At 39.1% G+C, this 57,671-nt stretch carries 47 protein-coding genes (1 of these 47 only partly in view); 31 read left to right on the top strand and 16 right to left on the bottom strand.

Going from position 1 to position 57,671, the window contains the following annotated elements; translation table 11 throughout:
* A protein-coding gene (locus BUF13_RS16710; protein ID WP_073572965.1) for an RNA polymerase sigma factor crosses the window boundary here: on the bottom strand, nucleotides 1–89 show its 5' end (the start). 400 nt of this gene lie to the left of the window's left edge; 89 of the gene's 489 nt are visible here — the first part of the coding sequence; its start codon is at nucleotides 87–89; the stop codon falls past the left edge of the window.
* 121 nt (nucleotides 90–210) lie between these two features.
* Between BUF13_RS16710 and BUF13_RS16705 the strand changes: the two genes are divergently transcribed.
* From BUF13_RS16705 to BUF13_RS16675, 7 genes are all read left to right on the top strand, one after another.
* Nucleotides 211–1,173: a GSCFA domain-containing protein gene (locus tag BUF13_RS16705; RefSeq protein WP_073572964.1), complete on the top strand. Its 963-nt coding sequence runs from the start codon at nucleotides 211–213 to the stop codon at nucleotides 1,171–1,173.
* Between the two features lie 78 nt (nucleotides 1,174–1,251).
* Nucleotides 1,252–3,276 carry a thioredoxin domain-containing protein gene (locus BUF13_RS16700; protein WP_073572963.1) on the top strand — a complete coding sequence of 675 codons (2,025 nt, stop codon included), beginning with the start codon at nucleotides 1,252–1,254 and terminating at the stop codon, nucleotides 3,274–3,276.
* 4 nt (nucleotides 3,277–3,280) lie between these two features.
* Nucleotides 3,281–5,800 carry a replication restart helicase PriA gene (gene priA / locus BUF13_RS16695; RefSeq protein ID WP_073572962.1) on the top strand — a complete coding sequence of 840 codons (2,520 nt, stop codon included), beginning with the start codon at nucleotides 3,281–3,283 and terminating at the stop codon, nucleotides 5,798–5,800.
* Between the two features lie 111 nt (nucleotides 5,801–5,911).
* Entirely contained in the window at nucleotides 5,912–7,003 is a 1,092-nt protein-coding gene (locus BUF13_RS16690; RefSeq protein WP_073572961.1) for an efflux RND transporter periplasmic adaptor subunit, read from the top strand.
* Nucleotides 7,000–8,256 carry an ABC transporter permease gene (locus tag BUF13_RS16685; protein ID WP_073572960.1) on the top strand — a complete coding sequence of 419 codons (1,257 nt, stop codon included), beginning with the start codon at nucleotides 7,000–7,002 and terminating at the stop codon, nucleotides 8,254–8,256. Before BUF13_RS16690 ends, BUF13_RS16685 begins: the two co-directional genes overlap by 4 nt.
* A complete protein-coding gene (locus BUF13_RS16680; protein WP_073572959.1) occupies nucleotides 8,253–8,942 on the top strand; it encodes an ABC transporter ATP-binding protein in 690 nt (229 codons plus the stop codon). The genes BUF13_RS16685 and BUF13_RS16680 overlap by 4 nt, the downstream gene beginning before the upstream one ends.
* Before the next feature lie 175 nt (nucleotides 8,943–9,117).
* A complete protein-coding gene (locus tag BUF13_RS16675; RefSeq protein WP_073573158.1) occupies nucleotides 9,118–10,323 on the top strand; it encodes a serine hydrolase domain-containing protein in 1,206 nt (401 codons plus the stop codon).
* 46 nt (nucleotides 10,324–10,369) lie between these two features.
* Here BUF13_RS16675 and BUF13_RS16670 read toward each other — a convergent pair whose 3' ends face one another.
* The 3 genes from BUF13_RS16670 to BUF13_RS16660 form a co-directional block, all read right to left on the bottom strand.
* Nucleotides 10,370–11,002 carry a hypothetical protein gene (locus BUF13_RS16670; RefSeq protein WP_073572958.1) on the bottom strand — a complete coding sequence of 211 codons (633 nt, stop codon included), beginning with the start codon at nucleotides 11,000–11,002 and terminating at the stop codon, nucleotides 10,370–10,372.
* A 134-nt stretch (nucleotides 11,003–11,136) separates the two neighbouring features.
* The gene (locus BUF13_RS16665) at nucleotides 11,137–12,210 is read right to left on the bottom strand and encodes an agmatine deiminase family protein (RefSeq protein ID WP_073572957.1); all 1,074 of its coding nucleotides are present in this window, start codon (nucleotides 12,208–12,210) and stop codon (nucleotides 11,137–11,139) included.
* A 3-nt stretch (nucleotides 12,211–12,213) separates the two neighbouring features.
* Nucleotides 12,214–13,089, bottom strand: coding sequence for a carbon-nitrogen hydrolase (locus BUF13_RS16660; protein WP_073572956.1), 876 nt, complete (start codon nucleotides 13,087–13,089; stop codon nucleotides 12,214–12,216).
* A 300-nt stretch (nucleotides 13,090–13,389) separates the two neighbouring features.
* On the opposite strand from BUF13_RS16660, the gene BUF13_RS16655 reads away from it, so the two are divergent.
* Both BUF13_RS16655 and BUF13_RS20895 read left to right on the top strand, forming a co-directional pair.
* Nucleotides 13,390–13,614 carry a hypothetical protein gene (locus BUF13_RS16655; RefSeq protein ID WP_073572955.1) on the top strand — a complete coding sequence of 75 codons (225 nt, stop codon included), beginning with the start codon at nucleotides 13,390–13,392 and terminating at the stop codon, nucleotides 13,612–13,614.
* On the top strand, nucleotides 13,611–13,901 hold the full coding sequence (locus BUF13_RS20895; RefSeq protein WP_073572954.1) for a type II toxin-antitoxin system RelE/ParE family toxin: 291 nt from the start codon (nucleotides 13,611–13,613) through the stop codon (nucleotides 13,899–13,901). Before BUF13_RS16655 ends, BUF13_RS20895 begins: the two co-directional genes overlap by 4 nt.
* 1 nt (nucleotide 13,902) lies before the next feature.
* Here BUF13_RS20895 and BUF13_RS16645 read toward each other — a convergent pair whose 3' ends face one another.
* Both BUF13_RS16645 and BUF13_RS16640 read right to left on the bottom strand, forming a co-directional pair.
* Nucleotides 13,903–14,244: a type II toxin-antitoxin system PemK/MazF family toxin gene (locus BUF13_RS16645; protein ID WP_073572953.1), complete on the bottom strand. Its 342-nt coding sequence runs from the start codon at nucleotides 14,242–14,244 to the stop codon at nucleotides 13,903–13,905.
* On the bottom strand, nucleotides 14,228–14,464 hold the full coding sequence (locus tag BUF13_RS16640) for a hypothetical protein (protein ID WP_073572952.1): 237 nt from the start codon (nucleotides 14,462–14,464) through the stop codon (nucleotides 14,228–14,230). Before BUF13_RS16640 ends, BUF13_RS16645 begins: the two co-directional genes overlap by 17 nt.
* Before the next feature lie 231 nt (nucleotides 14,465–14,695).
* Here BUF13_RS16640 and BUF13_RS16635 point away from each other — a divergent pair, with 231 nt between their 5' ends.
* The 6 genes from BUF13_RS16635 to BUF13_RS16610 all read left to right on the top strand — a co-directional run bounded on the left by BUF13_RS16635 (nucleotide 14,696) and on the right by BUF13_RS16610 (nucleotide 21,227).
* Nucleotides 14,696–16,609: a hypothetical protein gene (locus BUF13_RS16635; protein WP_134204521.1), complete on the top strand. Its 1,914-nt coding sequence runs from the start codon at nucleotides 14,696–14,698 to the stop codon at nucleotides 16,607–16,609.
* 11 nt (nucleotides 16,610–16,620) lie between these two features.
* Nucleotides 16,621–17,493: a hypothetical protein gene (locus BUF13_RS16630; RefSeq protein ID WP_073572950.1), complete on the top strand. Its 873-nt coding sequence runs from the start codon at nucleotides 16,621–16,623 to the stop codon at nucleotides 17,491–17,493.
* A gap of 177 nt (nucleotides 17,494–17,670) precedes the next feature.
* Nucleotides 17,671–18,237: a hypothetical protein gene (locus tag BUF13_RS16625; RefSeq protein ID WP_243839758.1), complete on the top strand. Its 567-nt coding sequence runs from the start codon at nucleotides 17,671–17,673 to the stop codon at nucleotides 18,235–18,237.
* Between the two features lie 112 nt (nucleotides 18,238–18,349).
* Nucleotides 18,350–18,979, top strand: coding sequence for an ABC transporter ATP-binding protein (locus BUF13_RS16620; RefSeq protein ID WP_073572948.1), 630 nt, complete (start codon nucleotides 18,350–18,352; stop codon nucleotides 18,977–18,979).
* Nucleotides 18,972–20,033: a hypothetical protein gene (locus BUF13_RS16615; protein WP_073572947.1), complete on the top strand. Its 1,062-nt coding sequence runs from the start codon at nucleotides 18,972–18,974 to the stop codon at nucleotides 20,031–20,033. Before BUF13_RS16620 ends, BUF13_RS16615 begins: the two co-directional genes overlap by 8 nt.
* Nucleotides 20,034–20,126: 93 nt before the next feature.
* A complete protein-coding gene (locus tag BUF13_RS16610; protein WP_073572946.1) occupies nucleotides 20,127–21,227 on the top strand; it encodes a PepSY-associated TM helix domain-containing protein in 1,101 nt (366 codons plus the stop codon).
* 63 nt (nucleotides 21,228–21,290) lie between these two features.
* Here the strand turns inward: BUF13_RS16610 and BUF13_RS16605 are convergent, their stop codons facing one another.
* Nucleotides 21,291–26,420 (bottom strand): adenylate/guanylate cyclase domain-containing protein, encoded by a 5,130-nt coding sequence (locus BUF13_RS16605; protein WP_073572945.1) that lies wholly within the window; start codon nucleotides 26,418–26,420, stop codon nucleotides 21,291–21,293.
* Between the two features lie 196 nt (nucleotides 26,421–26,616).
* Here BUF13_RS16605 and BUF13_RS16600 point away from each other — a divergent pair, with 196 nt between their 5' ends.
* A complete protein-coding gene (locus BUF13_RS16600) occupies nucleotides 26,617–28,182 on the top strand; it encodes an SRPBCC family protein (protein ID WP_073572944.1) in 1,566 nt (521 codons plus the stop codon).
* 11 nt (nucleotides 28,183–28,193) lie between these two features.
* On the opposite strand, the gene BUF13_RS16595 is transcribed toward BUF13_RS16600, so the two are convergent.
* The 3 genes from BUF13_RS16595 to BUF13_RS16585 form a co-directional block, all read right to left on the bottom strand.
* Nucleotides 28,194–29,642, bottom strand: a complete 1,449-nt coding sequence (locus BUF13_RS16595) for a Dyp-type peroxidase (RefSeq protein WP_073572943.1) — start codon at nucleotides 29,640–29,642, stop codon at nucleotides 28,194–28,196.
* Nucleotides 29,643–29,657: 15 nt separating this feature from the next.
* Nucleotides 29,658–30,920: a hypothetical protein gene (locus BUF13_RS16590; RefSeq protein ID WP_073572942.1), complete on the bottom strand. Its 1,263-nt coding sequence runs from the start codon at nucleotides 30,918–30,920 to the stop codon at nucleotides 29,658–29,660.
* A 296-nt stretch (nucleotides 30,921–31,216) separates the two neighbouring features.
* Nucleotides 31,217–32,569 (bottom strand): amidohydrolase family protein, encoded by a 1,353-nt coding sequence (locus tag BUF13_RS16585; protein ID WP_073573157.1) that lies wholly within the window; start codon nucleotides 32,567–32,569, stop codon nucleotides 31,217–31,219.
* Between the two features lie 264 nt (nucleotides 32,570–32,833).
* On the opposite strand from BUF13_RS16585, the gene BUF13_RS16580 reads away from it, so the two are divergent.
* The 4 genes from BUF13_RS16580 to BUF13_RS16565 all read left to right on the top strand — a co-directional run bounded on the left by BUF13_RS16580 (nucleotide 32,834) and on the right by BUF13_RS16565 (nucleotide 38,568).
* The gene (locus tag BUF13_RS16580) at nucleotides 32,834–34,870 is read left to right on the top strand and encodes a beta-N-acetylhexosaminidase (protein WP_073572941.1); all 2,037 of its coding nucleotides are present in this window, start codon (nucleotides 32,834–32,836) and stop codon (nucleotides 34,868–34,870) included.
* A gap of 188 nt (nucleotides 34,871–35,058) precedes the next feature.
* A complete protein-coding gene (locus BUF13_RS16575) occupies nucleotides 35,059–36,198 on the top strand; it encodes an esterase (RefSeq protein ID WP_243839757.1) in 1,140 nt (379 codons plus the stop codon).
* A gap of 90 nt (nucleotides 36,199–36,288) precedes the next feature.
* Nucleotides 36,289–37,392 carry an esterase gene (locus BUF13_RS16570; protein ID WP_073572939.1) on the top strand — a complete coding sequence of 368 codons (1,104 nt, stop codon included), beginning with the start codon at nucleotides 36,289–36,291 and terminating at the stop codon, nucleotides 37,390–37,392.
* Between the two features lie 15 nt (nucleotides 37,393–37,407).
* On the top strand, nucleotides 37,408–38,568 hold the full coding sequence (locus BUF13_RS16565; RefSeq protein ID WP_073572938.1) for an esterase: 1,161 nt from the start codon (nucleotides 37,408–37,410) through the stop codon (nucleotides 38,566–38,568).
* A gap of 62 nt (nucleotides 38,569–38,630) precedes the next feature.
* On the opposite strand, the gene BUF13_RS16560 is transcribed toward BUF13_RS16565, so the two are convergent.
* Entirely contained in the window at nucleotides 38,631–39,341 is a 711-nt protein-coding gene (locus BUF13_RS16560; protein ID WP_073572937.1) for a DUF3575 domain-containing protein, read from the bottom strand.
* A 284-nt stretch (nucleotides 39,342–39,625) separates the two neighbouring features.
* Here BUF13_RS16560 and BUF13_RS16555 point away from each other — a divergent pair, with 284 nt between their 5' ends.
* The 9 genes from BUF13_RS16555 (at nucleotide 39,626) to BUF13_RS16515 (ending at nucleotide 47,746) form a co-directional block, all read left to right on the top strand.
* On the top strand, nucleotides 39,626–40,684 hold the full coding sequence (locus BUF13_RS16555; RefSeq protein WP_073572936.1) for a BamA/TamA family outer membrane protein: 1,059 nt from the start codon (nucleotides 39,626–39,628) through the stop codon (nucleotides 40,682–40,684).
* A gap of 111 nt (nucleotides 40,685–40,795) precedes the next feature.
* Nucleotides 40,796–41,404, top strand: coding sequence for a hypothetical protein (locus tag BUF13_RS16550; protein ID WP_073572935.1), 609 nt, complete (start codon nucleotides 40,796–40,798; stop codon nucleotides 41,402–41,404).
* Between the two features lie 2 nt (nucleotides 41,405–41,406).
* Complete coding sequence (locus BUF13_RS16545; RefSeq protein WP_073572934.1) at nucleotides 41,407–41,700, top strand: winged helix-turn-helix domain-containing protein; 294 nt, start codon at nucleotides 41,407–41,409, stop codon at nucleotides 41,698–41,700.
* A 53-nt stretch (nucleotides 41,701–41,753) separates the two neighbouring features.
* Entirely contained in the window at nucleotides 41,754–42,080 is a 327-nt protein-coding gene (locus BUF13_RS16540) for a hypothetical protein (RefSeq protein WP_073572933.1), read from the top strand.
* 166 nt (nucleotides 42,081–42,246) lie between these two features.
* Nucleotides 42,247–42,852, top strand: a complete 606-nt coding sequence (locus BUF13_RS16535) for a DoxX family protein (RefSeq protein WP_317129070.1) — start codon at nucleotides 42,247–42,249, stop codon at nucleotides 42,850–42,852.
* A 39-nt stretch (nucleotides 42,853–42,891) separates the two neighbouring features.
* Nucleotides 42,892–44,139 carry a DUF4153 domain-containing protein gene (locus BUF13_RS16530; protein WP_073572931.1) on the top strand — a complete coding sequence of 416 codons (1,248 nt, stop codon included), beginning with the start codon at nucleotides 42,892–42,894 and terminating at the stop codon, nucleotides 44,137–44,139.
* A gap of 152 nt (nucleotides 44,140–44,291) precedes the next feature.
* Nucleotides 44,292–44,966 (top strand): hypothetical protein, encoded by a 675-nt coding sequence (locus BUF13_RS16525; RefSeq protein ID WP_073572930.1) that lies wholly within the window; start codon nucleotides 44,292–44,294, stop codon nucleotides 44,964–44,966.
* Between the two features lie 204 nt (nucleotides 44,967–45,170).
* A complete protein-coding gene (locus tag BUF13_RS16520) occupies nucleotides 45,171–46,079 on the top strand; it encodes a sugar phosphate isomerase/epimerase family protein (RefSeq protein ID WP_073572929.1) in 909 nt (302 codons plus the stop codon).
* Between the two features lie 251 nt (nucleotides 46,080–46,330).
* Complete coding sequence (locus BUF13_RS16515; RefSeq protein ID WP_073572928.1) at nucleotides 46,331–47,746, top strand: alanine/glycine:cation symporter family protein; 1,416 nt, start codon at nucleotides 46,331–46,333, stop codon at nucleotides 47,744–47,746.
* 26 nt (nucleotides 47,747–47,772) lie between these two features.
* On the opposite strand, the gene BUF13_RS16510 is transcribed toward BUF13_RS16515, so the two are convergent.
* The 3 genes from BUF13_RS16510 to fahA form a co-directional block, all read right to left on the bottom strand.
* Complete coding sequence (locus BUF13_RS16510; protein WP_073573156.1) at nucleotides 47,773–48,498, bottom strand: Dph6-related ATP pyrophosphatase; 726 nt, start codon at nucleotides 48,496–48,498, stop codon at nucleotides 47,773–47,775.
* A gap of 72 nt (nucleotides 48,499–48,570) precedes the next feature.
* Nucleotides 48,571–50,073 (bottom strand): hypothetical protein, encoded by a 1,503-nt coding sequence (locus BUF13_RS16505; protein ID WP_073572927.1) that lies wholly within the window; start codon nucleotides 50,071–50,073, stop codon nucleotides 48,571–48,573.
* Nucleotides 50,074–50,309: 236 nt separating this feature from the next.
* A complete protein-coding gene (fahA, locus tag BUF13_RS16500; RefSeq protein ID WP_073573155.1) occupies nucleotides 50,310–51,557 on the bottom strand; it encodes a fumarylacetoacetase in 1,248 nt (415 codons plus the stop codon).
* A 253-nt stretch (nucleotides 51,558–51,810) separates the two neighbouring features.
* On the opposite strand from fahA, the gene BUF13_RS16495 reads away from it, so the two are divergent.
* Together BUF13_RS16495 and BUF13_RS16490 are read left to right on the top strand one after the other, a co-directional pair.
* A complete protein-coding gene (locus BUF13_RS16495; protein WP_073572926.1) occupies nucleotides 51,811–53,694 on the top strand; it encodes a CocE/NonD family hydrolase in 1,884 nt (627 codons plus the stop codon).
* Between the two features lie 269 nt (nucleotides 53,695–53,963).
* The gene (locus BUF13_RS16490) at nucleotides 53,964–55,199 is read left to right on the top strand and encodes a Bcr/CflA family multidrug efflux MFS transporter (protein ID WP_083586491.1); all 1,236 of its coding nucleotides are present in this window, start codon (nucleotides 53,964–53,966) and stop codon (nucleotides 55,197–55,199) included.
* 25 nt (nucleotides 55,200–55,224) lie between these two features.
* Here BUF13_RS16490 and BUF13_RS16485 read toward each other — a convergent pair whose 3' ends face one another.
* Together BUF13_RS16485 and BUF13_RS16480 are read right to left on the bottom strand one after the other, a co-directional pair.
* Nucleotides 55,225–56,127: a PorP/SprF family type IX secretion system membrane protein gene (locus BUF13_RS16485; protein ID WP_166669846.1), complete on the bottom strand. Its 903-nt coding sequence runs from the start codon at nucleotides 56,125–56,127 to the stop codon at nucleotides 55,225–55,227.
* A 32-nt stretch (nucleotides 56,128–56,159) separates the two neighbouring features.
* Nucleotides 56,160–57,671: T9SS type B sorting domain-containing protein (locus BUF13_RS16480; protein WP_166669845.1), on the bottom strand; the 1,512-nt coding region annotated here is incomplete at its 5' end.

The following is a 57,671-nucleotide window of genomic DNA, read 5'->3' as shown; positions in this document are numbered from 1 at the left end:
TCTCGATCACGGGTATAAATAGTCGCGATTTTGTAGATCAGTCCCTGATTTTCCTGAATGAGTTGAATAAATTCGTCCTCTCGCTTCATGAATTAGCTTTTGACATATTAGTCTGAAGGAAAAGCAAAAAATCACACTAGCCTCTCACTTTTTTTCAAAAACTAAATAGAAATTTCGATTTGAGCCTCCACAATCCCTTAAATTCACATTATGCAATGGTTTCTGGATTTCCCGATTTCTCCTCTACCCAATAAGATTTCCTATCAGAGCAAAATCCTCAGCATGGGTTCTTGCTTTGCTGATGTGATCGGAGGGAAAATGCAAAACCTCAAATTTGACACTTTGGTAAATCCTTTCGGCACCATTTTCCATCCTTTGATTTTGGGAGATCTCTTGGATCATGCCATTTTCCAAGACGAATTGGATCAGGAAGGAATCCTGGAAAGAGATGGACTCTTTTTTCATTATGGAGTTCATTCTGATCTAAAAGGGAAGAGCAAAGAAGACCTTAGCCAGAAATATTCATCTCAAATTCAACAAACAAAAGAGTATTTAGAGAAAGGAAGTCATTTGATTTTGACTTTTGGAACCTCCTGGATATATGAACTTCCTGAGTACGGAAGAGTTGCCAATTGTCACAAGCAAGCTCAAAAGCTTTTCGATAAAAGGCTTGCCTCACTGCAGGAAATGCAGAACCATCTGACTCATGTATTTGGAAACATTTCCAGGGCATTCCCTCAACTTAAAATCATCTTGACAGTTAGCCCGGTGAGGCATATCAAAGATGGCATTTCCGAAAACCAACTCAGCAAGAGCCTTTTAAGAGTCCTTTGCGGGAATCTAGAAAAGCAATTCGATTTTGTAAGCTATTTTCCTGCTTATGAAATTATGATGGATGAATTACGGGATTACAGATTCTATAAATCTGACCTAATTCACCCTACTCAGGAAGCAGAAAATTACATTTGGAAAAAGTGGAAAAAGGCTATTTTCGATGCAGAAACTGAGCAAAAAGTGTCAGAAATCGCGAAAATCCAGCTTGAATTAGCGCATCGACCGCTTAATCCAGAATCGGATTCCCATCGAAAATTTCAACAAAACTTATTGGCTAAACTGGAACGATTGGATGGAGAATTTGATTTTTCAAAAGAGATTGAGTCTTTAAAAGATTAAAATCAATCCCCCCTGCCCCCTTTCCAAGGGGGATTTGATTTAGAATCAATTTTTCAATTTTCTAATTTTAAAATTTCTATGAACCGCCTAATCAATTCCCAAAGTCCTTACCTTCTACAGCATGCACATAATCCTGTAGACTGGTTTCCTTGGGGGCCCGAAGCTCTCAGAAAAGCTGAAATTGAAAACAAGCCGATTTTGGTTTCGATAGGCTACTCTGCCTGCCATTGGTGTCATGTCATGGAGAGGGAAAGCTTTGAGGATGAAATTACCGCAGACTTGATGAATGATCATTTTGTCTGCATTAAGATCGATCGGGAAGAAAGGCCCGACTTGGACAATATCTACATGGATGCGGTTCAGGCTATGGGCTTACAAGGTGGCTGGCCTTTGAATGTATTCTTGATGCCTAATCAAAAACCATTTTACGGAGGCACTTATTTCAAAAATGATCAATGGAAAGGTTTACTAGCAAACATTGCAAATGCCTTTGAAAAGCATCATGATCAATTGGCAGAGAGCGCTGAAGGTTTTGGTCACAATCTGAATCGCTCGGAAATTGAAAAATATGGAATACAGGTAGGAGAACCCGATTTTGATCCGGATGACTTGATTGAAATCAGCACCAAACTTAGCTCTCAATTTGACAAAGAATGGGGCGGAATGAATCGCATTCCCAAGTTCCCCATGCCAGCCATTTGGAATTTCGTCTTGGATTATGGCTTTACTTCAAAAAATCAGGACTTGCTTAATTCAGCCTATTTCACGTTGAAGAAAATCGGCATGGGTGGAATATACGATCAACTTAGAGGTGGGTTTGCTCGCTACTCCGTAGATGGAGAATGGTTTGCTCCTCACTTTGAAAAGATGCTCTATGACAACGGACAGTTGCTCGAGCTCTATTCCAAAGCATTTCAAAGCAGTCAGGATCCACTTTTTTTGGAAAAAATCACCGAAACCATCGGATGGCTCAAAGCAGAAATGCTATCTCCCGAAGGAGCTTTTGAGGCCGCCCAAGATGCAGATAGCGAAGGAATCGAAGGGAAATTCTATACCTGGAGATATTCTGAGCTTCAAGACATAGTCGGAGATGAAATGCCTTGGTTCAGCAAATTGTACAATCTAAAAATCCACGGCAATTGGGAAGAAGCAGTGAATATTCTTTTTCAAACCCAATCTTATGAAGAAGTCGCTTTGGAATTTAAAATGAGTGAAGCAGAGCTCCTTGAAAGACTAAATCCAATCAAAGCAAAACTTCTTAAAATCAGAAATCAGCGAATATTCCCTGGGAAAGACGATAAGATCTTAGCCGGATGGAATGGCTGGATGAGTGCTGGTTTGATTCAAGCTTTTATCTCAACTCAAGACAAATCCATCCTTCACCTGGCATTGGATAACCTTGACTTCATTCAAGAAAAAATGATCCTAAATGGAGTGCTGTTCAGATCCTATAAAAACAATCAAGCTTACACTCCCGCCTTTTTAGAAGATTATGCCGCAGTCATTAAAGCTTCTTTGATGGCATATCAGACAAGTGGTAAAGAAAACTATCTGAAATTGGCTAAGTCACTGACTGATTTTTGTCTTGATCATTTCTACGATGAGGCTGATGGATTTTTCTTTTTCAATAATCCAGACGCAGAGAAGTTGATCGCCAACAAAAAGGAGCTTTTTGACAATGTGATTCCCGCCTCCAATTCTGTGATGGCCAGAAATCTCCACCATTTGGCATTATTGACTTATGAGGAGAACTATGAGTCTATTTCGAAAAAGATGATCAGCGGAATGAAAGATTTGATCTTAAAAGATCCTGGGTTCCTAAGCAATTGGGCTACTTTACTTCTAGAAAACATTGTCCCAACTGCTGAAATAGCGATTGTTGGAAAAGGAGCAGAAGAGTTGGCTTTGGACATATTAAAAAGTCATCCTTCCAACTTGGTAGTGGCTTGGTCTGAAGAAATGACAGAAACTGCCCCACTTTTGGCTGGAAAGCATGCAGATCAAAATGGAAATGCCTTAATTTATGTTTGCTTTGATCATGCCTGTCAAAAACCTGTCGGCACGGTCAAAGAGGCCATTAGCCAATTACCCTATTTAAACTGATTCTGTGCAAAACCTTTTTGGAGACGAGGAATATGGAAAACAGGAGTCCGGAAAAAACTTTGCGGACATCATTTTGCCGGTTCCCATTCCCCGGATGTTTACCTACAAAATCCCAATTGCTCTAGCTCCCCAAATTCAAATCGGAGCCCGGGTAATTGTGCAATTTGGTAGAAAAAAGGTACTTACAGGAATCATTGGAAAGGTTCACAACAAACCTCCACAGGCTTATGATGCCAAGCCGATTTTGGAGGTTCTCGATGATCAACCGACCGTCAATCCAATTCAAATTCGATTTTGGGTTTGGATGGCCAACTACTATTGTTGCCATATCGGTGAAGTCATGCATGCGGCGATTCCATCTGGCCTTCGCCTCAGCAGTGAATCCAAAATCCAGGCAAATCCCAATTTCGATCGAGAAAACAGCAGCTATCCTATGGATGCTCGGGAAGATATGATTTTGGATGCACTGGAAAATCAATCTGAATTGAGCTACGAAGACTGCGAAAAAATCCTCGGCATCAAAACAATTCACCCCATTCTGAAAAGTCTGGTTGCCAAAGAAGCGGTCTTGATTTTTGAAAAAGTTCAGGAAAAATACAGCCCAAAAGTCGAGACCAGAATTCGGATAGTTCCTGAAATTGCAGCTGACAAAAAAGCTTTGGAGGCAGTTTTTGAAAGCCTTGCCGGAAAAACCAAACAAGAATCCATTCTTCTAAAATTTCTTCGGGATATCCCAATCTTCCAGAATTTAAAACTTAACGAAAAAGGGATTGCTAAGTCCTCATTAATGGAAGAAGGCGATTCGGAAAGCTCACTTAAAACCCTGATTAAAAATGGGGTATTTGAGTCTTTCAAGCTAGTTGTCAATCGAATTGAGGAAGCGGAACCAGAAAAAGAACCTGCGGTTCTTTCTGAGTCCCAAAACCAGGCTTTGACTGAAATCAAGCAGCATTTTAAGGAGAAACAGACTGTCCTGCTTCATGGAGTAACAGGAAGTGGAAAGACTGAGATCTATATCCAATTGATCCGAGAAACGCTGGAAAGCGGCTCTCAAGTCTTGCTTTTGCTACCAGAAATTGCTTTGACTACCCAGATTGTCAGCAGACTCCAACAGGTGTTTGGTTCCCAGATGGGTGTTTATCATTCTAAGTATTCTGACAATGAAAGAGTCGAAGTTTGGAATGGAGTTTTGAGCGGAAGATTCTCCTTTGTTGTTGGAGTGAGGTCATCAATTTTCCTTCCATTTGATAGTTTGGGATTGATTATCGTAGATGAGGAGCATGAGGCAAGTTTCAAACAATTTGATCCTGCTCCACGCTTTCAGGCCCGAGATTCAGCTATAATGCTTTCCTATTTCCATCAAGCTAAGACCATCTTGGGCTCAGCCACTCCTTCCTTTGAATCCTATTTCAATGCTACTCAGGACAAGTATGGCTATGTTCAACTGACTCACCGGTACGGAGATGCTAGTTTACCTGAGTATCATCTCGCGAATTTGAGTGCAGATCGGAAAAAGAACCTGTTAAAGCTAGATTCAACCCGGCTCATGAGGGAGAAAATCCAAGATGCTTTGGACAAAAATGAGCAGGTCCTGATCTTCCAAAACCGACGTGGCTATTCACCTTATATCCAATGCGAAGATTGTGGCTGGACAGGCCAATGCATCCAATGTGATGTGAGCTTGACTTACCATCAATTTGCGGAGGAATTGCGCTGTCATTACTGTGGCTATAAGGAAAAGGTACCCAGCTCCTGCCCTGCATGTGGCAGCACACAACTCACGACCATGGGCATGGGAACTGAGCGGATTGAAGAGTCTTTGAGCCTACTTTTCCCTGAAGCAAGATTGGGAAGAATGGACCTGGACACAACCAGAAACAAATATGGCTACCAGCGAATTCTGGATGAGTTTGGGGCAGGCCAAATCGATATTTTGGTAGGGACTCAAATGATCACCAAAGGATTGGATTTTGGAAGAGTGACAGTTGTTGGCATTTGGGACGGAGACCGAATTTTGAATTTCCCAGACTTCAGAGCTGGCGAACGGGCTTTCCAACAAATCACCCAAGTAGCAGGTAGAGCTGGAAGAAGGTCAGAAAAAGGCCAAGTAATCATCCAATCCCGAAATCCCGACAATGAGGTTTTTGAAAAAGTAATCAAGGGTGATTATTACGAATATTTCCGCCATGAAATGATGGAAAGGAAAAGCTTTTACTATCCTCCTTACGTCAAATTGGTAAAGATTACTACCCGCCATACAGACTTTAAAATCACAGAAAAGGCAGCTTTGGCACTACATCGGGAGATGGCACATATTCCAGTCAAAAAGATTGTTTTAGGGCCAGAAAAGGCTCTGATTGGAAGAATCAAAAACCAATACCAATTCGAAAGTATGATCAAATTGGATAGGTCAAGTAATACTCAGGCAGAGTTCAAAACCCAACTCAATCAGATTTTGGAAAACCTTCAAGCCACTCCTGAATTCAGATCCGTTCGTTGGATAATCGATGTAGACCCTAATTGATCTTTCTTCTCGGGAGATTCATTGCATTGGGATTTTTTTTAGTAAGTTGAGGAATATCATAGAATCTCTTCATGATGTGATTTTCTTTTGCAGTAGACAACCCAGCAATCGATGAAAAGATCAATAGGATCAATCCTAATTTTGGCGAGTGTATATTTTTTTTCCTGTTCTGGTTCTGAAGAAGAAACCATCAGCCCAGAAACAAAGGCCATCACAGAATCCGTTTATGCTTCCGGCATCGTCAAAACTATCAATCAATATGACGCTTATCCCATGGGATCCGGTCCTATTCAGGAAGTTTTTGTCCAGGAAGGGGATTTGGTCAAAGAAGGTGATCCCATTTTGGCCATCTACAGCGAACGAGAAAAATTGAGTCGAGAAAATGCTGAACTGGCAAAAACATTTGCAGATTATCAACAAAATCAATCCAAGCTTAGAGACCTACAGCTGTCTATTGATTTCGCCCGTAGCAAGATGAACAATGATTCTCTTTTGTATGCAAAGCAAAAGCACCTTTGGGATCAAAATGTAGGGACTCAAGTGGAGCTTGATCAGAAAAAACTGAACTATGAAAACTCATTGACAGCATATGAATCTGCTCAAATCCGATACGATGATTTGAAAAGAGAAATTGAATACAATTCCAAAAGTGCCTCCAATAATTTAGCGATTAGCAAAGCCTTGGAAAGTGACTATGTCCTGAAAAGCAAAATCGATGGCAAAGTCTATGCACTTCCTAAAGAAAAAGGAGAAATGGTTGGGCCACAGACTGTAGTAGCAGTTTTGGGAAGTAACGATGAGTATCTTTTGGAGCTTCAAGTGGATGAATATGATATCTCCAAAATAGAATTGGGTCAAAAGGCAGTCATCTCCATGGATAGTTATAAAGGTGAATCTTTTGAAGGAGAAATCACCAAGATTTATCCATTGATGGACAATCGATCCAAAACGTTCAAGGTTGAAGCAAAATTCACCCAAGCACCCACGACCCTTTATCCCAACTTGACTTTGGAGGCTAATATCATAACCGCCATAAAAGATCAAGCTTTGGTCATTCCCAGAAATTACCTCTTCAAAGATCAATTTGTAATCACTGAAGATGAGGATACTATTCAGGTTTCAGTGGGAATCAAAAATTATCAGTTTGCTGAAATTGAAAGCGGCATATCTGCCTCCACAATTCTCAAAAAGCCAAACCCATGAAATGGTCCCTGATCATTGAATTATCCAAAGCATTGATGTTTGCAAGACTTAAGCAGACGGGAGTTGCAGCTGTGGGTGTCATGTTTAGTATCACGATGTTTGTGGCTTTGTTGGGATTTATGAATGGGCTCAATGCCATGCTGGATGGATTGGTTTTGAACAGAACTCCTCATATCCGTTTTTACAATGAAATCAAACCCAACCCAAACCAACCGGTGGATGAAAGTCCGGACTTTTCTAATTCTTTGAATTTCATACGATCCATCAAACCCAGCACAAGCCGATTGGCAATACATAATGCTGAAAAAATCATTCAAACCCTGGAATCTGATTCAAGGGTTTTAGGAGTCAGTCCCAAGATTTCATCTCAGGTTTTTTTCAACGTAGGCACAATCGACCTAACTGGAGTTGTCAATGGGATAGATGTAGAAAAAGAAGCTCAACTTTTCGCTTTTACCGATTATGTTACTTCTGGAAATTACGAAGACCTCAACCAAACAAATACCATCCTTTTGGGCAAAGGCCTAGCTGATAGAATGTTGGCTGATATTGGAGATGTGATCCAGGTGACTACAGCTCAAGGAAATCAAGTTCAACTAAAAGTAGTGGGTTATTATCAATCAGGACTCGGAGATTTTGACAATGCCAATAGTTTTGCCTCCATCACCACCACACAAAAATTACTGGGAGAGTCGCCCTCCTACATTACAGACATCCAAGTTAAACTTTACGATTTGGATCAGGCCCCTCCTATGGCTAGGGAATTGGAGCAGATATTCGAAATCGATGCGGATGATATCCAAACTGTCAATGCTCAATTTGAAACTGGAACCAATATCCGAACGCTGATCAGTTATGCTGTTGGGATCACCCTGTTGGTAGTTTCTGGCTTTGGGATTTACAATATCCTAAACATGATGATTTATGAAAAACTGGATACCATCGCTATCCTCAAAGCCATCGGTTTCAACAGCACAGATGTCAATCGAATTTTCATTACCATCGCCTTGAGTATAGGAGTCATTGGAGGGGGAATCGGCTTGATTTTAGGGTTTTTGACCTGCTTAGGCATCGACCAAATCCCATTTGAAACAGAAGCCCTGCCGACGATCAAAACCTTCCCAATCGACTACAATCCGAAGTATTACCTGATTGGTGGATCATTCAGCTTAATCACCACCTATTTCGCAGGTTTTTTCCCTGCAAGAAAAGCCAGTGGCGTGGACCCCGTAGACATTATCAGAGGAAAATGAGCGAAAAAGAAAAGTCAGTCTTACGAGCTGAAGGAATCGACAAGTTTTTCTTCAGTCCCAATAAAAACCAAGTCCTCAAGCAGGTTTCCTTCAATATCAATCGGGGCGAGTTTGTTTCGGTGGTTGGAAAATCAGGCTGTGGTAAATCTACTTTACTCTATATCCTTTCCACAATGGATACGGATTACCAGGGAAAATTGCATTTGGATGACGAGTTGATCTCTGGAAAATCTCATGATTATTTAGCGAAAATCAGGAACCAAAAAATCGGCTTTGTCTTTCAATTTCACTATTTGCTGAATGAGTTTTCTGTCTTGGAAAACATCATGATACCCGGCTTAAAATTAGGAAAAGTCTCCAGAGATGAGTTGGAGCACCGAGCCATGGAAAAGCTCAAAATCTTTGAGATGGAGGAGCATGCACTCAAAAAAGCCAATCAGCTATCCGGAGGTCAAAAACAAAGAGTAGCCATCGCCAGAGCATTGATCAATGATCCTTTGGTAATCATGGGAGATGAACCGACAGGCAATTTGGACAAGAAGAATTCAGATATCGTTTTCAATAAATTCAAAGAGCTGGCACAAGAATTTAAACAGACCATGTTGATTGTAACCCATGATCCTGAGTTTGCCGCCGGCACCGACCGAATCATTGAAATGGAAGACGGAAGAGTTATTAGACATTAATAATTACCTTTTTATCTTTCATTAAACAACAATCAAATCCCTCTTTGATTTAGAGGTTGGATGACCGATGACTGAAGTCCGAAGTTCCCAAAATTGAACTTTATGTCATCGTTCTAGACGTCCTCAATTCAAAATGAAAAGATTACGAAATAGCAAAGATCCAAAACACATAACCATGAAAAAGAACCTTTACCTATCCCTGTTGATGATTTTGAGCTTTTCAATAAGCTCATTGGCCCAAAACAAAATTTCCGAGGACAGACTAGCCCGGTACGATGAGTTTTTGAATTCTGAAATTTCGGAAGGTAAAATCCCCGGTGCAGTTGTCTTGATTTATAAGGATGGCGAAAAGGCTTATGAGAAATCCTTTGGATCAAGTGACATCGAAACTGGAAAAGCGATGCAAAATGACCAGATATTCTTTATCCAGTCTATGACCAAACCTATTGCCACGGTCGCTTTGATGATGCTTTATGAAGAAGGAAAATTTTTCCTTTCGGATCCCGTAGAGCAATACCTTCCTGAATTTAAAAATCTAAGGGTATTGAAAAACCTAGAGGATGGAAAAGACGGAGAAACCGATCCTGCAAAAGAAAAAATAACGATAGCTCAAGTGCTGAGCCACACGGCTGGCTTTTCCCATGGATTGGGTGCAAGCAAGCAGGAAGAAGATGTAAGAAATGCGCTTTATCTGCAGCCACAAAAAAATATAGAATCCAGGGTCAAATCCTTGGCTAGCATCCCTCTTTTAGGTCAGCCGGGAGAACAATGGTACTATTCGGCTTCACCTGATATTGCCGTGCGCTTAGTTGAAGTTTTTTCAAATATGCCATATGATCAATATCTGCAGGAAAAGATTTTAGATCCACTAGGAATGAAGGACACTGGGTATAATTTAACTGAAGAGCAGGCAAGGAGACTCGTATCTCTTCATGGACACTCAGAAAGTGGCGAACTAATCAAAATGCCCAATCAACCAACGACGAGTGGAAATACAGTATTCGGAGGAACGCATGGCTTATTTTCAACCGCTCAAGACTATTCCATTTTTGCCAGAATGCTTTTGAATGGAGGTAGTTGGAATGGAAAACAATTCTTAAGCCCCAAGACGATTGATTTGATGACTCGAAATCATATTGAAGGATTGGACTATGACCCGGGATATGGATTCGGTTTGGGTTTTGGAATATTGGTTGATATTGCCGAAGCAGATATTATTGGTTCTGAGGGTCAATATTTCTGGAGTGGGGCATATTGCACCTACTTTTTCATTGACCCTAAAGAGAATATGGTTTCATTCCTTATGACCCAGTACAATCAGTACAGCAACTTCTATTCGAATAAGATGAGGCAGATGGTTTATCAAGCCATTGTGAAGTAAAAAAAGAGGCAACCAAACTCAAGCGATTTTTAAAACAAGCTGACAGTTAATTAGTCAAGGGAGGTGGGAATCTGCCCATTTGGGTATCTTCTCGCTCTCCCCATCTCTTTTTAAAATCATTTATGGAAAGAAAATGAACAGTAATTAACACCTGAATATTAAAATCACTTAAATCATAAAATTCAGGATTTGATAATATTCTGTTTTGAAGGATTCCCATTGATTCAAAACCCCCAGAAGAAATTAAATCCATGTAATACTCTTTCAAGTCAGTGTTTTGGACAGAAAGATCTTTTATAAATTTCAAATACTTTCCATCTGAATTAAGGCAGATTACCACCCCTCCTTTTTCTGTGCTAGATCTTGATTCACAGAATTTCCATATTTCATGAAACAAACCTGATTTCAATTTAGAATATAACTTCTCCTGTTTTTCGAAATCAATATTTTCAATAATTGGCAAATATCCATTATTGAACAATTCAAGGTTTCTCATATTCATACAATCCTCGAAACCACCAAAATCTCCACAAAATTGAGACTGAAAAAAGTTGACAAGTTTTTTTAAATCCCTTACCTCAGCTTTGGAAAAATACTCTTCTACAGAGAGAGTGTTTTTCTTTTGGGGAGCTAACGCTAGGAAAAATGAAAGAAAAAAAATGTAAACAAATTGAATCATTTATGAAAATTGGACAAGACTAAAACAAAAAAGCACGTGAAAATTTTATTTCAAAAATTACCACGTGCCAAATCTTAAAAATGATCACCTAACAAAAAAGATAATTGTTTTTACAGTTTACTGATCACTGTTAACTAAACAAAGGGCTCCTGCTGACTCAGACAATGGAAACTTCCCAGTCCCCAAATAATGTCTGTGGAATCTATTCCAATTACTTTTCTATCCGGAAAACAACCTGAAAGGATATCCAAAGCCTTCTGATCATTTTTATCTCTGAAAACCGGAACTACAACTACCTCATTTCCAATATAAAAATTGGCATATGACGCAGGAAGCCGTTGGCCTTCCCAAACAACTGGTCCTGGCATCGGCAATTCAACAATATTCAAAGGCTTTCCATCCTGAAGCTTCATTTGCTCGAGCATCTCAAGGTTTTCCTTTAGGATATCGTAGTTCTCATCTCCTTTGTGATCCTCGATGACAGTCACGACCGTGTCCTCATTGACAAATCGGGTAATATCATCAATATGGCCATCCGTATCATCACCAACGATCCCATCTCCTACCCAAAGGATATGGCTGACCCCGTAATAATCGCAAAGGTATTTTTCAATCTCTGCCTGATTCAGGTGAGGATTTCTATTTTTATTGAGCAAACATGCCTTGGAAGTAAGCAAAGTACCTTTTCCATTGAATTCCACAGATCCACCTTCCATGACAATTCCCGGCTTGAAGCATGGAATTCCCAATTCTTTTGCAATTCGAATCGGAATCAGGTTATCCAAGTCATGAGGTGGGTATTTCTCTCCCCAAGCATTGTAATTCCACTTTACCAAAGCCTTTTTTACTTCAGCCTCAGAATTGATCAAAAATGCAGGTCCATGATCTCTGCACCAAGCATCATTGGTGGGAAAGAAATGAAAGAAAATCTTATTCAAATCTACTCCTGCTTTATCCAAATGGCCCAAAGCAAAATTCTTCATTGCTTCATCAGCAACGTTGATATTCACTTTTTGACCCTTAGATACCTCATTGATAAACTGAGAATAAGGCGCGTATATGGTATCGATTTTCCCCGGCCAAGACTCTTCCTTATGAGGCCAACTTAGCCAAATGGATTCTTGAGGTGCAAATTCCGCAGGGAAATAATAACCCAATTCAGCTGGAGTAGCTGCTCCAGTTTCAGCCAATTTGAAAATATCTTTCATCAATTAATCTTCGTCGAGGAAACGCTTGGTGATAGGTTCGTAAGAATCAATTCTTCTGTCACGAAGGAATGGCCAGTGGGTTCTGTATCGATCAGAACCTGTCAAATCCAATTCTTCTACGTGAACTTCCTCTTCCAAATGAGGGGCTTTATATACCACTCTACCAAAAGGATTGGCTACAAAAGAACCTCCCCAGAATTGCATCTCGCCTTCTTCACCTGTTCTGTTCACAGAAACTACCGGAATGCCATTGGCTACAGCGTGAGAACGCTGAATAGTCTGCCAAGCACCATACTGCTCATCATTGGTAGCTTCATCCTGAGATTTAGCCCATCCGATGGCAGTTGGATACACCAAGAAATCTGCCCCTTTCAAAGCAGTGATTCTTGCTGCTTCCGGATACCATTGATCCCAGCAGATCAATACTCCGATTGTAGCGAATTTGGTTTTGAAAACTTTGTATCCCAAATCTCCAGGAGTGAAATAGAATTTCTCAAAATATCCCGGATCATCAGGAATGTGCATTTTTCGGTATTTACCCAGATAAGTTCCATCCGCATCCAAAACTGCCGTTGTGTTATGATATAAACCTTCAGCACGCTTTTCGAAAAGAGATGCCACGATCACCACTCCCAATTCCTTTGCGATTTCGCCCAGGGTTTCGGTGGAAGGACCTGGGATAGCTTCTGCCAAATTGAAGTTGTCATAATCCTCCACATCACAGAAGTAAAGAGATCTAAAAAGTTCCTGCAGGACAACTACCTGAGCGCCTTTAACGGCTGCCTCACGAATCCCTACAATTGTTTTCTTCATGTTTTCGGCCACATCCCCAGAGCAACTGAGTTGAACCAGACCTACTTTGACGTTTTTATTTGCCACGGCTTTTGGTTTTGAATGAGCCAGTAAAGTTACAGGACAAGAAAGGGATTGACAAATGAGATTTTGGATTGGAAAAATGAAAGAATGAGAAAAATGCAAATCAAGTTTGGAATCACCATCTTAATTTTCTTTGCTTAAGGACTTGGAAGACAAGAGACAGATGACAGAATTACCCAAGCGGCCCCTCAAAGCTTCCTCCTGAATCTCTAAAGCATTTTCAATGCTTACTTTGCAGTTTTTTCAGAAACCTATATCTTTCATTTTATGTATTATCTTAGAGTAGCAAGAAAAAACTGAATTATGGCAACTTCGCTAAAAACAACTGTTCATCAATTGATTGATGAAATTGAAAATGAGCAGTTACTTGAAACGATCCGAGATTTCCTTTCTTTAAAAAAAGAAAAAGAAACAGGGTCTCTTTGGGAGGAACTTCCTAAAAAAGAAAAAGAAGAAATTTTAGGTACTCTAGAAGATGATGAATCAACTTTTATCTCGAGAGATACTTTTTTGAAAAGAAGTAAGTGAAAATTCTAGTCAGTAAAAAGGCAAATTCAGATTACCATAAAATCATCGAATACTTGGGAAAAAAGTGGGTGAATAAATCAGTAGAAAAATTTGAAGCCACATTAAATGATTTTTTGGACTTACTGGAGCAATTTCCAGAAATAGGTTCTATCGAATTTTCTGCAAAAAACATTCGAGGATTTCAACTAAACAAACAAATTCGAGTCTTCTATACAGTGAGGACGGAGTATATTTTATTAGTTTCCCTTTTTGATGTTAGACAAAATCCTAAAAAAAGAAACCAGTAAGCTAAAAATCCAACACCGCCTTCAACTTCCTTTGAAGCTCCAAGGCTTTTTCTTTGTTGATTTTTCCCAGTTTTTCAATAAACCTTCGATTATCCAAGGCTCTGATTTGATCCACCAAAATTTCTGACTCCTGTTCCAAACCTGTTCCTTTTCCCTCGACTTTTACCCTGAGAATATTCTCCTCATCAGAAAGCTGGGAAGTAATCGGGCAAATCAATGTAGAGGGATGATCCAATTGATTCAGCAGATTCGTCTGAATCACAACAGATGGGCGGATTTTACCGGGTTCCGTTCCTCTAGAAGGATTCAAATTCACCAGCCAAATCTCAAACTGCTCCTTCATCGATCATTTGATCAAATTCAGCATTGATTTCCATGGAGCTTTCCCGAACCATTTGTGATGCTTTTTCGAAAGCTTTTGCCAGCTTTTTTCTTTGATAGTAGCGATTGTAGAAATCAAGGGCCTCATTGATATATCTATTTCTAGCAATGCCCTTTTCTTTCAATATCTCCTCCGTTTCCTCAAAAACAGAATTGTCTAATTTCAATGATAGTGTTTTCATGACATTTCAATTGGTATTACTAAAAGTATATACTATTTTGATTCTAAAAAAGTTTAGACTTCTATTTTATGATAACATATTCTGGAACAATCTATTGTTCAATAATTCTTTGATATTTATTAGTTTAGGAAGCTATAATTCAAGCCCATGAAAAAAAAGTCAATAATCTTTTTAATCCTCCTTTTTTGGTCTTTTCGCCTCCAATCTCAAACGATAACTTTTCCAATCCAAATGGATTCTCAGGCCTTCAAAGACTCTTTGATTGCCCTTTTTAATTATCCCGTAAAGCCAAAATCACCAGAAGGTTTTTCCGGTCAGCTCTTTGCAAGATTTCCTTGGGTCAAAACAATTGACAATCATCCTAGATACCATCTTTCTCTAAATTTTGAAGGGGATGACCTATTAGCCGGATATGGTCATCTCAATAGCATCCAAATAAGCAGTGTAAATAGTGTAAATGGAAGGTCTCTTGGGGATTACGCTCCTATTTCATTTCCTTTTGACACTTTTAATACAGGTGAAGTATTTACCACCGCTGAGCTGAATAAGAAAAATGGCTTTCGCAATGTGAGTGCTTTGCAATCAGGATATTACCGGATAAACTACTTCCTTCCAGATGGCTATGATAAGGCGGGAATTATCTTCCAAGTTGTCAAAGAAGATCCGAAAGAATATAGGTCTGTCACTAGGCCGGATGGAGCCAAGTTTGACAAAGATGGCGGTGATGTAATCAGTGGTTATATTATCCGAAAAATTGAGAGAGAGGATTTTGATGAAGAAAGCAATCTGGATTTCTCAGAGAGAGATTGGGAAAATTTGGATGCTTTACAGCGAAGTTATTTCGCAAATTACTTTTTCAACAAACACATAGCTTATTTTCAAAAGTACAGCATAGAACGCGAGGTATTGGAGCCTATAATCGCCGGCAAATATCTCCTCAAGAGTGAAAAAGAGCCAGATTTAGATGCAGCTGTCGCCTCTTATAAGTTTCAGCAAAAAGTCCCCGAATACTATGAATTACTCCAGGCAGAATACAAGCTATTAGGACCATTTGGAATTGATGAGGCTAACAATTGCATGATCAGTTCAACTATATATCCATGCATCGACGGGAATTGTATTTTTGGTGAAGGGACAGTAGATATGGGCAAAACTACTTATACTGGAACCTTTGAAAACAGCTTTGCTACCTCTGGAGTTATCACCGAAAAAAGCTCTGACATCAAGATAAAGGTCAATTTTCGCACTGGAAACTCTAAGCAATTAGCAAACGGAGAATATATAAGCGATCCCAACCTGACAGCATCATTCATCAGGAAGAATGATAGCATTTACTTTGATGTGGACACTCCAACATTTAGCTACGTAGGTACTACCAAAGGACTTTCAGGAAGAAGTGGAATTGTGGATGGAATTCACACCATAAAAAAAGAGAGCCATCTAGAAATCTACACCTACAAAAATGGAATAGCTGACAGTAAATCGGCAACCATTAGAGAGCGATCAGTTGGAGAATTTGAATACACCGGAGCTTTCAAACAATCAGAAGAAGGTGATATCTACCCTTTTGGAGAAGGCAGAGTTGGATTCCCTTATTTTTCGGATGAGACTGTTCCCATAACTGTTACAAGCACATTGTTTGAGGCTATTCAGGAATCCCCTGAAGCAATGGAATTATTGGTTAGTATTTTTGCAGAACAAGAAGAAATAAACACTCCCTATTTTAAGAAATGGCATCAAGAATATCTCAGTTTAGTTGATGCAAACCGATATGAGATGATTCAAAAGCTTTCTGACGAAGAACTCGTTGCTTATGTATTTAGAGAAAATGAAAAAAAATTCAAATACTTAAATGTGGCCAATGGTAACTTATCCGAACTGATTGATCGGGATTGGATCAGAGAAAACGGCTCCTGGACCATCATGCTCATTAACAAGAAGGACGGACCTTCTTCCTTTTGCTTGAGAACCCAAACCGGTGGAATAGCTCAAGTCAGATATAATTATGACGAAAAATGTGTCAGCTTTGAGAAAAGGGGAGATGTGATGGAAGTAGATCTCAAATTTTTGAGAGAAGGCCGTACCCAAATCAAACTTATTTGTGACGATTGCAGTGTGGATGATTATTATGCAATCGCTTTTTAAGCAAACATTCCATGGTTTTTAGATTTTTCATTTTCCTTTTCCTTTCACCTATTTCCCTGTTTGCCCAAAGTCAAATTGATCCGCTTCAAATACCACCTAGAAAGGTAGATGCAGAAACTGGCTCTGAATTTATGAAGCGAATGATTCCTTTATCATTGGAAGAGCGGGAGGAAGAAATATACAAAGCTTTGGCTGAAGGAAATATGCCTGAGTTTTTGAAGAAGCCAGTTCAACTGAAAGGCACTTTCCAGGACTCAGTAGGAAAATCACATGAAATAATTTATGAAGTCATGCCTGACTATTTGGCAATTGGGTCGGATGAAGATTATTGTCGGATTCCCATGAATCCACATACAGCCCAGAGACTTGCCAACCTATTTGGAGCCTCTTTGATCACTTCAAAAATAAGCGATCATATTTATGAGAATGCTGAGGTGAAGCTGGATCCATTTTTCTACAAACCTGTAGAAAGAGAAAATGAAAGCATTGCAAAATTCATCCTTCACAACGAACAAATAGAAAAACAAAAGTCTAAAGCAAATGAAAGAAACGGTCAATTGATTGCAGGAATTAAGAAAGATGTCATCCTCTCCTACCATTTGGCTGATTTACCAGACAGAGTAGTGATTTACGGTTGGCATAAGTTAGACGGAAATCCCATCCAGCCGGTATACAAAGGGCATGTGGATTGGTATGTCGATTACAGTCATGGCATTCGCCTGATGAATAAAGAAGTCATACTAGATAGTGAGGTGGTTTCTGTTTCTAAAATCCTAAGTGACCCGATTTTATTTAAAATCTTAAGCAATGAAGATAAGCCAATGGTTCAAACGGAGTATTTGGAGAAATTTCAACACCAATCTATTCGCCATAATTTAAATTAGGATAAGGGATAAATTGGCTAAATGTAAATGGAAAAACAATCCTAAAAAATACCCAATACTGGGTATTTTTTGATCAAATTTTTTAATGATATTTCGATAAAATTTTTAAGTCAACCACCTATGGAATTTCATGAGCAATTAGCTTTTTGTAAAAAGTGCCACAATAGAAGAATGAACATGGAAACGGGTCTAATTTGTTCATTAACTGGAGAAAAACCCTCATTTGAAGAAACATGTCCTTCTTTCGATCTTGATGAAAGAATGGAGGCAGAATTAAATGATTCTGCGGCTATAGAAATCAAAGATCTTTCCAATGAAAAATTACGAGAATATCAACTAGAGCAGAATCTTCCATTAGGAATTTTCGGTGGAACATTGGCGGGCTTTATTGGCGCCTGCCTATGGGCCCTAATTACTGTAGCTACAGGATGGCAAATTGGTTATATGGCCTTGGCAATTGGAGCAGGTGTTGGATTTTCAATCAGAATTTTGGGGAAAGGAGTAGATCCAATATTTGGAATCTCAGGTGCTATTATTGCGGTATTCAGTTGTATAGTGGGAAATTTCCTAAGCGTAATAGCAGTTTTGTCACAAATGGAAGGGCTAGATTTTTTTGAGACGCTTCTTTATTTTGATTACAGCTACACCTTTGACCTTTTATTAGAAACAGGTCAATTTATGGATATTGTTTTTTACTTTATCGCAGGATATGAAGGGTATAAATTTGCATTCAGGAAACTCTGAAAATCAATCATATCCAAACTATTATAATTATTGTTAATTCAATTTCCAGAATCCTTCATTTTCCTTTAATTCAATCAAAATTCAGGATTAGCCACCAACCATTTTCGGCCTCATGCTTTTGATTTCCAATTTTTCTAAAAAATACCCCAGTGGATTTGAGGTTCTGATTGATGAATTGAAGCTAGAGAAGGGAATCCATTTTATCCATGGAGCTAATGGTTCAGGAAAATCAACCCTATTAAAAGCTTTGGCTGGAATCCATCCATTCCAAGGAAAAATCGACTTGAATGGAATTGATTTGCTAAAAAAGCCACTGGAATATCGGGCGACCATTGGATATGCAGAGGCGGAACCTCAATTTCCTGACTTTTTGAGTTTAGACGACTTGATCCAAGTGGTGGCAAAAGCCAAAAAGGCAAATCAAGAAGAAATCAATCAATTGAAAAGTTCCTTTGGGGCAGATTCATTCTCAGGATATCCTGTTGGAACTTTCTCATCCGGAATGCTCAAAAAATCTGCTTTGATTTTGGCATTTTTAGGTAATCCCCAGTTGGTGATTTTGGATGAACCATTTACCACCATTGATACCCAAACCCAAAATCAATTGACTGAAATGATCAAAGGTTTGGCAGCACAAGGTGTTACTTTCTTGATTACTTCTCATCAGAATAGCCCCATCGCTAACTTGCCCATCCAAGGTACATTTAAGATGGAATCAGGTAGACTTTCGAAAAATGGATAAGCTGTTTTTCAAATCATTTACGATTCCTTTCTACCGAAAAACGCTCGGTTTTTGGGTTTTGATTTTGGTTTTTGGAGGAGTATTCATGGAAATCAAGCAACATATTCTACTTGCCAAGTTTTTATTCAGACATCCTTTAGCTTTCAGCATTCTACCGCTCAGTTTTCTGGGATTTTCAAGTTTTCACTTGAAATCCATTAAGGCATTACTCTCTCAAAGAGAATACAAGATATTTCACCAGACAGGACTTTTTAAGCAACAAGACAGATTTCAAATTTGGCTAAAAATCATCTTGGTTAATCTGGCTTTTTTCCTCTTCTATTTTCTTTTTGTTAGTTTTTATGGAGTTCAAGAAAATGCTTGGACACTCCTATTCCTTTTATGGTTTTCTGTCATCCTAGGAATAGGTCTCAATCTATGGGAAATCAATCGAGCTCAAGAAAAACCAATCCCTGAAATCATTCTAAAAAGGCCTAAAGTAAACTGGAATCTACATCGATCTTCATGGTTAATTTTAGAATTAAGGCAGAATAGACCTTTGCTATTTCTTCTTACCAAAATATTGAGTCTAGCTCTTCTAAATGGATTTTTCGTCTCTTTTGCTTCCGGGATTTATGATATCCGATGGATGCAGTTTGGAGTACTGGCCGTCTCATTTCTCCAAATCCCAATATTGATGGAAAAGGCTGAGTTTGAATTGGTCAAACAAAGTTGGTTTAAAAGCATTCCTTTCCGGTCCATTGAAAAATTCTCCTATCATTTTCTATCGATAATACTCGTATCCTTTCCGGAGTTATTGTTTTTGATTTGGAAAGGAGTGTATCCTTTTAAGGGATTTGAATTTTTGAGTTTACCTTTTCTATTTCTAGGAAATCAACTGATTTTGTTAGGAATCCAGTACTGGAAATTTGGAAGCTCCTACCTTTCCAACTGGTTGATTGCTTCCTTTTTCATCCTTTTTCTAAGCGTAATTTTTGGAATTCCTTGGTTTGTGATTTGTGGTCTATCCATAATTTTCTTCTTCTATCAAACACGATCTCCTTACCATCTTTGACCTAGCTAATTCCCTTTCAGTAAAACATGATAGATCTAACACTTTGTGATTTAAATTCCATAAATTAAAATTTACAACTAGTTAGACACCAACTTGAGAAAGTACATAGCCAAAATACACCTGATCATAGGCTTAGGCATAGGATTTCTGTTTTTTATCACCGCATTTTCTGGTGCTTTATATACATGGGAGCCTGAATTCAGCTACATTACTTACCATCAAAAAGTACCTAGTGAAGACCGATCTTTTATTTCGATTTCGGATATCAAAAACACTCTGAAAACAGAATTTCCAGAAGGTGATTTCCGGACGGCCTTATTTAGAGATTCCGAAAGCGCAATTGAAGTCCTCATATACGTCCCAGGCACTTATTATCATGCTTACCTCAATCCATATTCCGGCGAGTTGATCCATTTGCAGGACATGAATAAAGGCTGGATCAATTTTTTAAAAAAGCTGCATAGAAATTTCCTTTTGGGTCCTTTTGGACGAGAGCTTGTTCATTGGGTCACTTTATTGGCTCTGGTAATGCTTATCTCTGGATTGGTGATTTGGTGGCCGGGCAATGGAAAACCTGGAAAGCATATGTTCCTGATCAAATGGTCCGCCTCACCCAAAAAGCTTAATTACGATCTTCATAATATCCTTGGGTTTTATGCATCATGGATCCTGATTTTCGCGATTGGAACGGGAATTTTTTGGGGATTTTCGCTGGTCAGAGAAACTTTGAAGGAACTTAGCGGTGAAAATGAAAAAACTTGGGAAACACCTATTTCTATCCCCGTCTCTACTGATCCAAAAATCGCAAATGAAGAAATCTTGAATAGCCTTATTCAGGAATATCATTCTAAACACCCAAATTCAGAGGTTAGAATCAGTATTCCCCACAAATCTGATGAGGCCATCCACCTATCAGTGATCAACCCAAACAAAGGAATCAATGCGGTTGATCATTTCCACCATGACCAGTATAACGGAAAGCTTTTATCCGGTAATTTTCAAAACGGATTAGCTCAAGACCGAAGTACTTTTAGCAAAATAAACGGACTAGTTTATGAAGTTCACTTTGGTAGTGTGTGGGGACTTCCAGGAAGAATATTGGCCTTTTTGGGTTCTTTGATAGGAGCCTCTTTACCTATTACTGGATTTATCGTGTGGCTAAATAAAAGAAAGAGGAAACCAACTAAAAACTGACTCCCTTTAGCTCCTTGTCAATAAAAAGGTGCCAAGGCTTACTCTGACCTTTCTTTCAAAAGATTAATCAATAGCTATCTTCTCAACAAAATACATATCAACCTCCCCTTTGTTCTTAGCTTGAACTTTCCCCCTGTAAGTGCAGGAAAAATGATCTTTCACCAATTCATAGGTTGATCCGGAAATATTGATTTTACCAGCCTCCCCACTACTTTCCATCCGAGAAGCTAAGTTGACAGTATCTCCCCAGATATCGTAGGCAAACTTATTCAGTCCAACGATTCCCGCCACTATACTCCCTGTATGGATACCTATTCTCAGTTCGAAAACAGGCTTATTCTGAATGACGCTTCTAGCTTTAAAGTCTTCGATAAATTCCTGAATTTCTATAGCAGCATGAATCACGTCTATTGGATGAGTGTCATTCTTAATAGGAATCCCCCCCGCCGCCATATAGGAATCTCCTATTGTTTTGATCTTTTCAACACCATGTCTTTCGATAATACGGTCGAATTCTTTGAAACAATAGTCGATTTCAGAAACCAAATCCTCTGCATTCATTTTCTCTGCAATCATCGAAAACCCTTTAAAATCAGTAAACATCACTGTGACACTATCATACTTTTTGGATTGGGCAGAGCCTTTTTCTTTCAATTCTCTCGCAATATCCAAAGGCAGGATATTAAGCAGCAGCTCATCAGATTTCTCCTTTTCGACTTGAAGATCCAGGGTTCTTTCTTTAACCTTAGACTCAAGGTTGGCATTGTATTCTTCCAGCCTTTTCTCATTTAATCTTAAACTTTCCTCTACCCCTTTTCTCACTTCAACCTCCTCAATTAATTTCTCATTGAGCTGGTTTGTGCTTTCCAAAAGCATCGCATTTTGAAGGGAAATTGCTGTTTGGGTGGCCATCACTTGCAAGATTTCTATTCTTTCTTTTGTAAAAGCTCCAGAAAGCAATCTGTTTTCCAGATAAAGAATGGAGAACCCAACTGCTGAGTTTTTTTGTGGTATGCAAAGGATGGATTTGACTTGATTTTCCTCAATGTAATCTTCATCCGAGTAAGGAAGGATTTTGGTGGCGTCATCGAGAACCAAAGTTTCCCCTGATCGCAGTACATAATTGATTACCGAGTGACTGATTTCATCAAATTCCTCATATGGAATATCCTGCAAAACTTGAATGTCATTGGTGGAATTATCAATAGAAGCTTTGATCAGTTTATGGTTCTTTTCAACGGTAATCAAAAAAGCACGATCAGCTCCGGCATTTTCACTGACAAGCTGCATCAGACCAGTTAATATATTTTCCAGTTTCATCTCGCCTGAAATCAGCTTAATAGTCTTGAGGATAGTATCCAAATCAAGAATATTGGCATTTAAACCTATTTCTTCAGCAGAAATAAATTGATCATAGACTTCTTTCATTTGAGTAAGTTTGGCTTTGGCTCCCCATTTTTCATAAGATTTATAGGCATTTGAAAGGTAAAACTGAGCTGCCTCGGGTTGGTGTTGCGAATTGAAATAATTTCCGGCCCTCTCCCAAATCATAGCCTCATCCTGGATGTATTTATGGATTCTGGCATACCTGATTGCATAAGTGTATGATTTGATTGCTAAGTCAAAATTCCCCTTCAAGGTCTCTAACTCTGCTTTCATGAACTCATGTCTATGCTGAAAATTCACCTCTGAATGTTTCACCAATCCACCAATCAACTTGATATTTTTCTTACAGATTTTCAGTAAGGCTTTTTGCTCAGAACTTGACCTCGAAGCATAAATCGGAGTAATACAGAGGTTTTCATAAAACAGAAACAACATTTCTGTAATAGAGCCCTTCACAGGAATCAAATGGTTCTTCTCTTGAGAGCAATATTTCCAGGCAGTTTCATTTCGGTTGAAAACCAAAGCCAAAAACTTCTTCTGTGAATAGAGATTGTGATAATACAAACTGAATGCTGGCACATCCGGAAAATCTACTTCCTGCTCATTAAATAGCTCTCCTTTTAATACATCAAAGTTTTCTACACCATCCAAAAGACAAAGAGCCGATTGCCGGAACAAATCAATCCTTCTGATTTGCATGATTTGATTAAGCGGAAGGATTTGTTTAGCCAGTAATTCTCCTCGGAGTAATATCTTAGGGATAGTCTCCCCACCATAAAAATTCCAATAAATAATCAGCTGCCCAATGATAGAGGTAAATTCGAAATCACCTGTCTCCAGCCCCTTTTTTAAGGCTTGCTCCAACTCAGGAATGCTTTCGGCCAAGTGCTTCAGCCAATGGGAGATAAACATCACATATACTTGCTTGAAAGAAACGAACTCATCTTGATTTTGAAGAATTTCAAAAATACTATTGCCTAATTGACCCATTTTGAGTCCTTTGGCCATATTGCCCATAAAGGCAATATTGATATAACCGAAGACCACAAAAGCAACTGGTGTTTTTTGCCCCAAGCCAAACTTTAGAGTGAGCCGGATCAATTCAAACATGATCAATGGCAATAGGTTGGGCTCTGTCAGATATGCCGCCAAAGCCATGTGATGCATAATTGACATGGCAATCAGTAGCTCTTCATCCTCGATTTTAGGCAAGTTGAGAATGTCTTCTTCAGAAAAAGACGCAAGTCTGAAATTGGTTCTGACAAACCCCAAGAGAACATTTAACTGACTTGGATGGGATTTCAGGTTAATATTCACTGATTTTAGAATCTCCAAGCCTATTTCAATAACCCGCCTTTGATCGTTTTCTACGTTCGCATTTTGAATTTTCAGATCTGCGAGCTTCAATTTGTCCAAGGTGCTTATCGCATGGGTATCGAGCAACTGGGTATACTTGTCAAAAAGCTCCTGATTATTGCATTGATAGGCTGCAGATGCAGATTTGAGATAAAGATCATAGGTAAAATCACGGTCGTTTTTCCAAGCATCTTCAGAAAGCAATTCCAGACCATTTTCAAAATATTGCATTGCCAAAACATAAGCCGTCGAATTCTGCGCTCTTTGTCCAGCAATGCTATTAAGTTCACAAAGAACCTTAATCTCCTGAGGATCAGAGATTAATTCTTTTCCGAAATTATATTGATTTACAATTTCAAAAATCCCTTCCTTCGGTCTCTTCCCATTTGTAGAGGCCAAAAATGTTCTGGCAATCTTTAAGTGAATTTCTTTCTTACCTTCTTCATCAATCAAAGAATAGATAGCTTGTTGCACACGGTCATGGACGAAAAAATAACTTCCACTGAGATTTTCTATCACCAAGTCCAGATCCAGAGCAAGGTTAAAATCCTTCATGACTTCCTCTTTTTCCTTCTCAGAAATCACCACCAAATCCAACAGATTGAATTTATTACCGATACAAGAGGCGATTTTGAGAATAGATATAGTCTCTTCGGGTAATTGATTAATGGTCTCAAGGAATAGATTAACAATATCACCTTCCACATTGAAGCTGATTAGCTTGTTCGTATTCCACTTCCATGAACCTTCGTCGCTGTCGAAATACAGCATCTCGTTTTTATAGATCGCCTTTAGGAATTGATTGGCGAATAGAGCATTTCCAGCTGATTTTTTGAAAACAATAGAAGACAATTCATCCAAATCCCGGTTAGACTTCCCCAAAACATTGGAAACCAATAGCTGAACATCCTCTTCCTTGAGGTTTTCAAGAAGAATTTCTTCAGGCCGGATTCCCAACTCTTCCAATTCCATTTTAAAATGCTGAAACAGATGGCCGAGAGTAATCTCATTGTCCCGATAAGCTCCCACAATCAAAATATTATTGAGATCTGAGTTGATCAGGATGGTCTTCATCAGATCCAATGAGGAAACATCGGACCATTGTAGGTCATCTATAAATATGAAAACTGGCTTTCCCATTTCGGAAAAAACCCTAAAAAATCGAATCAGAGCATAATTGAATCTCAATTGGGCCTCTGCCCCTGAAAGGTGAGGGATTTCTGGTTCGTTGGTCAATAACTTTTCCAAGCCTGGAATCACCTCAAATAAAACTCTTCCTATAGGCATCAATAAACTTTGAAGTTTTGACTTCCATTTATTGAGTTCTGCCTCATTCAACAGCATTATTTGATGCATCAATTTCCCCAAAGCTTGAGAAAATGCAGAGTACGGCACATCTGCCCGAAGCTGATCAAACTTACCTGAAATAAAAAATCCTCCAGATTGAACCACTGGCCTGTAAAGCCTCTCTACCAATGCGGATTTACCTACTCCAGAGTTGCCAGAAACGTAGACCAGACCTTTTTCATTTTCAGAAGCTCGGGAAAAAGCATCCATAAGCTGCTTGATCTGTGTATCCCTAGCATATAATTGATCTGAAAACACAAGCTTCCCGGAAGCATCTTGAGTTGCAAGCAAAAAACCACTAACATCAAATTCATGGACCTCTGCCTCCAAAAGCATTTCCAGATCATAAAGAACTCCTTGGGCAGATTGGTATCTGAATTGGACATCCTTTTCGATCATTTTCATGATCAAATCAGACAAAATCTGGGAAATATTTATTTTTTCTGAAAGCCTCTTCGGTGTTAGGGCAATATGGGCATGGATTTTCGCTGCTTTTTCTTTTGACTCAAAAGGCACCTCCTTTGCAAAAATCCAATAAAAGATAATTCCTAAAGTATAGATATCTGTATAAAAGCCAATCTCTGTACTGATCCGTCCAGTCTGCTCTGGAGCTATAAAATCATAATCGGCCTCCATAAACACCAAGTGCCTCTCTAGTCCAATCTTTCTTTTGATTCTCGTCGCTAATCCAAGGCTGATAAAAAATATTTGCCCAGTCTTCTCCTCAATGAGGATATGATCTGGATTGAGGTTCAAATGGACGAATTCTTTCCTATGAACTTCCGCCAGTCTTTTGGTAATCGCAATACAGATTTTTAATTTTTCTTCAATTTTTCGGGGCTTGGCGAGAAACTCTCTTAAGCTTTCACCTTGGATGTATTGAAGTTTGAGAATCATCTCAGACCCATTGTTTTCTGACTCAAAGATTTCCCTGAATCCAGTAACAGAAAAGCCCGAAAATGAAGCCTCATTAGTTGCTTTTATAGTCTCAATCTGCGAAAGACTGGACAAAGCGATCTTTTTTGTTCCAGAATTTTGATCCATGACCGATCCTGAATCCTGTTGGTCAGAATCAATGGATGAATTCAAAATTTGCCATTTCATAGAAAAAGACTGGTTTAACTAATTGGGGCTTCCGCCTATTGCCAAAATTGGAATTTCGAACAGATCACCTCACTAAATTTAATACAATATTCAATATATAAAATACAAAATAACCTGCCTAAATTTATCTTCATGAAAAAATTTTTAAGTACATTCCATTAATCTTTTCACTTTTTTAACCGCACTTATAAAGACCATGTCAACAACAACCGAAACAACAAAAAAATTAGGTCATGAGTATATTCAAGTAGATGAAGATCAGATAGCTTATAAGTTGCTTCAGGAATTTGAAGCCCAAGTAACCAGGATGTACAAGGACAAAAAGATGCTTCGGCAAGTCCATACTAAAATGCATGGTTGTGTCAAAGCTGTATTTTCAATAGTTGAAGATTTACCTCAAGAATTAAAAATTGGAGTATTCGGTGGTGAGAAAAAAAATTTCAACGCATGGGTGCGTTTTTCAAATGGCAACACCCAACCCCAAAAAGATAAGAAAAAAGATATCCGGGGTGTTGCTATTAAGCTGCTGGGGGTTCCTGGAGAAAAAATATTAGATGATCAACTTCTGGCAGAGACCCAAGATTTTCTATTGATGAGTAGCGAAACATTTTTTGCCAAAACCATCAAGGAGCTAAGCAGATTACTTAACGCTATGACTTCGCCAAACTTTTTCAAAAGCAAACTATTTTTCCTCAATCCTTTACTCTGGCCGATCATTTTCCGAGCGACCAAAAGCAAAGTAGCCTGTAAAAACCCAATCGATATCCCTTATTGGAGTACACAACCCTATCAATTTGGAACTATAGATCGAGCTGTAAAATACCACCTCCGTCCTAGCCCATGCAATACTGTCGTGGTGGAGAATACGACAGATGATAATTACCTGAGATACAATCTTGCTCAGACTTTGCATGACAATGAAGCAAAATTTGATTTTTTTATCCAGTTTCAAACGGACGCTGATGCTATGCCGATAGAGGACCCTACTGTCGCTTGGAGCTCTCAATACATCAAAGTAGCCACATTGACCATTCCTCCTCAGGTTTTTGATTCAAATGCCCAGATCGAATTTGGAGACAATCTATCTTTTAACCCTTGGCATTCCTTGCCAGAACATCGCCCTTTAGGTGCATTCAACAGGGTCAGAAAGAAGGTGTATGAAGCTATGTCCAAATTCCGACATGAATTCAACCACCTCCCAGTAGCAGAACCCAAGGACAGCGAGGATTTTCTAAATGACATTAACCCAATCAACACGAAAGTCACCCTAGATCAGCAAGTACCGTCAAAACGCATTTTATATACGACAGCAGAAGTAATCGTCAACTGCGACAAAAAGAAAGCTTACGAATTCGTTTCTAGTGTAAACAAACTATCAAGCTGGTTGCTCAAAACAGGTCCTATATATGGAGTGATCAAAGTGAAAACTTTGAGAGGACATTGGGAAAATGTAGGGGATAACAGATTAGTGGAAAGAGGAGATACTGCCACCTTGGTGGAAGAATTGATATCAGTCCATCCTTACTCCAACTATGCTTATCAAACCACAAAGTTCAGTGATATCTTCAAGCATTTCACCAACAAAACTTACGGCCACATGTGGTTCGACACGGTAGATGATAAAACGAGACTTCGATGGGTATATACTTTCACTTATAAAAACTTCCTGTCAAGACTCTTTCTGTCGCTATTCGTGCCTTTATTTTTGAAAAAATACCTTCAAAATGGGCTCAATAATGCCAAGGAATTCCTAGAAGACTAATAGCATAAGAATTAAAGAGTAGAGAGATATCGTAAAACATTAATCGAAGGAAAAAAGAAATAACCTCCTCCTTTGACTGTGACTACTCTTGGGATGTTTTTTATTGTTTTACTGACCGGAATATCCTGTATAGTGAAATTCTGCTCTTCTCCCGGATCAAGGGTTTCTTTTGCACCGATAATCGGATCAGGGTCGTTGTATAGCTCCTTATTTTTGGGAAGGTTTGCCCAGGTATATTGAAGAAACTCAAACTGACGACTGATATCGGCATTGAAACAGACAAATACCAATCCCACTTCTCCCTTAGGAGTCAGATTGGTTGGTGATCCTTCATAAATCTCCCCATAAAGGCGCGCTCTTCTAATAATCCGATGTTGTTTACTCAGTTTAAGAGATTCTTTCCTGCCATGATCATCCACATTATCCCTTGGATTTTGCCTTCTAAGGTGCGATCCAAATGGACATTTCAATCCATCTCTATCGAATTTCGCATAGCCAAAATCATTGACTAAACTAGAAATTCCCGGGTCTTCATCTGGAAAAAGAGTAATTGGAGCACCATTTTGCCATCTTCCCATGAACTTTGCTCCAAGCTTTAAACTTTCTGCGACATTGATTGAGCCATCTGGATTTTTACTGTTCTCATTCATAAAACTCCAAAACTTGTTAACGTCCTGATCCAATTGACGAATCACCATAAATGTCCCATCCCGACCCAGATCTTTTTGACCAGAACCACCTGTATCTGACGAAAGCAAGTTTAAATCCCCCTGCTCTTTTACTATCAATGGAGAGTCAGGATAAACCCCAAACTCATTTTTGTATCCAAATAAAAACTCACCAGTTTTGATCACATCATCCTTATCCCCTACTCGACCTGAGCCTTCGATAATCGGTTGCGATATCCCATCTCTAAATCCAAAGTGCTCTTTATTATCCGGCTGGGTTTTTCCATCTATATAAAACAATTCCTTCAATCCATGTCCTGCAAATTCAGAGGCGAGTTCCTCGTAATAATTCAGGCAAACGACCTTGTCTTTCTCCAAATTATCGACGAACTGCTTATCATTTCCGAAGATCATCAAACAAAGATGAATAGGCTCCTGATGTGATGCCCCCCAACTCCAATTTTCAGGACTGCTGCTTTCGGTATCCCCTAATAATCTTGAGCGATGAGGCGCTACCATTCCTTGTCGGAATTCTCGAGAAAAAGCCCCAAGGTTCTCTTCATTTAACCCTAGTGCTCTCAACCCATCATGTGTAAAAGCTAAATTCAGATGTGTTGAGGAGATTTTTGATTTATCATGAAAATGCTTTGCAGAAGTTATTTCTTTCCAAATTTTAGAAAGCCAAATTTTAGCCGATCCAGCATCTGAAATCTGCAGATAAACAAACCTTGAATACAACATATGGGCATATCCTCGGATTAGATAGCCTTGGATATTATCGAGTTCGAGCATCGTCATATGAATCGTCTATAAGAGTTTAAGAAATTTGGCGGCCCTGCGTTCTGAAAGAGTTTTCATCAATTCAACTCTAATCAGTGTATTGTTATTGACATTTTTGATGGACAAGTCCGGATAAGCCGAATACCAGTAATTGGTCACAAGCTGCGAATTGCGGCTCCAGGCCAGGAAATATTCTTCCAAATAAGCCCCGCCGGTAATCAGAAAATTTGTCTTTGGAAAAACCTTGGTATTCGAAAAAATCCCAGTCAGTCCCCATCCACTATTGTCGATAAAATCACCCAAATATTGCTGCCAACTCCCATCAAAATTTGAGAAAAACAAAACTCTGGAGTTCTTTTCAAACATCACCCATTTGGCAAAGTGTATTGTAGGAATCCCCATCAACTTTCCCTGATTGAAGATAAACTTGATCAACAAATTAGATAACAAAAACATGAATTTGATGGAAATCAGGCGGACATTCCCCTCTTTCATATCCACTAGTTGAGTGAACTGATTTTGATGTTTAAAGTCCTCTGAAGCTTCCAATTCTGTTAATAACACATCACTCAGTTGACTTCTTTTTCTAGTGAAATTCACATCTTTTCTTTCATAAAAATAATGGACAATCAATGCCCATATAATCAGCAGCGGAGCAATGGCAATTAGCCCTATCCCTAATAGAACCACACCCGGGTAATTGATTCTTGGAAAAGTAACGGTTTGTTGTTGAAGGAAATCAAATTCAGGATTTGAGAGAACTTCGTCTTTAATACGGCTATGGATTGTTTGGGCTGGTACGCCTTCCCAATTACGTGAATCAACAAACTCTCTAATGAAATTTCGAAGGTGCTTTTCCTTTTGAATCTGATCAACTGACCTACCAGGCGCACCAATATAAACAGCGGCGTCATGAATTTTATGCTCATTCAAATATGCTACCCGGCTTTCAGGAGTAAGAGAGTCCAAAGGAGGATATCCTTTACAAAAAACATAAACCAAATCAAGAATATTACCTGTCTGTTCTGAAAATCTCAGAAGCATTTCATTTTGACTTCCGTCATAATCCAAAACCAAAAGTAATTTCGGATTTCTTTTCTCCGTGTCTCCAATCCAAGATTTCCCATGATCTATCACTACCCACCGAGCATAGTGTATGATCGACAAGGCATCCAAATCCTTTGATATACCTTGCTTCGAATTTCTCTTTATTTCCTTTAGCTGATCTAATAATTTCTGGACTTTCTCCGGGATGACTGGAACCAGAAAAGTAATTGAGTTCTGCTTCATTTAGATCGTTTTAACCTACAATTAATTTAAAATCTAAAAAAACCGCTGAGGTAAGCTTCAAACTCTCAACTCATCAACTCAAGAAGCAAAACCTTTAAGAACTAGAATTAGGAAGTATTTAGAAATTCATTTTTAGAAAAGCCTTCCTCTTAATTAAAAAGCAGAGAATCTTATCTAAAAATAAATCGGTCTTTTCAATATAAAGTTAAATTTTAATTCAAGAAATCCTACCAATAATACAGTTTCGAACTAAAAATAATTATAGATCAAAGTTTAAATCAAATTGGTTCAAAAAATCAATTCTCAGGGCCCAATTTCCCTTTCGCTGAATTTTTTAGGTCTTGGGAATTGTAAAACTTACCACCTTTGATGACTGTATGAACTGATCTTGTTCGAGTGATATCTTCCAAAGGATTTCCTTTAATTATCATTAAATCCGCCCAATTCCCAGGCTTGATACTTCCCGTTCTATCCTCAACTCCCAACGCTTGTGCATTTTGTTGTGTCGCAAAATAAAGCACATCAGCGGCAGGGATTCCGACCTCCACCATGGCTGCCATTTCCTTGTGAATAAAAAATCCGCCGATCCCTCCTCCAAGATAATTATCCAATAAAAGCGGACGATCCGTACCTACCGTGATCAAACCACCAGCATCATAATACCGCTTGAGTATCTGCTGTTTCACAGGGTATATCAAAGCACATAATTCATTAAAGCTAGAAGGCTTCTTAGACTTGATGATTTCTAATGTAAATGGGGTGAAATAAAGGTCCTCAAATGCAAAATCGAACAAGACCGGAGAATCAATCATCCCTATTGCTCCGTAGGTCGCCAATGTTGCATCAAAATAAACTCCGTTTTCAATGTATAATTGGATGATTTCATCCAATAAAGGATCTTGTGGATCGATCTGCTTCAAGCTTTGATAAGCATCGACAGAATCCGCAAACAGCCTTCCTCCAAGAAAATGTTCCACACGATCAATCCCCATTTCTATCGCCTCCTGTGGATTCACTGAGTTTCGAAAACCTGAGTTCAAATGTCCTGTCACAGTCAAGTCATGCTTATGAGCCTGATCAATCAAGACTTCAAGATCTTCTCCTGTGATACCTTTCGCCTTAAATCCATAGGCTCCTTTTCCAGCCCATTCGTCTACTCTTTTGCGGATATCCTGCTCTGTAAAATCCGGATTCCAATCTGGCGCAGCAGTCCCGAAATAAGGTCCAGAGTGGAGAATTCTTGGCCCGGGAACTTGGCCGGCATCTATCCTTTTTTGCAAATCCCACATTTTCTCAGGCTCAATCTCTCCTGCCGGAAAAGTACTGGTGATTCCATTGGCCAAAAAGATCTTGGGCATTGCAAGCGTATCATCATAAGCTTTTCCATCATAGCTAACTCGGTAATGGGCATGCAAATCAATCAAACCTGGTAAAATGTAATCGTTGTCTGACAGACTTTTCACCTGCCAATTCAACACTTTTTCATTCCCGGTCCCGAACTTTCCATTGACTATATAAATCGCTCTATTCTTTTTGAATGTCTTGGTATCGGTGTCAAATACCCATCCTCCTGTTAGGATTTGATGTTGAGAAAAAACTGAATGAGAGGCTAAAAAAAGGATCAAATTGATCAACAACAGTTTTTTCATGTGGGAAATGGTTTGGGCTGGATAAATCTTTCTCAATATACAATTTTCGAAAATAGGTAATTATTGGTACTCCTTGATTTATAAACCATTCCAATTAAATTCATAGCTCAAATGAGCTATTATTTTTTACTTTAAACCCCTGTTATTATTAAAATAAATTAAGGAATTCGAAATCAGTTTCGTGAAAATTTCTACTTAGATCTTCTCAAATCCCAGAATCTTGTTTTGTTTTCCTTATTTTCGATACTCAATCAACCCCTTTCTATGAAAAAATTCATTGTTTTAGTTTGTTTGGCATTTTTGGCTTTTTCTTGCCAGAATAAAGATAGCCAACCTGTCGAACTTCAAATTTTACCGAGCCCCAGCTCACTTTCAATTTCTGGGAGCTCCGATTTGGAAGTTTCTTCAATTCAAAAAGCCTATCAAGATGCTTATAACTATTTTGTTTCAGAGGGCAATTTGGACACCTGGAATAATGGAGCAATTTCTTTCAACTTAGACATTGAAAAAAACCTGAAAGAAGAAGCTTATGAACTGGAAATTTCAAATGATCAGGTTTCTGTCATCGCCAGTTCTCAAGAAGGTCTTTGGTATGGTTTGATGACTTTGGGACAAATCCTGGAAGATTCCCAAGATCAAAACGCCAGTTTGCCTTTGGTTCAAATCTCAGACGAACCCGCGCTTTCTTATAGAGCCATTCATTGGGATGTCAAGCATCACCTTGAAACAAAAGATTATTACTACGAAATGCTGGATAAGCTAGCTTCCCAAAAAATCAATGCGGTCATCGTTGAGATTGAGGACAAATTGGCTTTTCAGCTCCAGCCAAAAGTTGGGTCTGCAGATGCTTTTAGCATTGAGGAATGGAAGGCTATCAGTGATTATGCGAAAGCCAGAAATATTGAACTGAGTCCTTTGGTACAAGGCCTAGGACATGCTTCTTTCATCCTAAAGCATGATGAATACAAAGATTTAAGAGATGATCCTGAAAGTGACTGGGCTTTCAATCCTTTGAATGAAGAGACCTACAAAGTCCAATTTGATTTGTATGAGGATGCATTGAAGGCTTTCCCTTACGCTACCTACCTACATGTCGGTGGGGATGAAGTTCATACTACTGGTAGAAATAGTGGCAAATCTCCTCTTGAACTTCAGCTAATTTGGTTGAATCGGGTAAGTGAATATGCCGAGCAAAAGGGCCTCACTCCTATTTTCTGGGATGATATGCCTTTGCAAAATGCAGGTGTATATAGATCCATGTTCGATTCCAAATTGACGGAAGCCCAAGTGGATAGCATTTGGACCTTGAAAGAGCCTGAGCTCAATAAATATGTAGACATGTTCCCTAAAAACTGTGTCTATATGAGATGGAACTACAGTCATCCAGAGACTCCTGGAAATGAAAGAGCTATGAAATGGTTTACAGACAATGGTTTCCAAGTGATGGGAGCCACTGCAGGACAGACGCGTTGGAACCTAATGCCTTTGCAAAGAAGCAATGCCAAAAACATCCGTGACTTTGCGCTGATTTCTATTCGAAATGGAGCAGATGGATTGCTTCTGACCCTTTGGGATGACGATTCTCCGCATTTCGAATTATATGACAGAGGCATCATTAATTTCGCCGAATACACTTGGGCTGGAGAAAAAAGGTCAATTGAGGAAATTCAAAAAGCTTTTAGACAAAGAACTTTTGGAAATGAATTGGCAGATGAGTCTTTTGAGTTTATCGACTCTTTAGAATTGGCTGTAGCTTTCTGGAAAAATGCTTTGATCGAGCCCAAGCAAGATCGAAACAGGCTTTATAGACAAGGTGACCAAGCTATCAATTCTATGATCGAAATGCCAAACCTGGATTCTGCGGGAGTTTGGACAGAAAAATATTCAGAAAAGCTCACTAAGGCTGCGGAGAATCAACAACGTATCGAAGCGATTTTGGTACAGATTGAAAAATCAAAAAGACTTGCCAAAAGAAACACTTATAAACTGGAAGTTTATGAGCAAGTAGCTCAAATCGCTCAGTTTTCGAATAGAACTTTGCAAACTTTGGCTGAACTGGACGAACCAAGCGGCGAAAAGAGAAATCAAGCTGAATCAAAACTCGATGGGCTGGCTTCTGAATGGAAAGCGATTGAATCCAAAGTAGAATCAGTCTACAGTAAAACTAGACAATTGAACAAGCCAGAAAATTACATTTTGGATCAGGATCATCACCAGCATTTGGCTAATCAAGGTATCAAGTTCACCGATTGGCAGTTTCGAGCAGAGCACTTACTATTAGAAAAAGTAGGATCACGGTAACAAATGCTAAACTAACATTCAAAGCTTCAGAGAATTCTCTGAAGCTTTTTTTATGGAATTGTGCTAAATCTCTTTAGGAATTGAGAAAGCTTTTCTCTATTTTTCCAAAGTGACACAATAGACCTAAAATAATGAAACTAAAACACCTTATTGCCTTTACTTTCTGCTTATTAACAAGCGTATCGATAATGGCTCAAGAAGCTCTTTTCAGGGCACAACAAATTATCTCTCCAGAAGTACATGATGATTCATCGGTGACATTCAGACTTTTTGCTCCTAATGCTGAATCTGTTCAGATCACTGGAGATTTCCTTCCCACAGTGAAAATGGAAACTCCTATGGGTCAAATGGACGGCCCTGGAAAGGCTGACTTAGTAAAAGATGAAAATGGAGTTTGGGTATACAAGTCGGGAGTTTTAAAACCCGAGCTTTACAATTATTCCTTCATAATCGATGGATTTACTACTACCGACCCAAACAATCCATTTTTGATTCGTGATGTAGCCTCAGCTACCAATATTTTCATCATTGGAGGTGGACATGCAGACCTTTTCGAAGTTCAGGATGTTGCACATGGTACAGTAGCTAGAAGATGGTATGATTCTCCAGGATTGGGAATGGATCGCCGAATCACCATTTACACTCCTCCTGGATATGAAAATTCCAATGAAAAATTCCCAGTTCTTTACCTCCTTCATGGAGCTGGAGGTGACGAAGAAGCTTGGATCAACTTAGGTAGGACTTCCCAAATCATGGATAACCTAATCGCAGCTGGAAAAGCCAAGCCGATGATCATTGCAATGCCGAATGGCAATGTGATCCAAGATGCAGCTCCTGGAGAAGGAAGTACAGGCTTTTATAAGCCACAATTCATGGTTCCAAAAACCATGGACGGAACCTATGAGGCAAATTTTATGGATATCATCAAGTTTGTAGAAAGCAATTACCGAGTGATCCCTGATAAAGCACACAGAGCCATCGCAGGACTATCCATGGGTGGATACCACACCATGCACATTTCCAGATATTATCCCAACACTTTCGATTATGTAGGTTTATTCTCTGCTGCCATCATGCCTAGAGAGGATGCCACCGGAAAAGTTTACAGTAATATCGACGAGACCCTTCAAACCCAAATGGACAATGGCTATAAACTCTATTGGATAGGAATCGGAAAGACTGATTTCCTATACGATGCCAATAAGGAATTCAGAGAAAAGCTGGATGGCATGGGCATGAAATACGATTACGTAGAAACAGAAGGAGGGCATACTTGGAGAAACTGGCGGGTTTATTTAAGCCAAGTTGCCCCACTTCTTTTCAAATAATATAACCTAACCTATTGTAGACCTGTGCATAGATTATTCTATGCACAGGATAATCAATTTTCAATACCATGACCCAAAAACCTATTTCCTATGAAAACATGGAAATCAATACTTTTTTCAATGGTTCTATTTGCCTTTGCAAGAGAAGGCTATTGTCAATTCCCAAATAGAACCCCTACTCCGAATGACAATCTCAAATCCACAGAAGTAAAAGAAGATGGATCCGTTGTTTTTCGGATTTATGCTCCTAATTCCAATGGGGTAACGCTTGGCGGAGATATCGTTCCTTGGGGACAAAAAATCGAAGGTACTAAAGCAGAAAATGGGGTTTGGACCTTAACCATTCCAGAAGTCAATCCAGGTACTTATCGATATCATTTTATTGTAGATGGAGTAAAGGTTTATGATCCCAAAGCTCCAAATGCATATGAAACTTCTGCTCTGATCGATGTATTGCCTGAGGGTGAAGAAGCTTTTTTCTCTATGAAAAAAGACATTCCTCATGGAACTGTCAGCACAGTTTACTATTTCTCCAAAAGCACGAATTCAATGCGGAGAATGCATATTTGGACACCTGCAGCATACAATCTAACTCAGAAAAAATTACCGGTATTTTACCTGATACACGGAGGCGGAGATAGTGATATGGCCTGGCCAAATGTGGGACGAGCAGGCTTGATTATGGACAATCTTTTAGCAGAAGGAAAAGCCGAAGAAATGATCCTAGTCATGCCTGATGGAGGAATTGACACCAAACTTTTTGTTCAGGATTTCTTCAATGATTTGATCCCCTATATAGAATCTAATTACTCAGTCTATCAAAACGCAGAATACCGAGCATTGGCAGGACTTTCTATGGGAGGTTTGGAAGTACTTGATTCATTTATGGCGCATCCTGATATGTTTGGATACATCAATGTGATGAGTTCCGGATGGTTTGCCAACAATGAAGAAATGTATTCGAGTGGAGACAGAAGACTTTCTGAAATAGCCTCTCAACTGAATCAAACGGCAAAAATCCTTCTCTTCACTCTAGGAGGCCCAGAGGATATAGCCTACAGCAATGGAAATGAAATGCTGAAAGTATTTGACAAAAATGGGATCAAATACGAATTCTCTGAAATGCCAGGTGGCCATACTTGGCATGTCTGGAGACATGATTTATACAATTTCGCACCAAGACTATTTAAATAATTAACCAATAATAAAATGAACCTAAAACAACTTTCACTCGGAGTTTGCCTGCTACTTTTTACAGGGACTTTCCAATTTTCTCAGGCACAGGAGATCAGTGCCATGCAAGCACCTCAGGTAGTTTCACCTGATATTGCAGCTAATGGATCTGTTACATTCAGAGTATATTCTCCTAAAGCAAATGAGGTTGCCGTCAACGGTAGCTGGATGGGATTTAGAGAAACTCTTCCACTCACCAAGGCAGAAAATGGAGTTTGGGAAGTGACAATTGATCCACTTCCTTCCACCATGTATCATTACAACTTCTTTATTGATGGAGTGGCAGCAATTGATGTTACTAATCCCCATGCATTGAGGGATGGGACTAGATACGCAAGTCTATTGATGATCCCAGGAGATGGTGCCAAAGTTTTCCAGCAAAACGATGTTCCTCACGGCAGCTTATCCAAAGTCTGGTATGACTCCCCCTCCTTGGGAATGAAGCGAAGAATGTATGTTTATACTCCTCCAGGATATGATTCGAGCAATGAATCTTACCCTGTTCTGTATCTATTGCATGGAGCAGGAGGTGATGAGGACGCTTGGTCTTCTCTTGGTAGAGCCAATTTAATTTTGGATAATTTGATCGCTTCAGGAAAGGCTAAACCTATGCTGGTTGTGATGACCAATGGAAATGCTTGGCAAAGCTCGACCCTGACTATGGCTCCTGGAGTAACGCCTCCAACTCGTGAAACCTATGCTCAATGGTCTGGTAAATTTGAAAAAAGTCTGGTTGAGGATGTAGTTCCTTATATCGAGGAAAATTACCAAGTAATAAAAGAGAAAGATTCTAGAGCAATCGCAGGCCTTTCTATGGGAGGCGGCCATACTATTACTGCCTCCACCACTTATCCAGGGACATTTGGCTATATCGGTGTATTCAGCAGTGGGATTTTTGACCCAAATACGAATATGGACGAAATGAAAAACAAGTTCATCGCATTGAAAGACTCAGGTGTAAAAGAATATTGGGTAGGATGTGGAGTCGATGATTTCGTCATGGAATCCAATAAGCGTCTATTGAGCGTATTGGATGAAACGGGTTTTGAGCATGACTATCATGAAAGTGCTGGTGGTCATACTTGGGCAAACTGGAGAGATTATCTAGCAATTTTCTCCCCTATGCTATTCAAATAAGAAACAATTAACCAATCTATCTATCGAGGCGCGGTTCTTAAAAGGATCGTGCCTCTCTTTATTTAAAAATAATATGCCAAGCCAAGGTTTAATTGAAGAAGATTAATATTCAAATTTGCCTTAGTTGAAGATTGCAATTCTGGAAGGATATCTGGATCAGTAGACACTTTCTTCTTTTCTGTTCTTTCTATACCGACTACCCCTACATTGAGTTCAAAGGCAAAGCCCTGTTTAACCAAAAAAATCATCCCTGGAGTAAATGCAATTCCATAGGTTTTTTCTTTTATATCATATTCCTCAATAGCAGAACCTGTTTCCGCAGTTTCATTCCCATTTCCGAAGCCATATTGAAGACCTGTCTGGGTGAAAATATAGAATTGGTTACGTTGACCTATTGGGAAATAGTTTCTTATAAAAGGATTAAAAAACCACGAAAACACCTCAGAATCCGATATTGTATTGGGACCAAATGTATTTATAGACTCTGTGTCCGAAAGTTTAGAATCATAAGTTATCCCCATTCCCACAGCGAAATTTTCCTTAAAAAAATATCCACCACCAGTGTTAACTGATGTCGAGGAGGTTTTATCAAACTTGACATTTTCAAGCAGGTTTTTCGTATTCTCTTTGGTATTTTGGGAGTAGGAAAATAATAGCCCGACATAGCCCGTATTTTTCTCTAATTTTTTGGGTGGATCACCAAATTGGGCGAATGCATTGCTGGAAAAAACAGTTAATAAAATCAGCACTGAGAAACTTAAAAATCGGTTCATCTTAAATATGATTTTGAATATTTTAGGAATTCACTCGTAGTGTAATTTACCCATTTCAGATGGAAAATAGAACATTAACTTTTCATGAAGTAAAGACCCAATCAGACCCCCATTCTTATTTCACCAAAATTCTTTGGGCTATTTACTAACTCCAAAATCAACTTGTTTGTTATGAACTCATTCTCCCTAAGGTTTCATATGGCTTTGAGTCTAATCAACTTCAGGCTTCCATCTTTTTTCTTAATTTTGGTTTCTTTCCATATTACTCATTTTCATATCGAAATATGCGCCCTATACTTTTATCATTTGTTCTACTTTTAACTTTCACTCAGTTTTCATTTTCTCAAGAATCTGATAGTCTTCCCAAACAGAAAAAAGTAGAGGTAAGCGTAATGCCTTACATGAGCTACAATCGTAATCTGGACTTTATGATTGGAGTCATTCCCATGGGAATGTATCGCATCAATCCCTCGGACACGATTTCACCCAAGTCGCTTTCTGGCTTAGCCGCTGTTTATACTACAAATGGCTCTTATTTCATCTCTGTATTTAACAAAATCTATCTTGATGAAGATAAATGGAGATTAACGGCATTTGCCATGACAGGAGATAGAAACTCCCAATTCTATATGGATGATATGGAAGATCCCGGATTCTATGATTTTGGAACCGAAACGACTTACGCCATGGTCGGATTCCAACGTCAGGTCTTTACTGATTTTTATGCAGGATTAAATTATTCTTATGCACATCATTACACCGAATACGAAGACGATATTCAGGAACCAAGCACTGTCAAAACTAACGGACTTCAAATTACGGGACTATATGACAATCGAAATTCGGTTTACTATCCTACCAAAGGTGTTAAAACTAATTTGAAGTTAATTTCTTTCCCAACTTGGTTTGGAAACGATGTAAAAGCTCAAAAAATCTCAGCAGAATTTAATGAGTATTTTCCTATGAGAAATGGTCATGACGTCCTGGCAGCCAGATTTGCAGGAAAATTCGGGTTGGGAGATATTGCTTTTGAGCAACAGGTCACTTTAGGAGGAAAAGACATCCGTGGTTATTCTCAAGGAAAATTCAGAGGAGATGGCTTGATGGCCCTACAAGGCGAATACCGATACAATTTCAAAGAAGGAATGGGCTTAGTAGGATTTTTTGGACTAGGCACCATCTATGGTTCTGATACCGAAGACTTCAATTGGAAACTCTATCCAGGAGGAGGAGTTGGCTATAGATATGGTGCATTCAAATCTGTTAGATTCAATATCGGATTGGATGCAGCTGTAGGAAAAGACGATTGGGGCATCTACTTCAGAATTGGAGAATCTTTTTAATTCCTGAAGAGACTCTCATCTCCCCATTCATTTAATTTTTGTAAAAATTTTCTAAGAATTTGATTTCGAATTCAATTCTTTATTTACTTTGTAATTCAAAGTACTTTTAAAATGAGAAGACCAGAACAAGAATTAGCGGACATCAAGTCCATGATGGAGCGAAGTACTCGCTTCCTTTCATTGAGTGGGCTATCGGGAGTTATGGCTGGAATCTACGCGCTAATCGGTTCCGGGATGGCTTGGTACTGGATTGAAGGTGCAGAAAAGCTAGGTTCAACTGGGATACTGGATCATCATGAATTGATGAACAGATTGTTGATTCTTGCTTTTGCAGTGATGATTCTTGCCTTGGGAACTGCTTATGTATTCAGCAGAAAGAAAAGTCAAAAAAACGCCCATAAATTCTGGTCTTCGGCAAGCAAACGATTTTTAAGTGCTTTGTTTATTCCTGTAGTAGCTGGAGGATTATTCTCATTTAGTTTGATCCATGAAGGATACTTTAATATGATCCCGGCAGCGACATTGATTTTCTATGGTTTAGGACTCATAAATGCCTCTCATTTCACCATCAATGAATTGAAAAACTTAGGCTTAACAGAGTTGATTATTGGTTTGGTAGCTGCATTTCATCCAGAAATAGGTTTGTACTGCTGGGCTGTGGGATTTGGAATGGCACATATCGTCTATGGCGCCATGATGTATTATAAATACGACAGGTAAACGTGAAGGGCAATTACGATAAAGCGTTTGAGAATGTCGTCAGACTTCGTGTCATGTCAATCTTGATGGTCAATGACGAAGTGGACTTCAACACCTTCAAAGAACTCCTGGAAGTAACTGATGGCAATCTAGCTTCTCACTTGAGAAATCTGGAAAACCAAGAATACATCCAAGTTGAAAAGACCTTTGTTGGAAGAAAACCGCATACCAAATATTCCGCTTCAAAGGCTGGAAAAGAGGCTTTTCAGGCACATCTGGATTTCCTTGAAAATTTGATTAAAGAAAACAAAAGTTAAAAAAATTTATCCACTCACTTTGAATTACAAAGTACTTTTAAATCAGTCAAACCATGAAAAACCAACTGAAATCACTACTAGGACTTGAGCTCAAATCGCTCCTCCTTCCCTCCTTCTTAGGAGCTATCATTCCAAGCTCATTGCTCATCTTTCTTATGATTGCAAATCCTGAAAGTTTTGAGCTTTGGATGTTGTTCCCTTTGCTCATCATCCCGACAGGAGGCGCTATTGGAGGGATATTTTTCTACCTGATGGGATTTCACTGGTTTCCAAAAGGAAACCAAAAACTTATCGCATTGATTTTCAGCTGTCTCATATATGTTTTCATCATTTGGATCTTCTCCGTGATGGCATTCAATATCACAGGACACTGGGATTAAACCCATTACTATTTCGTATCAAAATCATAATTGACACCTACTTATGAGCTCTCAGTTTACCAACAGGTTAGAATCCTATTATTCCGAAATAAAGAAAAATAGATGGCACTGGATTTTTCAGATATTTTGCAGAGTACTACTTGCATATGCTTTTATCATCGCAGGCATGGTAAAAATTTTAGGAGAGCGATTTGCCAGTGGCTTGTCAGAAATCCACCCCATGGGTGCCTACCTGGAAGCTCTCCATCACACGGGATATTACTATACGTTTATTGGTGTGGCACAATTGATAGCGGGAATATTACTTTTAATACCTAGAACAGCATTCTTTGGCGCTCTTTTATACCTCCCAATTATTGTAAATATTTGGATACTTTCTTTTGCAGTAAGATTTGTAGGATCCTACATCACCTCCCCTTTAATGGTTTTAGCAAACCTTTATATAATTGCTTGGCATTATGACAAATTGAAATACATCCTTCCTTTCAACAAATACTCGAAAGCTGTAAGTACTCCAAAACCAGAGAAATACAACCTTAAATTCCCCATTTTATTTTTCTCAGGAGTCTTTTTAACAATGGTATTTTTTGTCGTGTATTCCCGTTTTGGACATGAAGTAATGCCCATGAATTCTTTGGAGGACTGTAAAAAACAATTTCTAAATACCGAAAATCAAATTGCCGGCTTTGCCTTTTGCGAATGCATTCATATTCAAGGCAATCCACTTGACTCCTGCTTGCAGGATTTTGAAAACAACAAACAAATCCAATAAATCTATTCGATATTTAAACAGCCTATAATTCCCAATAAAATGAAAGATCAAATCCTTTCCCAATTAAATTCTCCCTCAGAGCTAGAAAAGCTCTATAGGAAAAATAGGGGCAGCTTTAAAACTGCCTTTATCGAACTCTTCCCTGAGATTCAGGCAAGCAATCCAGTAATGGCAGATTTCTGGAACGAGCGTCTAATCTATGAATCAGACGGCATTTCTTGGGGTACCAGAAAAGAATTCACATTTATCATCATCATTGCCTTATTGGCTGGGCTCATTGCCAAACTCCCAGAGTTATTCTCCATCGACGAGGAATTCTTTTACCCTAGGAATATTGGATTCATCGTATTCCCTGGACTTGCCGCATTCTTCGCTTGGAGAAATCAACTTACTCAGCGAAAAGTCTTGATTTTAGGCCTTGTTACGATCTTGACATGGATTTATGTCAACCTTCTTCCTAAAAACAATGAAAGTGACACTTTGATTTTGGCCTGCATCCATCTCCCGCTTCTGCTTTGGGGAATCTTGGGAGCAGCTTTCTCAGGAAATGATTGGCTGAACCTAAAAAATCGATTGGCTTATTTGAGATTCAATGGAGACGCCATAGTCATGGGAGCTGTATTGGTTCTTTCCGGAATGGCTTTGACAGGCTTGACTATTGGGCTTTTTGAATTGATTGGATTAAATATCGTCGAGTTCTACACCAAATACATACTCATTTTCGGTGCGGCAGCAATTCCACCGCTTGCTACTTTCTTGACACAAACAAACCCTCAATTGGTCAATAAAGTCTCACCTGTGATTGCTAAAATCTTCAGCCCCTTAGTGCTTGTGATGCTGATCATTTATCTCTTTGCAATCATTTTTACTGGAAAAGACCCCTACAATGACCGGGAATTTCTTTTGATGTTCAACTTGCTTTTGGTGGGTGTAATGGCTTTGATTTTCTTCTCAATTGCTGAAAACTCTAATAAAAAGAAAAGCTCTGGCAATTGGATTCTATTAGCCCTATCCCTAGTAACCATTATCGTCAATGGAATCGCCCTTTCAGCCATTATTTTTAGGATATCAGAGTGGGGAATCACACCAAACCGGTTAGCTGTTTTGGGAGTCAATATCCTAATGCTAATTCACTTGTTGATTGTATCAAGATCCTTATTTGGAGTATTTAGCAAGAAATTAGAAGTCGAAAAAGTAGGGATTTCAATCGCTTCCTATCTTCCGATTTATTTCATCTGGACTTTGGTGATCATCTTTATATTTCCTCTTCTGTTTGGGTTCAGCTAAGTAACAAATAAAATCTGCAAAAAATACTCCTCTGAAATTTTGACTTTTTGAGTCTGAGAATCAGAGGAGTATTTAAAATTGTTTGAATGGAATCAAATCTCCTCATTTAAAAATCTATTTTAGTCGAGAGTAATCATTATTTAATTTTCAAAATGTATAAGCACACATTCCTTTTCATCTTTTCAGTTTTCGTCTTAGGACTAAATTACGGACAAGCTCAAATCAAAGCGGTTACCGAGCATGGAGACACGATCTATGTTTACAATAACGGAACATGGAGTTATGAACTTTTGGACCAAAATTCTCCTGTATCCCCAATGGCATTTTTGGACCAAGAATTACAAATTGAACCGATTTCAACTCCTTTCTTTACTCCACAACAATCCAAAAAAATTATTTCTAACCAATGGGACCTATTTGATGTCTATTATGATGAAAGTTCATGGAAAAGGCTTCCAGCAGGAGAATTAAATGAGGATGCTGAATTTGCACTTCAGGCAAGGCAAAAAGATATATGGGCTATTATTATTTCAGAAGAAACTCCTATCGAAAAGGAGACACTTTTGAAAATTGCAAAAAACACAATGAAAGATAACACTGGATCTGAGATCTTAGATGTTAAGACAGAATCAAGAACAGTAAATGGCAAAGAGGTACTCCGAGGAGCTTTTAAAGCCTCAATTTCTGGGATTACCTTTATTTTCGATTCTTATTATTACTCTGACGAAAGAGGATCAGTACAATTCACCACATGGTCTAGCGAAACCCTTTGGAAGAAAAACGAATCACTTATTATGGATTTATTAAATGGCTTCGTAGTTCTTTAACCAATTAAAAAGAGTTTCTGAGAATGATTATTTAATCTAAATTATACTGAGACCATTCAATTAAATACTATCCCTTTTTTAAAAATTTGAATCTATTGGAGAGTTTGAAAAAGATTATTTTTTCAAAAAGAGACATTAATCTATCTATCTTCCAATAATTCAAAGGAATTGGATATCTTTCAGATTCAATTAACCTTTATCCCTATGAAAAAAATCAGCTTAAACCTCGCTTTAGTTCTTTCCTTGATGATAGGACTAAATGCCTGTGGAAATAAACCCGCAGAAACTGTCGAGGTAGTAGAAGAAGTAAGTGTTGAGCCTTCGAATTTTGGTGGTCTGGCACTTTATACTGTAAGAGATTCGATGGCAAGTGATCCAAAAGGAACACTTCAGGCTGTTGCCGATGCTGGATATGCCTATGTTGAAGCCGCGAACTATGCAGATGGCAAGTTTTATGACATGACTCCTACTGAGTTCAAAGACTATCTAGCTTCCCTTGGATTGACTGCTAAAAGTGCTCACATGGGCATGGTCAATATGGAAAATGCTGATCAGTTAATCGCTGATGTAAAAGCTGCAGGTATCGAATATTTTGTAATCCCTGTTCCTCCAATGGGCATGTTTACATTCAATCAAGAAACGAGATCTATGGGTCTAAAAGGCAAACCAGAAGATTTGGTAAGCATTATGGATTCTTTGGGTGAGAAATGTAATGCTGCTGGCATCAAATTGCTTTATCACAACCATGATTTCGAATTCAAAGCTTTAGAAGACGGTACAGTCATTGAAGACTTACTTTTGGAAAAGTGTAATCCTGAGTTTGTTAATTTCCAAATGGACCTTTTCTGGGTAACCAAAGCTGGAGTTGATCCATTGGCATACTTTGAAAAATATCCAGGAAGATTCAAAGCTTGGCATGTGAAAGACATGAATGACGAAGGTAACTTTGCTCCAGTTGGAACTGGAACCATTGATTTTGCCAGAATCTTAGCTGAAAAAGACAAATCAGGAATGATTTTCTACCTAGTTGAGCAGGACAACACTTTTGGTGTTGATCCGATGGAAGCAATTAAAACTTCTCATGCAGGACTAGAAAAATTCGGATTCAAATAAAAATCACACAACAAAATTTCAAAACCACAATTCTTCCCAGGGTTGTGGTTTTCTTTTTTCAAAAATGCCATACCCCTCTTCTTTTGATTTAATTCAAAATATTGAATATCTGCATTAAAAAACACCCATTTATGCTAAAAAAATATGCATAATCCATTCAAGCCTATATCTTTGAACGCTTCAACGAGAAATCTCTCTTTAAAGCAAAAAAGCTTTTCTTGATTTCTCATTTATACACAGAATATTTACCCATGGAGCAAATTATCTACACAATTAATGATCTGATTTGGAGTAATGCACTGATTATCCTTTGCCTGGGTGCAGGGATTTATTTTTCGGTGGTTACCAAGTTGGTTCAACTTCGATATTTTAAAGAAATGATCTCCCTCCTTTTTTCAGGTAAATCCTCGGAAAAAGGAGTTTCTTCTTTTCAGGCATTCGCATTAGCCCTTTCAGGTAGAATCGGGACAGGAAACATAGCCGGTGTAGCAACTGCTATCGGAATGGGAGGACCGGGATCCATTTTCTGGATGTGGGTTATTGCTTTCCTAGGCTCGGCCTCAGCATATATTGAAGCTACCTTGGGTCAGATTTTCAAAGAAGTGAAAGACGGTCAATATCGAGGTGGCCCTGCATATTACATCGAAAAAGGACTAGGCGTCAAATGGTACGCGATGCTTTTTGCCTTTGTAACTATGGGAAGTATGGCCTTCTTACTCCCAGGTGTTCAAAGTAACAGTATCGCACTTAGTGTCAACAACGCTTTTGATATACCTGTTGAATATACAGGAGGATTTGTTTGCCTTCTTTTGGCATTGATTATTTTCGGTGGGATCAAAAGAATAGGCAAGGTTGCCGAGATCGTAGTTCCTTTTATGGCAATAGGCTATGTTTTATTAGCTACAATTATTTTGGCAATGAACATTGGAGAGATTCCTTCCATGTTCAAACTTATTATTGGATCTGCTTTTAATATGGAAGCGGCTTTCTCTGGAGTATTCGGTTCGGCAATTGCTTGGGGAGTCAAAAGAGGAATCTATTCGAATGAAGCTGGTCAAGGTACTGCACCACATGCGGCTGCAGCTGCAGAAGTAAGTCATCCGGCCAAGCAAGGATTGGTTCAGGCCTTCTCTGTTTACATTGACACCTTGTTTGTATGTACCGCAACGGCATTTATGATCCTTTTCACAGGACAATACAATGTCGTCGATCCAAACGGAGGCTTTATCGTAGAAAACCTCCCAGGAGTGAGTATTGGTCCAGAATATACTCAGAGTGCGATCGCGACCCATTTCCCTACAATCGGGGCAGGATTTGTGGCGGTAGCTTTGATGTTCTTCTCCTTTACCACCATCATGGCATATTATTACATCGCCGAAACCAACCTGAGTTACTTGCAAAAGGACAATCATAAGCATTGGCAAGTCAATCTACTCAGAGCAGTTATTCTAATAGCAACTTTCTATGGTTCCATTCGAACAGCCGAATTAGCTTGGACTTTCGGAGATATCGGTGTAGGTCTAATGGCATGGCTAAACATGATCGCGATTCTTTTATTGAGAAAACCAGCCTTGGACGCGTTGAAGGATTTTGCAAAACAGCGGAAAGCAGGTAAAGATCCTGATTACGACTTTGAAGCAATGAAAAAGCATTATACAAAAGGTTAAAACCTTAGAAAGCCTAGCTAATGAAGCTAGGCTTTTTTAATATCCGAAAACCAGAAATGTTTCTTTCCTTTTTCTCCATTAGCCAGAAAAATATCATAGCTTTTCTGGGTAGTCTCCCCGACCAAAACTTCAATTGAAGATTTGAAAATTGGTCCTGCAAAACAATAAGAATGAAACTCACCATTTTCACCACATGGATCCACTTTTTGATCTAGGTCTTTAATGAATTCCTCTGAAATCGACTCACCAACCCATTTTTCTGAAATCAAGTCAGCATCGGCTGCACAAATTTTGGTTTCAAAGCCAGTTGAAAAAAATTCCTGAATCAGCCCGGATGTATCTTTTTCCCAAAGAGGAAAAACTCCTTCAAATCCCCTAAGGGCCAATTTATCCTCACGGTATTTCCTTAAGTCCTCCAAGAAAATATCACCATATCCTATATGCCCGATCCCAGAACTTTGCAATTCATCCAAATAAGCATTAATCACTGTTTCATAAGCCAAATTATCCCCACTCGCAGGGAAATATAATTTATCAAGTGGAAGCCCAATCGAATCCGCTTGCATTTCTATCAGTTCTTCCGGGATCCCATGCATTCCGACACGCTTGGTTTCTTCTCCAAAAGTCGTATGAAGTCGTACCACCTGAAATTCATCACTATTCATCAATTTCCAAAGAGCCATGGCACTATCCTTCCCTCCCGACCAACTCATGGACACTGGAATCTTTTCATCATTAATTTTTAATTCCATCCTCAAAACTATCCAAAAAGGCATAAAAAAAGGCCTCTTTTCTGAAAAGAGGCCTTGTCACTCGGGGCGATATCAACTTAATAATAAAGTTAGATTTCGATGAGTGGAATTATGCCCAATATAGCTGTAGCCATTGGTAGTCCTTGCCCAAGCTGTCAGCACAAAACTATAGGCACAGGATTGAGGTGGCCTCCAATTTCCAGTGGCCGGTATCAGCTTATTGGTAAAGCCCTGCCAAAGTCCACTAGAAGAAGAATAGCTCTCGCTATAGATGGATGTAGCCAAGCCAGATCCATAGGTTGCCCTAAAACTCATTGCTCTCAAATTCCCTTCAGGGTCATGAGCCGTAATTCTAAAATTAACTCCATCTGGAGCAGCAGCGATTGTCTCTATGGCACAGGCTGACACTTCGCTACTTCCATGCTTCACACTTTCGATAATTGCCGAAGGAACTTGATTATCGATATACATTCTTAACTCCTGCGTTGCAGCAACAGAAGTTGTACTGCTTCCCACAAAGAAGGTCACTTTGATTCGATACAAACCCGGCAAAAGTGCTGTCGTAGGAAACTGGATCAATAAATCATCGATAGAATAATCTACTCCAGGATTGGCCATTTGATAATAGCCATAATAGGAGGCTGCAAAGGATTCCAAAGCATAAGTACTTCCTGTCCATCGGTAATTGGACCAATTGGAAATCAACTTCGTGAAAGAACCTCCCGGCGCAGCTATTTCAACCTTATATTTTCGATTTCCTGCTGCCCAAAGCTGCTGGAGTTTTGTCCTATTACCTATCAAATTCAAGGTTCCTCCAAAGGCCGCATTTTCAACATGAACATAATACCCTGGATCGGTAGTAGCCCTTCCTGAGCTAGAATTGATTTTGGTAGTTGGAATCAAGCCAACACTTCCTACCAAAGGACCTAATATTGAACTTGGAATGCTCGGTTTTCTCGACAATATCAATTGCCTCAACTTTGTAAAATCCTTATAAAATCCTCCGGGAAAATCTGTGGTAAAACCTGGGCTACTAGATTTCACTCGAAAGCCAAAATAGGTGTAAGGAGTACTCAAAGGCCAAGAAATGGCTACATTGATTTCCTTCAGTTCAATCTTAAACTTCCATATTCTATGACTGGTATCCGAATTGGGACTAGGACCAAATTCCTGAACTACCTCAGATAAGGGAGGAATTGACAAGCCAGTCCATCTAGCAGGTCCCAAATATTTCTGTAACCCAAGTTTATTGGGATTTCCGGGATAAAGACCATAATTGATATCCACATTGGCAGTTATCGCTCTGTCCCTATTGCTATCAAAACTCAACCAGAAATAATCATTGGTACTGGGGTCATTCCCTGTATCCTCGAGAACATCTAAGGCCAAGTATAAAAACTTAGCATCATTTTTAGCTAAAATATAGCCTCTAGAAAACTTTAAACTTCCTGCGCCCTCCCATGCTCCAGAATTGATTGGAGCCGCAGGATCAATTGGTGTGGTAGCCCATTCACTTTTCAAAGGAAAAGCAAATAGCAAGGGAGTAGTTATGGACAAATTTCTAAGTTTTGCCATGGTAAAATTGGGTTGTTTTTAATAAAAAGAATAAAAATGGCTCGGTTCGAGCTTAACTAAATAATCTCTATAAAATGTGATAGAGAACCTAAGAAAATCAGGCGCGACTCAAATCGCAAACACCTGTAAATCAATACATTTATTAATTTACAGATTAAAATCAGCAATAAAAAAAGTAAACAAAAAAAGCCCCGAACATTACAATTTCGGGGCTTTTTATTGAATTATTTCAATAATTATTTTGCAGGAAGCACTTTGGATTTAACTTCTCCAAAGCCCACTCGAATTCCATCTTTTTCAGAAAAACCTTTTAAGATAACTGTATCTCCATCCTCAATAAATTTCCTTTCCTCTCCGCTATCCAATCTTAAAAGTTTGGTTCCCTTCCAGCTCAACTCCAACATAGAACCATAAGAATCTTCTGTAGGACCTGAGATCGTACCAGAAGCCAACATATCACCAACATTGATATTACATCCATTGACTGTATGATGAGCCAACTGCTGTGCAATATTCCAATACATGTATTTGAAATTGGAAGTAGAAACTTTCGTGGCTTGCTTGACATCTTCTGGCTGAATGTAAGCCTCCAATTGAATGTCAAAACTATGAGGTGTCTCACATTGCAAATAAGGCAATACTTCAGGGTCTTGCTTAGGCCCATCCACTCTGAATTGATCCAAAGCTTCTAAGGTCACAACCCAAGGTGAAATAGAGGATGCAAAGTTTTTTCCTAAGAATGGACCCAAAGGAACATATTCCCAAGCTTGTATATCTCTAGCTGACCAGTCATTAAATAAGACAAATCCAAAAATGTAATCCTCAGCATCCTCAGTAGAAATTGAATCTCCCAATTTGGTCGACTTACCCGTAATGAAGGCCAGTTCCAATTCAAAATCCAATCTACGAGAAGGTCCAAAGCCTGGAGTTTCCATGTCTGGATCTTTGAACTGACCTTTTGGTCGATGAATAGGAACACCAGATGGAATGATCGATGAAGCTCTTCCATGATACCCCACTGGCAAATGCTTCCAGTTAGGCAAAAGGGCATTTTCAGGGTCACGGAACATTTTTCCAACGTTTGTTGCATGTTCCATAGAACTGTAAAAATCCGTGTAATCTCCGATTTTTACAGGAAGAAGCATTTCAGCTTCTCTCCGATTAACCATTACTTTTCCTCTGATAGAATGATCTCTTAGCTTCTCATTATCAGCAAGTAAAAGTTCTTGAACACGCTCACGAATCTTTTTGGTCTGAGTTTTCCCAAGATCAATCAGTTCATTCAGACAATCATTTAGGAAAATACCCTCTGGAAGAAACATATCCGAAAAGAAGCCCTCTTGATCCAACACACTTAAATCCACGATCTTGTCGCCAATTGCTACTCCAATCCTTGGACTTAGTCTTTTGTTTTTAAAGACACCAAAAGGAAGGTTGTAAATAGTAAAATCTGAATTTTTCGATACCTCAACCCATGTTTCCATAGGACTCATATTGCTTTCACTCATGGTAAAATTTATTCAACCGCAAAGTTACTGTTTAGTGATGAATTCAAAAGGAAATAAACCATTCATCCCAAAACGGATACATTGATTTTTCTTCCACTGATCTTTGAAGCTCACCTTTTCATCCTGATTTTTAGACTAATCACGCTCATATCACCAAAAATTCAGTCATCAAATTACCTGAGGAAAATTCAAGGTTTGTCCTTACTTTCCGTTTCTAAACATGAATATTATGAATAAAAGCTTTTCCAAGTTCTTTTTTCTCTCACTCCTAGTCTTGATTTCATTTCAGGTCTTGGCTCAGGAAAAATCTCTCCTTGACCAGCTGGAGGAAGTCGCTATTGTCGACCAGAAAGTCATGATGCCTATGCGGGATGGAAACCGATTGGCCACGGATATCTACAGACCAAAAGGTGATGCAAAGGTTCCAATCGTATTTTCCAGAACTCCCTATAATTTCAATACATACGGTGATGGAGAATTGAGAACCAGAACCCTTCAAACAGCTCTAGACTGGGTCAAAAAAGGGTACGCCTATATTGTTCAAAATGAGCGCGGTAGATTCTTCTCTGAAGGCGAGTGGGATATTTTGGGAACTCCATTGACAGATAGCTATGACGCTTTTGATTGGATGTCAAAGCAAGCTTGGAGTAATGGTAAAATCGGCACTTTGGGTTGTTCTTCCACTGCAGAATGGCAAATGGCAGCAGCTTCCCTGAATCACCCAGCTCATGCTGCAATGGTTCCTCAGGGATTTGGTGCAGGTGTCGGTAGAATCGGCGAATTTTATGAGCAAGGAAACTGGTATCGTGGTGGTGCTGGTCAAATGCTTTTTACTGCTTGGCTTTATGGAACTCAGCATGATCCTTTGGCTCCAAAATTACCCAAGGGAATTGCTCAGGAAGATCTTTTAAGATTGCAAAGATTCTATGACATGGCCCCTGAATATCCACGTGTGGATTGGAAGGAAGGACTTTCTCACCTACCTCTCCAGGATATCATCAAAAATGTAAATGGCCCACAAGGAATTTATGAGGAAATGATTACTCGTAAACCGAATGATGCCAGATGGTATCAGGGCGGTTTATATCATGATAACATGCCTTTTGATAAGCCAAGCTTTTGGTTTGTCTCTTGGTATGATGTTTCTACAAGTCCAAATTTGGCCCTTTACAACCACGTTAGAGAAAATGCTATTTCTCAATCCGCTCGTGACAATCAATATTTAATTATTGCACCTGTATTACACTGCTCCTATACCAGAGCTACTGAAAATACGATCGTTGGAGAAAGAAGCGTGGGTGATGCCAGATTTGATTATGATGAAATCATCACTGCTTGGTTTGACCTATGGCTGAAAAGCGAGGACAAGGGAGAAATCTCAAGCATGCCAAAAGTTACCTATTACACGATGGGAACAAATGAATGGCAAACTTCTGATGTATGGCCACCAGCTAATGCAAAAATGACCACGTTCTTCTTGGATTCTGAAGGCAAAGCAAACACCAGAAATGGAGATGGAAAATTGGTTGGCAAACTTCCAAAAAAACTAAACCAAGACACTTTTAAATATGACCCAATGAACCCTGTCAATTCTTACGGAGGCAACGTTTGTTGTACAGGAAACGCCGTTCAGGGTGGATCTTTCGACCAATCCGAAATGGAATTGAGAGATGATATTTTGGTTTACACTTCGGAGCCTTTGGAAGAAGGAGTTGAAATCTCAGGTTTCATTGAAAGCTACCTTTACCTTTCTTCAGATGCCAAAGACACAGATGTGACGATCAAACTCATCGATGTTTATCCTGATGGAAAAGCTTACAACTTGGACGAAACTATCCAAAGAGTAAGATACCGTGAAGGATATGACAAAGAAGTATTTATGGAAGATGGAAAAGTCTACGAAGTAAAAATGACTCCAATGAGTACTTCCAATTACTTTGAAAAAGGGCATCAAATCCGAATTGAAATCACATCGTCCAATTTCCCGAGATTTGATAGAAACTTGAATACAGGAGGTAATAATTACGATGAATCAGAAGGTGTAATCGCAACCAACTCCATCCACCATGGAGGAATTCACCCAAGTAGAATCGTACTTCCGATGATTAAATAATCAAAAATTAAATTTTTAAGCATGAGCCATCTCCTTTGAGGTGGCTCTTTTCATTTATTTTTTCAATTGTGAAAAATTTGTTTGACCAAAGGATCATGGTTTAAAGCCAGCGCAATCGATATAATAAGAAAGTAGATTTACAAAACGCTAATTTTCAAGTAGTTTCATTGAAATCTTAATTATTTATTTTTCTGTTTTTTGCGAACTTTGAAATGAATTCTCCTGTTGGCAGAGGATTACACGAGTAAGAATTAAAGCCTATTTTAGTTTTGGAAAGCACTTTTAACAAGCGTACGTACTTTAAGATTGTCTTAGTATTAGGAGCATTGTGTACTATTAGCCCCTTTTCTATCGACATGTACCTACCTGGTTTTCCGGAAATGTCCAGAGACCTAGGTACCCCTATTTCGCAAATTCAGCTGTCTCTTACAGCTTATTTGGTTGGTATCGCAATTGGTCAATTATTTTATGGGCCCCTACTTGATAAATACGGTCGAAAAAAACCTTTGTACATCGGCTTAGGAATCTATGTCTTGGCATCAATTGGTTGTGCCTTTTCTCAATCTGTAGAAAACTTAATTATCATGCGTCTATTCCAAGCTTTGGGTGGATGTGTGGGGATGGTCTGTGCCCAAGCGATGGTAAGAGATATTTTCCCAATTCAAAAAACAGCTCAGGTTTTGGCCCTTTTGACCTTGGTTATTGCGGTTTCTCCTATGATCGCTCCGACTTTGGGCGGTTATGTAACTGCTTTTTACAATTGGCATTGGGTTTTCATCATTTTGGCAATCCTAACAGTAATCATTTGGATTGCGGCCATTTACGTTCTTCCTGAAGGAGCGGAACCTGATAAAGCGATTTCTCTAAGACCTCAAAAAGTATGGGGGAATTACGTGGAAGTAATGCAAAACCGTCAGTTTTTAGTTTATATGTTGGTAGGCGGATTGGCTGGAGCTGCCCCATTTGCTTACATCGCTAGTTCGGCCGATGTATTCATGAATATCTACCAAGTAAGCGAGCAGACTTACGGTTGGATTTTTGGTCTTTTGGCATTTGCAATGATCGGATCAACTCAATTGAACCACGTCTTATTAAGAAAATATAAAAGCCAACAAATCATTAATTTCTCACTTCACTACCAAGTGATTACGGGCATGGTTTTAGTCGTTGGCACTTACTTCCAATTATTCAATGTCTATGCATTAGTTGGATTGATGTTCTTGTTTTTGACTGCACACGGTCTCAATAGTCCGAATACAGCGGCCTTATCCATGGAGCCCTTTTCCAGAAATGCCGGGAGCGCTTCTGCTCTTTTGGGAAGTTTAAGAATGGCCATGGGTGGAGTCGTAACTGCAATTGTCAGTTTCTTCCACGATGGAACTGCATTTCCAATGGTAGTCGGGATGGCAGCCTGTGCACTGGCCGGGTTTATCATCTTAAAATCTGATCAGCATATCCCAGGATCTATCAGCAGGCAGCAACCAAGCCCTTCTCTAGGAGCATAAAAAGCAATAGGATTTTCAACAAATCTTAGTGCTCGATTTCATTGAGAAAATAAGTTAGAGTAACTCCGTGACTATTCCCCAAAAAGGAGTTTTTTACTCCAACATTATGCTGATAAATTAATCTTAAATGGTTTAAAGCATATACTCCTGCCAGTAAATTAATAGAAGAGGTACTTCTGTAACCCGCACCTATTTCAAATTTATTGGCAAAACTCAAAGAAAGGTTGGTATCAATCTGAACTGGGGCACCTAATTCATATTTCAATAAAAAAGAAGGCTTTAGCATCATTGGAGAATAATTTCCAAAAAGATATCTATAACCAATATATCCGTAAATGGGGTTTGAGAAATTGATGTTTGAATCTTCAGCGACAAAACTACTAAGGAGATTTGGGGAAGAAAGTCCTATAAAGAAATCCGCGGTATTATAAAGAAAGCCCACTCCAATTACCGGAATTGAAGCCCTGAGATTTTCAGAAAACTCTGGATCATCATCCAATCCTAATTCCAAAAGGTTCTCTTCATATTGCTGAAAACCTGCTGTCATTCCAAAGGAGAAAACTTTCTGGTTATAGGCCCTCCAATAAGGAGTTCTCATATAAGATCTATTGTTTCCAGCTCCAAAATTGATTTTATAGGACAAAGCAGCATAGGCATTGGTAGAATTAGTCACACCAATTTTATCTCTTCTGACTACTGCTCCAATACCCAAATTATTCAATGCAAGAGGTGCGTTAAAACCCAATGAATATGTCTTTGGACTTCCCTCTATGGCTTTGATATATCCATGATTCGAAATGGAAATTTCGGTGCCATCAGTCACGCTGGCAAAAGCCGGATTTACCCAAAAAGGAACATAATTGTATTCTGAGAAAAGAGCCGTCTGCTGTGACTTACTGATCAAAGGAAAGCCTAGATAGGCTGCCATAAATATTGCTATTTTCACTATCTCCTTCATATCTATCTTTTTATGATCAAAAAGCCCCTGTATTTACCTTTTGCTTCTTCAGAAAGTATCTGGATTTCAAAGAAGTAGGTGCCTTCCGGCAATTCACCGGCCCCTAAATATTGTAGACGACTGGCTCTACCTTCAAACACATTCAGCTGATTATCATAGGATTCAACTTCAAAAACCTTATCTCCCCAACGATTATATACAGCAACTTTATTATCAGGAAAAGACTCTATTCCTTCGATTTCCCAGAAATCATTGACCCCATCTCCATTGGGTGAAATCCCATATTTAGTTTTAGGATTAAAATCAAGTGATTCAGTGGTAAACAGACTTGATCCACAAGTCTCAGCTTCTCCTTGTCCATTAAATGGAATGACGGAGATTTCATACTCCTGACCATATTCCAATTTTCCTGAAAGATCTATGCTCATTTCAAACACTATTTGATTTGAAAGCACTGCTTCTCCAGATGAGGTTTGGGTTAGAGTCACATAGTATCCTTCAGCATTTTCAACCTCCTGCCATGAAATAATTGACATTACTGGAATACCATTATTCTGATTATTTGGAAAAGAAATCAAAGTACAATCAGGCGGTGTAGGCAAAGTTTCTGTGGTATAGGAAATCTCCGTACATCCCGCAGCCTCTCCTACAGCATTGTAAGGAACAACTGAAACGAAATAAGTCGTATTCTCCGCAAAATCCGAAGTATGGGTATAGCTGGTTCCGGTCACAGAAAGAGCATCCACCAATTCATTCCCACCTGAAGTAGTACCAATAGTTACATAGTAGCCATCTGCATCTGAAACAGCCGTCCAGGTAATCGCAGCATCCAAAGCAACATCAGTTGCTCCATTGCCTGGAGAGGTGATGGTTGTACAATCAGGTACCGTCGCCAAAGTTTCGGTGGTAAATGAAATCTCCGCACAGCCCTCAGCCTCTCCAACAGAATTAAAAGAAACTACTGAAACGAAATAAGTCGTGTTTTCCGCAAAATCCGAATTATGGGTATAGCTCGTTCCAGTCACAGAAACAGCATCTACCAGTTCATTGCCTCCCGAAGACGTTCCTATGGTTATATAGTAGCCATCTGCATCCGAAACAGCGGTCCAGGTAATCGCGGCATCTAAAGCAATATCAGTCGCTCCATTTCCAGGAAAAGTGATAGTTGTACAATCAGGTACCGTAGCCAAAGTTTCGGTGGTAAAAGAAATCTCCGCACATCCAGTAGCCTCTCCAACAGAATTATAAGGACCTACAGAAATGTAATAAGTCGTGTTTTCCGCAAAATCCGAGGCATGCGAATAACTCGTTCCGGTTACCGAAGCGCCATCAAGAAGTTCATTGCCTCCCGAAGTCGTCCCTATTGTCACATAGTAGCCATCTGCATCTGAAACAGCGGTCCAGGTAATCGTAGCATCTAAAGCAATATCAGTCGCTCCATTACCCGGAGAAGTGATGGTCGCACAAGCTGGTGGAGTCGGTACATTCGCAGCTGCTGTTGTAAAGGATATTTC

Source organism: Algoriphagus zhangzhouensis (genome assembly GCF_900148515.1).
Taxonomy (GTDB): domain Bacteria; phylum Bacteroidota; class Bacteroidia; order Cytophagales; family Cyclobacteriaceae; genus Algoriphagus; species Algoriphagus zhangzhouensis.
Note: the sequence above shows the minus strand (reverse complement) of the source record. Positions and strands in the feature narration are given on the sequence as shown.

Bases quoted from the DNA above. Each gene is read 5' to 3' on its own strand.
- BUF13_RS16705 (WP_073572964.1), top strand. From the start codon at position 211: ATGCAATGGTTTCTGGATTTCCCGATTTCTCCTCTACCCAATAAGATT.
- BUF13_RS16700 (WP_073572963.1), top strand. From the start codon at position 1,252: ATGAACCGCCTAATCAATTCCCAAAGTCCTTACCTTCTACAGCATGCA.
- BUF13_RS16690 (WP_073572961.1), top strand. From the start codon at position 5,912: ATGAAAAGATCAATAGGATCAATCCTAATTTTGGCGAGTGTATATTTT.
- BUF13_RS16685 (WP_073572960.1), top strand. From the start codon at position 7,000: ATGAAATGGTCCCTGATCATTGAATTATCCAAAGCATTGATGTTTGCA.
- BUF13_RS16680 (WP_073572959.1), top strand. From the start codon at position 8,253: ATGAGCGAAAAAGAAAAGTCAGTCTTACGAGCTGAAGGAATCGACAAG.
- BUF13_RS16675 (WP_073573158.1), top strand. From the start codon at position 9,118: ATGAAAAAGAACCTTTACCTATCCCTGTTGATGATTTTGAGCTTTTCA.
- BUF13_RS16670 (WP_073572958.1), bottom strand. From the start codon at position 11,002: ATGATTCAATTTGTTTACATTTTTTTTCTTTCATTTTTCCTAGCGTTA.
- BUF13_RS16665 (WP_073572957.1), bottom strand. From the start codon at position 12,210: ATGAAAGATATTTTCAAATTGGCTGAAACTGGAGCAGCTACTCCAGCT.
- BUF13_RS16655 (WP_073572955.1), top strand. From the start codon at position 13,390: ATGGCAACTTCGCTAAAAACAACTGTTCATCAATTGATTGATGAAATT.
- BUF13_RS16645 (WP_073572953.1), bottom strand. From the start codon at position 14,244: ATGAAGGAGCAGTTTGAGATTTGGCTGGTGAATTTGAATCCTTCTAGA.
- BUF13_RS16640 (WP_073572952.1), bottom strand. From the start codon at position 14,464: ATGAAAACACTATCATTGAAATTAGACAATTCTGTTTTTGAGGAAACG.
- BUF13_RS16635 (WP_134204521.1), top strand. From the start codon at position 14,696: ATGGATTCTCAGGCCTTCAAAGACTCTTTGATTGCCCTTTTTAATTAT.
- BUF13_RS16630 (WP_073572950.1), top strand. From the start codon at position 16,621: ATGGTTTTTAGATTTTTCATTTTCCTTTTCCTTTCACCTATTTCCCTG.
- BUF13_RS16625 (WP_243839758.1), top strand. From the start codon at position 17,671: ATGGAAACGGGTCTAATTTGTTCATTAACTGGAGAAAAACCCTCATTT.
- BUF13_RS16620 (WP_073572948.1), top strand. From the start codon at position 18,350: ATGCTTTTGATTTCCAATTTTTCTAAAAAATACCCCAGTGGATTTGAG.
- BUF13_RS16615 (WP_073572947.1), top strand. From the start codon at position 18,972: ATGGATAAGCTGTTTTTCAAATCATTTACGATTCCTTTCTACCGAAAA.
- BUF13_RS16605 (WP_073572945.1), bottom strand. From the start codon at position 26,420: ATGAAATGGCAAATTTTGAATTCATCCATTGATTCTGACCAACAGGAT.
- BUF13_RS16600 (WP_073572944.1), top strand. From the start codon at position 26,617: ATGTCAACAACAACCGAAACAACAAAAAAATTAGGTCATGAGTATATT.
- BUF13_RS16595 (WP_073572943.1), bottom strand. From the start codon at position 29,642: ATGCTCGAACTCGATAATATCCAAGGCTATCTAATCCGAGGATATGCC.
- BUF13_RS16590 (WP_073572942.1), bottom strand. From the start codon at position 30,920: ATGAAGCAGAACTCAATTACTTTTCTGGTTCCAGTCATCCCGGAGAAA.
- BUF13_RS16585 (WP_073573157.1), bottom strand. From the start codon at position 32,569: ATGAAAAAACTGTTGTTGATCAATTTGATCCTTTTTTTAGCCTCTCAT.
- BUF13_RS16580 (WP_073572941.1), top strand. From the start codon at position 32,834: ATGAAAAAATTCATTGTTTTAGTTTGTTTGGCATTTTTGGCTTTTTCT.
- BUF13_RS16575 (WP_243839757.1), top strand. From the start codon at position 35,059: ATGGCTCAAGAAGCTCTTTTCAGGGCACAACAAATTATCTCTCCAGAA.
- BUF13_RS16570 (WP_073572939.1), top strand. From the start codon at position 36,289: ATGAAAACATGGAAATCAATACTTTTTTCAATGGTTCTATTTGCCTTT.
- BUF13_RS16565 (WP_073572938.1), top strand. From the start codon at position 37,408: ATGAACCTAAAACAACTTTCACTCGGAGTTTGCCTGCTACTTTTTACA.
- BUF13_RS16560 (WP_073572937.1), bottom strand. From the start codon at position 39,341: ATGAACCGATTTTTAAGTTTCTCAGTGCTGATTTTATTAACTGTTTTT.
- BUF13_RS16555 (WP_073572936.1), top strand. From the start codon at position 39,626: ATGCGCCCTATACTTTTATCATTTGTTCTACTTTTAACTTTCACTCAG.
- BUF13_RS16550 (WP_073572935.1), top strand. From the start codon at position 40,796: ATGAGAAGACCAGAACAAGAATTAGCGGACATCAAGTCCATGATGGAG.
- BUF13_RS16540 (WP_073572933.1), top strand. From the start codon at position 41,754: ATGAAAAACCAACTGAAATCACTACTAGGACTTGAGCTCAAATCGCTC.
- BUF13_RS16535 (WP_317129070.1), top strand. From the start codon at position 42,247: ATGGTAAAAATTTTAGGAGAGCGATTTGCCAGTGGCTTGTCAGAAATC.
- BUF13_RS16530 (WP_073572931.1), top strand. From the start codon at position 42,892: ATGAAAGATCAAATCCTTTCCCAATTAAATTCTCCCTCAGAGCTAGAA.
- BUF13_RS16525 (WP_073572930.1), top strand. From the start codon at position 44,292: ATGTATAAGCACACATTCCTTTTCATCTTTTCAGTTTTCGTCTTAGGA.
- BUF13_RS16520 (WP_073572929.1), top strand. From the start codon at position 45,171: ATGAAAAAAATCAGCTTAAACCTCGCTTTAGTTCTTTCCTTGATGATA.
- BUF13_RS16515 (WP_073572928.1), top strand. From the start codon at position 46,331: ATGGAGCAAATTATCTACACAATTAATGATCTGATTTGGAGTAATGCA.
- BUF13_RS16510 (WP_073573156.1), bottom strand. From the start codon at position 48,498: ATGGAATTAAAAATTAATGATGAAAAGATTCCAGTGTCCATGAGTTGG.
- BUF13_RS16505 (WP_073572927.1), bottom strand. From the start codon at position 50,073: ATGGCAAAACTTAGAAATTTGTCCATAACTACTCCCTTGCTATTTGCT.
- fahA (WP_073573155.1), bottom strand. From the start codon at position 51,557: ATGGAAACATGGGTTGAGGTATCGAAAAATTCAGATTTTACTATTTAC.
- BUF13_RS16495 (WP_073572926.1), top strand. From the start codon at position 51,811: ATGAATAAAAGCTTTTCCAAGTTCTTTTTTCTCTCACTCCTAGTCTTG.
- BUF13_RS16485 (WP_166669846.1), bottom strand. From the start codon at position 56,127: ATGGCAGCCTATCTAGGCTTTCCTTTGATCAGTAAGTCACAGCAGACG.